Below are 57671 nucleotides of genomic sequence, written 5' to 3' on the forward strand. Positions count from 1 at the left end.
CCGATGCCGTCCATCAGTCGGCGACGGGGGCGCGACCGCGGCCCAGTCTGGCGCCTCGGCGTCGCGCGCCTGGATCAGCGCCGCGCGCAGGCCGGCGAGGCGGTCGGGGTCTCGCAGCGCTGGCAGGCCGGTGCGGCGGAGCAGCGCGCGCAGCGGCGGATTGCCTAGCGCGGTCCGGTAGAACTTTCCGAGATGGGGATCGCCGCCGCGATAGGCCTGCAATACGGGGTCGCAGACGTCGTAAAGCGACGGGCCGTCCTTTTTGGCGGTCAGCGACCGGCACACGGCCCCGGCGATCTCGTGAAGGCTCATGAATCCCTTTCTCAAGGAACCGGTTAACGCCGCAGCCCCGGCGGTGTTTCCCCCGGTTCTCCCCCAAACGCGCAAGCCTTTGGAAAGCTACATGAATCCGTACAAAATACAAATGTGATCGAGGTCACGTAACGGGATTTTAACGGCGTCAATGGCCTGTGCCGGGCGGCAGCATGCAGCAAATCGGGTTGCCCCGGCCTGCCGTCCGGGTTAAGGGAGTGTTTGTTGCGGCGCCGCAAATTGAGATCAATCAACGGCACACACAGCTCAACCCCATTAAACCTGACCGCTTCTGACGCGACTAACTGGCGCGATTTTGTTCGAGCGCCTTCGGGACAAGGATTGGGACTAGGAACGCTATGAACCTTAGGCAGCTTCAACTTTCCCGTCGCACCATCGCCGTCTGCGTGGCGGTGGCCGGCACGGTGTCGCTGGCGATCGGTGCCCATGCCGCGCTCAACAAGCGCACGCTCGATGTCGCAAAGGAACCCGCGGGGGCTGTCGCCGTCGGCAGCACCGGCAGCATTGCGGCCGGCGCCTCCCGTCTCGCACTGATCATCGGCAATGGCCATTACCCGGACGCCTCAGCGCCGCTGGCCCAGCCGATCAACGATGCCCGCACGCTGTCGTCAGCGCTGCGCCACGAGGGTTTTGACGTCGACGTGGTCGAGGATGCGACCAAGGACGACATGTTCCGCGCGGTCGAGCGCATGAAGGCCAAGATCCGCCCTGACACCGTCGTGATGCTGTTCTTCGGCGGCTACGGCGTGCAGGTCGGCCGGGAAAGCTACATGATCCCGGTCGATGCCACGATCTGGAAGGAAGCCGACGTCAAGCGCACCGGCGTCAGCGTCGAGTCCGTGCTCGATGCGATGAAGGAGCGCGGTGCCAAGGCCAAGCTCGTGGTGCTCGATGCGTCGCGTCGCAATCCCTATGAGCGCCGCTTCCGCGCCTTCTCGCACGGCCTCGCCCCGATCAGCCCGCCGGAGAACACCATCGTGCTGAGCTCGACGACGCCGGGCAAGGTCGCCGATGACTCCAAGGGCGCCAACAGCGTCCTGGTCTCGGAGCTGATCAACAATCTCAACGCCCAGGCCGGCGCAGAGACCGCCTTCAACAAGACCCGCGTCGCGATCTCGCGCGCGAGCGAAGGCGAGCAGGTGCCGAGCGTGTCGTCCTCGCTGCTGGAAGACATCAAGCTCGGCGGCTGAGGCCGAGCTCTTTCCGCGCGTCGTCCCTGCGAAAGCAGGGACCGATCACCACGGGGCGGCGTTGTTGAAGCGCGCTGTGGCCACAACTCTTCAAGACAATTCACATTGGTGGTTATGGGTCCCGGGTCGCGCTTCGCTTGCCCGGGACGACACCGTTTATCCGGTGCCCACTCACTTAGCGTCGGCGCTCGCCCCCACCGGGCGCACCGGATCGCCCTCGCGCAGCAGCGCGCCGGCGCGGGCGACGACGATGTCGCCCTCCTGGATGCCGTCGCGGATCTCGACCTGGCCGGCCGACATCAATCCCGTCTCCACCCGCCGCGTCTCGACGCGGCCGCCGCGCACCACCTGCACCACGGTGCCGGCGGTGGAATAGAGGATCGCGGTCAGCGGCACCGCGACGCCGCAGCTCTGCCCGGTCTTGATCTGCGCGCGGCCGGACGAATTCACCAGCAGCCGCTTGTTGCCGCCGATCCCGACGAACACCTGGCCGAGCTGGCTGTTCGGCTCGATGGTTGGCGCGATCAACCGCACCTTGCCGTCCATCTCGCCGGCACCGATGATCTTCAGCTTTGCGCTCTGTTCGGTCTTCAGCTTGGCGATGTCGCGGGTCGGCACCATGCCGACCAGGTCGTATTCGCTCTTGGCGATGATCGAGAACAGCGCGTCCTTGCCGGAGGCCGGCGCGCCGACGATCGCCGATGATGCCGAGATCGTGCCCGCCACCGGCGCCGTGAGGTTGATCGAGTTGGCGCCGTCAGTCAGCCGCGCCAGCACCTGGCCCGCGGTGACGGTGTCGCCGGGATCGGCCTTCACCTCCGCGACCTTCAAGCCGAACCGGTCGGGCCGCACCTGTTGCTCGTCGCGCGGCAGCACGATGCCCGAGACCTCGACGATATTGCCGAAGCAGTATTTCGAGGCCTTCAGCACCGTCACCGCCGCGCCCTTCGGCACGGCGTCGGCCTCGCCCGCGGCGGACGCGGGAGTGGCCGCGAGCACAAACAGCGCGGAGGCGGCCACGGCTAAAGCGCGGTGTCCGTAGGATGGGTAGAGCGAAGCGAAACCCATCAATCGCTGGAGCCGCAAACTCATCTGCAAACTATTCCCAAAATGAGGGCCTCCTCATTACCAGATGCGGCCTCGCCGAACCAGCCGGCTGCGCCGTCTCTGTCGCGCCGGCATCGCCTGCCAGCGCGAGCTTCGCCAGTTCTTCCGCGCGCCAGATGTGCCGCAGGATCTCCGGATTCACCCGCTCGGCATGGGTCACCGGCAGCATGTGGCCGGCGGCGGGCAGATGCCGCAGCTCGGCGCCATCAATGATCGCGGCGAGCTTGGCGACGATGCGCTGCGTCACATAGGGCGACAGCCGCCCGACATCAACAGCGTCGGCACCTTCAGCGCGGACGCGGCCGCCGCCACGCCGTGGAGATCGAGCGCGGCGTTGAAATCGTACGGCAGCTTGTCGGCCTGCTCGATCATCCGCAGCCGCCCGCTCGGCGAGAACTGCTCGCGCGGGCCGGAGCCGGCCCAGAACGCGGTGAACGCCTCCACCGCCTCCAGCGCCGCGCCGTCGAAAATATCCTGCGACACCACCCGCGCGATCCCTGCGAAGCGCTCGTACAGCCGCGCATCGGCGGGCGTGTCGCGCAGCAATGTCGGCAGCACCGGCTCGATCAATGTCAGGCTGCGAACGCGCGACGCATAGGCCGACGCGGTCGCCAGCCGAAACGCGATCGCTCCGCCATAGGAATGCCCGATCAGATGGATCGGTCCGGTGGCCTTGGCGAGCCAGGGCTCGAGCCGCGCGATCTCGCCATCCAGCGTCCGCGGCCAGTCGCGCCCGCAGGCGGCGACACCATAGCCGGAAATATCCGGCGCCATGAACCCGTCGCCGCCGAGCGCGGCCGCGAGTTTCGTCCATTGCCGACCCGACCCCAGCGAGCAGTGCAGCGCCACCACCGACGCCGCAGCCGGCGCCCCGTCGAATCCCGTCATCAGACCATCCTGCTTGTTCTTGTTGTCGCGCAGGCGCGCGTTCGCACGCGCCCGTCATGACGCGAGCGAGCAGGGGGATGGGTTATTCCTGGGAGGGGTGGACGTGGTCGGGATCGTGATTGCGGAGGCAACCAGATTCACTTGATGTTGATTTGTCGCGAGAATGCCGGCGCACTTTTCTCAGCTGCTTGATAATCGAATCAAGATCGGGACCGCATATTCGCTGTCGTCCCTGCGGAAGCAGGGACCCATAACCACGAATGACGATTGTGGTGCGATGCTCGGCCACAGCGTCGCGCCGTAACCTCGCCCTGTGGTTATGGTCCCGGGTCGCGCTACGCTTGCCCGGGACGACGTGGGGAGAGAGCGCGGGCTTACTTCGCCGCTCGCGCGCGGCAGTCCGTCAGCGCACGATGCGCTTGACGCGTCGTGTGGGCTTTGGCTTGGCGGCCGTCGGCGCTTCCATCTGCGCCGCGGCATCGGCATCGCGGGCTTCGCGGAGCGCGCGCAGGCGCTCCATGTTCTGGCGCACGGCGATTGCCTCGCGCTCGACATCGGCCATGGCGCGGGCACCCTCTTCGGCCGCAAGCCGCTGGCGTTCGGCGCGCGCGAGGCTGTCGGGGGTGGGAGCAGGCGGCGTTCGGGTGGCCATGGTCATCCTTGCTTCAAATACGCCAAGGCCCGCCCAACCTGTGCAGATCGAGCGGGCCTGGCAGTCACTCCAGTACATCCGTGGAATGACGCTGCGGCATGAGCTGAGCATCATCCGGAAAGCCTGAACCGGCTTTCCTTTGCGACCAACGCGAAGCGTCAGGTCGCAGAAGGATGCGGACTCAGGCCAGCTGAAGATTCTCGGCGCTGGTCTTGCCACGCATCTTGTCGGTCTTCAGCTCGAACGACACCTTCTGGCCTTCGGCGAGGCCCGACAGACCGGCGCGCTCGACGGCGCTGATGTGAACGAACACATCCTTGCTGCCGTCATCCGGCTGAATGAAACCAAAGCCCTTCTGGCCGTTGAACCACTTCACAGTACCTGTTGCCATATCTCTTCTCCAAAGCAGACATTTCGCGTGATGGACGCGTCACCAATTCAACTGGCGATGTCTTTGGAGGAAGGCCGATGGGACCATTCAACAAGGCGCAACGGCTAATCGAACAGTGGTAATATATACCCGTTTGGCGCGAAAACAAGCCGGGCGCGGGACCGGTTCCGTGACGCGCCTCACTCCGCCGCAGCTTCCGCTGATGGCTCGCCTTTCCAGCTGAGAATCTCCGCAGCCAGGATCGGGTGGTTGAAGCCCTTCACGACGAGGTCGTCGATGGCGCGGCCTTCGACGTAAGGCTCGACCATGCCGTAGACGCGGCGGCTGACCACGATCTGGTTGGGCTTGGCTTCGCCGCACAGGCGGGAGGCGAGGTTGGTGACGCTGCCGATCGCGGCATATTCCAGCCGCTGCTCGAAGCCGACCTGGCCGAGCGTCGCATAGCCGAGCGCAATGCCGATGCCGAAGCCGAGACTATGGCCGCGGTTGCGCCATTTCTCGGTCAGCGGGCCGACCGTGTCGCGCATCTCCACCGCCATTCGCACGGCGCGCGCGGTGTGGTCGGCGAGCTGGATCGGCGCGTTGAACAGGATCATCACGCCGTCGCCGGCATATTTGTCGAGCGTGCCTTCATACTTAAAGATCAGCTTTCCGAGCGCCGCGTGGTATTCGCGCAGCACGTTCATCGCCTCTTCCGGCTCGGTCGCCTCGGTGAAGGCCGTAAAGCCGCGCAGGTCGCAGAACACCACCGTCACCTCGCGGCGGTGGCTCTCGAGCAGGCCCTCGGGATTGTCGGACGAGGCGATCAGCTGCGCCACCTGCGGCGCCAGGAAACGCTCGAGCTTGCGGATGCGCTCGATCTCGCCGAGCTGGGTCTCGACCCGCGCCTCCAGCGACTTGTTCCAATCGGTGAGCTGCTCGGTCTGCTGCTTGAGCTTGTCGGCCTGCTCGCGCACGGTGGAATTGGCCTGTTCCAGCGCGTGGCTCTTCTGGTCGACCTCGGTGAACAACCGCGCATTGCGCATCGCCAGCACGGCCTGGTGCGCGAAGGTCTTCATCAGGCCGATCAAGCCCGCGGGGAAATCGCCGGCCGCCTTGCGCAGCACCACCAGCGAGCCGAGCACGCCCTGCTGGTCGACCAGCGGCACCACCAGCACCGAGTGGAAGCCGGCGCCGACCACGACATCGCGCAAGGGATGCTCGGGCTGGGACTCTTGTCCCAACGCGTTTTCTTCACGCGAACCGGTATCCACTTCGCTCGAAAACGCTCTGGTGGCGAGATCCGGGAACGCCAGCGGCTCGCCCTTGGCGGCGGCCTCGCCGAGCGGGCTGTTGTCAGCGTCGATCGCGCGATGGTGACCTTCGGCGTCGCCGTCGATGCCGATCGATTGCGTCAGGTTGAATGCACGCCGCGCGGCGTCATAGCCATAGATCAGCACGGCGTCGGCATGGGTGATCTCGAGCGCGCGGGCGGCGACCGTCGGCAGCACGGCGTTGAGGTCGAGCGAGGACGCCACCGCGCGGCCGACCTCCTCCAGCACCTTCAGCTCGTTGATCGACTGCGCAAGGTCGCGGGTGCGCTCCTTCACCTTGGCCTCGAGATCGGAGTAGGTCTCGGCAAGCTGTCCGGCCATGCTGTTGAATTGCCCGGCGAGCTCTTCCAGCTCGTCTGATGTCTTGACCTCGATGCGATGGCCGAAATCGCCGGCGCCGAGCCGCCGCGCGCCCGTGCGCAGCGCAGTGATCGGCACCAGCATGCGCCGCGCCAGGATGGTGCCGGCGATGATCGCGACCACGAGGCCGAGCGCGATCAGGAGCGCGATGCGCACCAGCTGGTCGCGGATCGGGGAGAGCGCCTGCGACGTCGGCTGCTCATAGAACACGTGCCAGCCGAGGTTCGGCGCCGATGTCGCTGTTGTCAGCACCGCGTTGCCGTCGACATCCTTGCCGGAGGTGATCGGCCTAGCGTTGTGCGAGAGCACCGCGGCGACCTGCGGCAGCGCGGCGAGATCCTTGCCGACCTCCGGCCCCTTCGACGAGCTCGCCAGCACGCGGCCCTTGGCGTCGACGACATAGGCATAGGCGGTGCGGCCGACCTGGGAATCGCCGAAATAATCGTTGAGGAAGCGCAGGTCGATCTCGGCCACGGTGACGCCGGCATTGAAGCCGGAATGCTGCTCGCCGATCGACATAAACGGCCGCTCGTCGCGGAAATACGCTGGCGCGTAAGCGGTGCCGCGCTCGACCGCCTCGGTGAAGCGGAGGTCGCGGGAGAGATCGGCGTTGGAGTTCACCGTGACGGTCTGGCGCGACAGCCGCAGCAGCTCGCGGCCCTGGCCGTTGATCAGCGTGAGCTGGTTTACTGCCGGCACCTGGCCGAGCAGCTGGGCATAGTCGGCGCGGCGCAGCTCGATCGTGTTGGAGGAGGCGCGGGTCACCCAGGAGATCTGGCGCTCGAGGTCGGAGAGCGACTGCTCGATGTGCTTGGCGGTGGCGTCCGCCTTCTCGCTCATCGCGTCGGTCAGCGTGCTCTTGATGCCGCGGTAGCTGATCCAGGTCTCGAGCGCGCCGTTGACCGCCAGCACGAACACGACGAGGCCGACCAGCGCGAGGACGTATTTGGCGAACAGGCCGCCGCGCAGGAACCAGTTCTTGCCCTTGTCCGTAGCCCCGTTCATCCAGCCTCGTCCGTCCCCTCCAATCCGTCGGGTGCGCCAATGTATCCCGCGCTGTTTAGCACGGATCGGCAGGGTGGGGCGGCCCCTCCAGCCGCATGGTTAGCCGTGTTGGCCTTCGATATTGGCGTGGGACATCCGGGAATATCAGCGATTGAACAGCTGCCGCAGCACGTCGTTCATCGCCGGGTTGTCGCGCTGCTCGGCAGTGTCGGCGGGCGGGGGGCTAGGCGGCGGCGCAGCGGCCTGCGGTGCGTCCGGGGTGGGCTGGGCGAGGCTGCGGCTCGGGCGGGAGGCGTTGCCTTGATTGAGGGTGGAGAGGCCCTGCTGCAGCAGGTTCCCGATGGTGTCGCCGAGTTGCCCGCCGAGCGGGTTGGTCTGGCCGGCGCCGCCGCCAGGTGGCTGACCGGTGCCGGGCTGTGTGCCGGTTCCACCGCCCTGCACGCCGTTGAGCAGGTTGGTGAGCCCGTTGAGGCCCTGGCTCAGCCCCTGGCCGTTCGCCCCGAACAGGCCCTTGCCCATCTCCTTCAGCTTGGCATAGGCGGCCTGGGGATTGTCGAGGATGCCCTGCATCTCCGGATAGATCCGCGGGCTGACCCAGGGCCCCTCGACCATCACGGGAATGCCGAGGCCGACCGGATTGCCGGTGCGGCCCTGGCCCTCGGTGGTCATCACCAGCTGCGGCTCGACGCGGAACCCGATCTGGCGGGTGTTGAGATCGATCGTGCCGACCCCGCTCATCTTCACCAGCGGACCGATCAGGTTGAGATCGGTGGTGACGGCCTGGCCCTTGTCGAGCTTGAACGAGGCCGAGAGCTGGCTGAGATCGGTCGACAGCGCCTCACCCTGCTGCCAGCCGGACAAGGTGCCGGTGGTGAGGTTGCGGATCATCTGCGCGACGTTGAGGCCGAGGATCTTGCCGTCCTGGAACACGACGAAGGTGGTGCCGCCGAGATTGCCGACGATGGCGCGCTCGCTATTGCCCTGCGAGGTCAGCGCGAGCTTCGCCTGCATCCTGCCGTCGAGCTTGTCGAACTCGGCGAGGCTGTTCAGCACCGGCAGCGCCCGCACGCCGGCAAGGTCGAGCCGCAACGCGTAGGTCGGTGTCGCGCTTCTCGCGTCGATGGTGACGTCGCCATTGGCGGTGCCCTCATAGGCGCCGAGATTGGTGAGCTTACCCTTCAGCACGCCGCTGTCGACCGACGCCTCGATCGCAGCCTGCGCGAAGCGGCCATCGCCGATCACGAGCTCCGCCGCCGAGATGCGCGCCTGCGCGTCGACATAGTTGAGCCCGGCAAGATCGATCGAGGCGTTGCTCCAGCTGTTGGTGCCCAGTGGCTGCGTGGTTCCGGACTGGTCCGGCGGCATCGCGATCGAGATGCGCTGGAAGTCGAGATCGAGCTTCACCAGCGGCTTGTTGCTGGCGAAATCCACCGAAGCCCAGCCGGTGAAGCCGCCGTCGCCGAGCGTGCCGGATACGCCGTTGAACATCACAACCGTGCCGTTCAACCGCGCTTCCGCATTGGCCTTGATCGTCGCCGGCAACAGGCCGGGCGCATCGATGGTGAATTCGGCCGGCACGTTCTGGCGCTCGAGCGGCGCCTGCGGCGCGGTCGCGCGGATCTCGAACTTCAGCGGCTTGTCGCCCGTGCGCGCGTCACCGGTGACGACGATCTTGCGGTCGTCGCCGATGGTCGCGTCCAGCTTCAGCGCCTCGACCCGGTTCTCGACCCGGTCGCGCACATTGGAGAACACGATGGTGCCGCCGGTGATGCCGACATGCCGGATCGTGATGCCGCCTTGATCGGACGTGGAGGACTTCGCCGGCGGATTGTGGTCGCGGGTGCGCTCGCGCTGCAACGGCAGATTGACCACCGGCTTCTCGATCACGAGGTCGGTGATGTCGGCCGGCCCGACCACAGGCTCGCCAGCGTCATCTCGGCTGCGACGCGGCTCGCTGCGAACCGGCTGCCGGCCTCGCGCTCCCGCGGGTCCTGCAACACGACGTCGCTGAGCGTCAGATTGACCGTCGGCCAGAGGCTAACCTTGGCGCCGCCATTGATGCTGAGCTTGAAGCCGGTCTCGCGCTCGACCCGCTCGGTAATGGCAGACGTCAGGAAGGAGGACGGGATCCCGACCGCGGCCACCAGGGCGACGATCACGATCACGGCAGCAATGGCGGCCCCGGCGAATTTCAGTGCTCTCATCTCGATATTCCAGGCCGGGCGGACAGGGTTCCACCGCGCAAAGGCACGGCCGGTCGCACGAGATTACCCCGCAAACGAGGCCTCGCTGCAATGACCGCAAAAATAATCCGTTACCAGCATGAACTTATGTGACCTCTCACACACTCTTATGAGGGTGATTTTTGCTAACCGGGCGTCAGGGGACCGCTCGGATGGATTTGGAAGGCAATACAATGAGCAAACAGGCCGAATTTGCGGTCATTCTGAAAATGAACCCGATGTTCGCCGATCTCGGTGCGGACGAGTTGCAGCGGCTTTCGGGCCTCTGCCACACCCAGCAGCTCGCCACCGGCGAGGTGCTGTTCCAGAAAGGCGATCCCGGCGACGCCCTGTTCGGGGTCCGCCGCGGCCAGATGCGCATCGAGACTGGGGCCTCCGACGGCAGCCGGCTCACACTGAACTTCATGGGATCCGGCGATCTGTTCGGCGAAGTCGCCGTCCTCGACGGCCAGGATCGCACCGCGGATGCGACCGCGGGCGAGCCCACCGAGTTGTTCGTCTTGCGGCGGGAGGATTTCCTCGGCTTCCTCGAGCGTGAGCCGAAGGTCGCGGTCAGGCTGATCGCATTGCTGTGCCAGCGCATCCGCTGGCAGAGCGAGCGGATGGAAGAATCCGTGCTGCAGCCATTGCCGGTCCGACTTGCACGCCGGCTCTGTGCGCTGGCCGAGGATTTCGGCTCCGAGGTGCACATCTCGCAGGAACAGCTCGGCATATTCGTCGGCGCCGCGCGCGAGAGCGTCAACCGGCAACTGCAGACCTGGCGCAAGGACGGCATCGTCGACCTGCAGCGCGGCCGGATCATGCTGCACAACATGACCAAGCTGACGGCGGTCGCGCGCAACGATTAGAGCGTTTTCGAGCGAAGTAGTCGCCGGCTCGCGTCAAGAAAACGCGTCGACCAAGAAATGATGGCATGCAACGCGCGCGCGAGGATTTGATCCTCTCGCGCGCGTCGCTTGCGAATGCTGACGCACTCCTGCCTAAAAGACGTGCTTGCATGACGAGGCCGGTATCGCTTTCATCGGCCCGCCGGTCCTTGGGGTGACACCCAGCTTTGCTGGCCTCACGCCATCCACCTGCAAACCCCTGCGGTCTCTTTCCCGTTGACCGCAGGGGTTTTGCGTTCCGGGTGTTGCGTTTTTTGGCGCAGCGAGATCGCCGAGCACATCTTCGTCCCTCAAACGCATCGACAAAGACACCTGCGGCGGAGTCCCTCATGACGCCGCGCTCTCTCCGGGCGCGGCAAATGCGCACCGTGCGGGAAGCATCAATTCAGGGATCGACGTGCTATAGACTGACCAAAAAGGGAGATTCGCCATGGATCAGCAGGGCGCGGGCGGCAAGCCACCGGTCAAGTCGCAGGAGGATCTCCGCGGCCATTTCGGGCAGGTGAGCCCGCTCGCCGAGAAGAAGGTCCTCCACCATCTCGACAAGTTCTGCCGCGACTTCATCGCGCTCTCGCCGTTCCTCATCATCGCCTCCAGCGACGGCAACGGTCATGCCGACGCCAGCCCGCGCGGCGACGCGCCCGGCTTCGTCTCGGTGATTGACGACAAGACGCTGCTGATCCCGGACCGGCGCGGCAACAACCGCGTCGATACGTTCGGCAATATCATCGCGTCGCCCGGGGTCGGGTTGATCTTCATGGTGCCGGGCATCAACGAGACCCTGCGCATCAACGGGCGGGCGGAGATTTCGCAGGAGCCGGATCTCTTGACCCCGCTGACGGTGCAGAACGTGACGCCGATCATCGGCCTCAAGGTGTATGTCGATGAAGTCTACTTCCATTGCGGCAAGGCGCTGATGCGCTCGAAGCTGTGGAGCCCCGCTGCGCAGGTCGAACGCAACAGCTTCCCGACGCTCGGCCGGATCATCGCCGAGCAGACCGCCGCCATCGACGTCGAGGTCGCCGAGAAGGCGATGGAAGAGGCCTATCGCACGAGGCTCTACTGACCCGACCGCTAGGGTGACGTGATTTGCCTCAGGAGCGCCGTATCGCCGAACTCGACGAGTTCGGCGATCTTGCCGTTCTCGATCCTAAAGAGGTCGACGACCTCCGTCGTGACGGTGATGTCCTTCGGAATGAAGCGGACCGTGATGGTCGAGTGCACGGCGACGCGGTCACCATCGATGAGGAAGCTCGTGACCTTGCGATCCACGAACTGGAACGCCGTGATGAAATCCGACAGCGCCTGCCGGACATTCGCGTGCCCTTCGACGGCGCCGGTCAGATGAAGAGCCTCTTTGTCACCGACCAGTTCGAAACTCGCGCCGGGGCCAAATGCTTTCATCAGCTCATCAATGTCGCCCTTGTTGCGCGCGGCATATGCCTCAGTGATCAAGCGATGGATTGCTTCGCGGTCTGTCATCGGGAGCCCTCCTCTCCGGTCTGAAAGACCGCTACTCTACCACACCGAGAGTGCAGCCGGCTCGCAACTTCTGGAATGCGGACCCTGATTTACTCCGCGGCGGGCGAGATCATGCTCGACGGGCCGCCCTGCCGCTTGGTCTCGTCGGGCTTCGGCTCGCTCGGGGTCAGCTCGTGGTCGGCATGCGAGACCACGAGCCGCTTGCCGAAGCGCCAGATCAGGCCGCCGATGTCGTCCATCACCATGAACATCGCCGGCACGAACACCAGCGACAGCACGGTCGAGAAGATCAGGCCGCCGATCACCGCGAGCGCCATCGGCGAGCGGAATTCGCCGCCGGCGCCGAACGCCAGCGCTGACGGCATCATGCCGGCGGCCATCGCGATCGTGGTCATCACGATCGGCCGGGCGCGCTTCATGCCGGCGTCGATCATGGCCTCTTCGCGCGCCTTGCCGTCGCGGATCGCCTCCACCGCGAACTCCACCAGCATGATGGCGTTCTTGGTGACGATGCCCATCAGCATCAGGATGCCGATCCACACCGGCGTGGTGAGCTGCTTGCCGGTCAGAAGCAGCGCGCCGATCGCGCCGCCGATCGAGAGCGGCAGCGAGAACAGGATGGTGATTGGCTGCAGGAAGGTGCCGAACAGCAGCACCAGCACGGCATAGACCATCATCAGGCCGGCGGTGATCGCGGTGGCGAAGCCGTCGGACAGCTCGGCGAGGCTCTCGGCGTCGCCCGACGGGCTGACCTTGACACCCTTCGGCAGGCTTTTCATGACCGGCAGGTCGTAGATCAGCTTGGTGGCATCGCCGAGTGCGGCATTGCCGACCAAGTCGGCAGCGACAGTCGCCTGCCGCTCGCGGTCGTAGCGGTTGATGCTGGTCGGGCCCTGGTCGAGCTGGATGTCGGCGACGACGGAGAGCGGCACGCCGCCGCGCTCGCCGCGCTGGCCGAGCGGCACGCGCAGCTGCTCCAGCATCTGCAAATCGCTGCGCGCATTGTCTTCGAGCTGGACGCGGATCGGCACCTGGCGGTCGCCGGCGTCGAACTTGGCGAGCGCCGGGCCGACGTCGCCGATGGTGGCGACGCGGATGGTCTGCGACAGGCTCTCGGTCGAGACGCCGAGCCGCGCCGCGAGCTCGGCGCGCGGTCGGATGCGCAGCTCGGGCCGGTCGAGCGCGGTCTCCGAGATCACATTGGCGATGATCGGGATCCGCTTCATCTGCGTCGCCAGCTCGCTGGCGACGTTGTTGACGATATTGCTGTCGGTGCCGGTGACGACCAGCGAGATGGCACGCAGGCCATTCTCGTCGAGGAACCAGAACCGGATGTCGGGAACGTTGTCGAGCTCCTTGCCGATCGACAGCTCCAGCTCGCGCTGGGTGATCCTGCGGTCGGCCTCGGCGTGTAGTTGATGATCAATGCGGCGCGCCGCACCTCCTGGATACCCGGCGGCACCCGGCCGCCGTCGACGAACACGCTACGCACCTCGGGCCGCTTGCGCAGCCGCGCCACGATCTCCTCGGTGACCTTCTCGGTGTAGGCAAGCTGCGAGCCGGGCGGCAGCTCCATCGCGAGCAACGAGCGCGCGGTGTCCTGCGCCGGCAGGAAGCCCTGCGGCAGCAACGTGATGCTCCAGATCGAAGCGGCGAACACCGCAAAGCCGAGCAGCACGGTGATGTAGTGGTGCTTCACCGACCAGGTGACGAGGCTGTGATAGGTGCGCAGGATGCGGCCGGGCGGCGGATCGTCGTGGTCGTGATGCTTGAGGAAGTAGGCCGCCAGCATCGGCGTCACGAAGCGCGCCGCGAGCAGCGAGAAGAACACCTGCACCGACACGGTGATACCGAACTGCTTGAAGAACTGCCCGGCGATCCCCGACATGAAGCTCGCGGGTGCAAAGATCGCGATGATGGTGAGCGAGATCGCGATCACCGCGAGGCCGATCTCGTCGGCGGCTTCGAGCGCGGCACGATACGGCGTCTTGCCCATCCGCATGTGGCGGACGATGTTCTCGATCTCGACGATGGCGTCGTCGACCAGGATGCCGGTCGACAGCGTGATGGCGAGGAATGAGACCAGGTTGAGCGAGAAACCGAGCAGGTCCATCGCCCAGAACGCCGGGAAAATCGACAGCGGCAGCGAGACCGCGGCGATGATGGTGGCGCGGATGTCGCGCAGGAACAGCAGCACGATGATGACGGCGAGGATCGCGCCCTCAAACAAGGTCGAGATCGCAGCTTCGTAATTGCCCTTGGTGAATTCGACCGAGGTGTCGATCAGCTTGAGGTCGACGTCGGGATAGGCCACCTTCAGCGCGTCGATCCGCTTCTGCACCGCGGCGGCGACCACGACGTCGCTGGCGCCCTTGGAGCGCTTGATGCCGAGCGCCACCACGGGCTCGCCATTGAAACGGGCGAAGGTGCGCCGGTCGGCGATGGTGTCGGTAACGGTGCCGAGATCGTCGAGCCGGATCTCGCCGCCGCCGAACAGCGGAATCATGGTGCCGGCGAGCTCGTTAAGGGTCTTGGCGCCGGCCAGCGTGCGGATCGCCTGGTCGTTCTTGCCGATCTCGGCACGGCCGCCGGCGACGTCGACATTGGTGCCGCGCAGGATCTGGCTGACATTGACCGCGGTGAGGCCCACGGCCTGCAATTTGTCGGGATCGAGCGAGACCAGGATCTCGCGCTCGACACCGCCGATGCGCTCGACCTGGGCGACGCCACGCACGCCCTGCAGCGCGCGCTTTACCACTCGTCGACAAAGTATGAGAGCTGCTCCGGCGTCTTGCCGGGCGAGATCGCCGCATAGGTAACGATCGGCAGGCCGATCACGTCGACGCGCTGGATCAGCGGCTCGGTGACGTTCTGCGGCAGGTTGGCGCGCACGCGGGTCACCGCGTCCTTGACGTCGTTGAGCGCGCGGTCGGTGTTGGTCTCCAGCGCGAACTGGATCGTGGTCACCGACAGGCCGTCGGTGATCGACGAGGAGATGTGGCGTACGCCCTCGACGCCGGAGACGCCGTCTTCGATCGTCTTGGTGACCTGCGACTCAAGTTCCGAGGGCGCGGCGCCGAACTGCGAGACCGCGACCGAGATCACCGGAATGTCGGCGCTCGGCAGCCGCGTCACCGCGAGCTTGGTGAAGGAGACCCACCCCAGCACCAGCAGGATGATCGAGAAGACGATCGAGGGAAGCGGGTTCCGGATCGACCATGCCGAGATGTTCAAAGCCATTAGCGTGCCCGAATTAGCGTGATCGCGTGCGATCGAGTTCGTCGGCGAACATGGTCTTGATCTGGTCGCCGTCATGCAGCGAGGTGCCAGCATCGGCCACGACGATTTCGCCGACGTCGAGGCCTTCAAGGATTTCAGTCGAGGTGTCCGAGGTCAGTCCGACGCGCACCCTGCGGGTCTCGACGGTGTTGCCCTTCACCACCTGCAGGGTCAGGCGGTCGATCGCGGTGCGCGGCACCGCGACGCCGCAGGAGCGCTTGGCATCGATATTGGCGCGCGCGAACATGCCGACCTTCAGCGTCGGATTGTTGTTGATGGTGATGCGGACGTGACCGAGCTGAGTGGCGCGGTCGATCTGCGGCGAGATCTGGCGGACCTTGCCGACGATGTCGGGCGCGTCGTCGCGGCTGATCCGCACATTGGCGCCGGGATTGAGCTTCAGGAGCTGGAAGCCCGGCACCTCGGCGTCGAGCTCGATCTCGTTGTTGACCGAGATCTTGAACATCGGCGGAGCCTGCGGCGATGCCGGCGCGCCGGGCGCGGTGCGCACCTCGGTGATGAGGCCGGCCGCCGGCGCCCGCAGCACGACCGGTTTGGCATTGCCTTGAGCCGCTTGTTGCGGCGGCGGGGTCAATCGCGCCAGTTCCTGGTTCTCGGTCACGGTGTCGCCCTCGCGGACCAGCACGTCGGTGACCTTGGAGCCGTCCTGGTCGACATTCACCTGCGCTTCGCGGCGCGGCACGATGAAGCCGGTGACGCGGACCATGTCGGAGAAGCAGGCATTGGTCGATTTCGTCACCACGACCAGCGCCTGGCCGGGCGTCTCTTTTTCCTCCGGATGGGAGCGGTGCTCGAACGCGTAATAGGCGACAGCCAGCGCGAGGAAAACCACCGTGCCGAGCGCAGGCTTGAGGTATTGGGAAAAATTCATCGCCTGATCAATCCAGAACTTGGCGCGTATCGACAGGGATTGTCTTGGGCGCTCGTCGAAGTCTCATCACGCTCGCCATCGTATTCCTTGAGCCTGCGGAAGGCCGGTGTCCATTGTTCCGGATCAAGCCCTGACGTCGTGTGAGGCGGGTCACCTGTGGGCTGCTCCGGGCTTCTGCCCTCAAGCAAATGCGCCCCGCCGGGGTGCGGGACGCATTGTAACCTCAAAAAGCGGCCACGCCACCGCCGATCGGCTCTGGATCACTTGAACCAGATCACTTGGGCCAGATCACTTGGACGCCGTGTCCTTGTTTTCGACGTTGACGACCTGGACGCGCCGGTTGACCTCCGCCATCGGGTGGCTCGGGTCCTTGAGCTTGCTCTTGCCATAGCCGACGGTGACCAGATCGGTGCCATTGATGCCGTATTTGTCGACCAGATAGCGCTTGATGGCGTCGGCGCGGCGCTCCGAGAGGCCCTGATTGTATTCCTCGCCGCCGGCGGCGTCGGTGTGGCCGGCGACCACGAAGGTCGAGCCCTTCAGGTCCTGGTTGGTCAGGGCGCGGCCGAGCGCCTGCACCGAGGGCAGCGACTTCGCGCTGATGTCGGCGGAGTTGTAGTCGAAGTTGATCTCGAGATCGATCTTCGGCTTGTCCTGGACGATGGTCGCGATTTCATCGCGTTCGGTCGAGGACAGCGAGCGGGTGGCGCGGCCGCGGACGCTCTGCATGAACTTGGCCTGGTCGGCGTTCAATCCCGGCGCGGAGGTCTGCGGGCCGACCGAGAGGCCGCGGGTCAGCGGCTTCTTCTCGGGCGTCAGCGCCTTGATGATCTGGTCTTCGGTGACATCGTCACCGGCGCGGGCGGCCGCCATGCCGAACGACAGCATGGCGCCGGCGGTCACGATTGAAAGGATCGCGGCCTTTGCCGACGGCTTGAACATTTCAGTCCCTCCTGCGCAGGCTGGCGCGGTTCCATGCAACGCTTCAGATCGATTGGCCGGCATTGCTGCCCGGCACGCACCCTCTGATTAGTCGCGTAATTTCATCAGCGGTTCGAGTCGCGGGCCGGCTGCGTTTGATTTGTCATTGCACGCCGTAGTCGGCGAATTCCTTGACGATGTTGGGGTCCATCGCCTTGGCGTTGGCGATGTCGAGATCGCCTTCCGCGACCGCGCCGTTGCGCTTCTTGGCAAGGCCGCGCCCGTACAGCGACGAGGTCAGCCGCGGGTTGATCTTCAGCGCGGCGTCGAAATCGGCGATGGCGTTCTTGTTCTGCCCGCCCTTCAGGTTCATCAGGCCGCGGCTGTCGAGCGCATCGACGAAGTTCGGACGCAGCCGCAGCGCCTCGTTGCAGTCCTTCAGGGCCGCCTGCAGGTCGCCCATCACGGTGCGGACCCAGCAGCGGTTGTTGTAGGCCTCGACGTCCTTCGGGTTCAGCCGCAGCGAATTGGTGAAGTCCTTCACCGCGAGGTCATAGGCACCCTTGCTGGCATAGACCTGGCCGCGGCGATACAGCGCAGCCGCATCGTCAGGGTTCTTGTCCAGTTTCTCGCTCAGGCTCTTGATTGTCGGATCGTCGGCGAGCACGGGCGAATTGCTCGGCGCCGGCGTGGGCTGGATCACCACCGGCGGCGGAGGTGCAGGCGGCGGCAGCGCAATCTCCGGCGCTTCGGCGCGGGCGGCGGAGCGTCGGTGCTGTCGCGACGGAGGGCTTCGGCGGGGCGGGCGGCGGCGTCGGTGCCGTTGCGGCTGGAGGCGCCGGTGCTGGTGTCGGCGTTGCCGCGGGCGGTGCCGGCGGGGGCGCGACCGGCGGTGCCGTCGCGACCTCGGTTGACGGCGATGCGCTCGGCGCTGGCGCGGCATTCGGCGATCCCGGCGTGCCGCTTTGAGGGGCTGCTCCGCCTGGAATGAACGAGAAATCTTCTGCCAGCGAGGACGAGATCCACGGCACCTGTTCCTGCCGCGAGGCACGGGTGACGCCGACGCGGGTGCGGTTCAGCGTTTCCTCCGCCATCAGGTCCGGGGTGCGGATCTCCTTCAGGAGTTCCCGCACGAACAGGCTGCGGTCGCTGCCATTGTCGGAGACGACCGACGACAGCGCGGCCGAATACATCACCAGCGTGCCGTTGGGGGCGATGACCGGGGCGAGCCCGGCCGAGAAGCTGCGGAAGCGGCGCTCAAACGGGTTGCGCCTGGAGGCGTCGATCAGGGCGATCTTCACCCCGGCGCCGCGGCTGTTGATCTCGCCGAGCACGGTCTCGAGGCTGAAGCCGTCGCGGCGGACGTCGGCCTCGGCCCAGATCTGGGCGTCGACCGGGATCATGTAGCTCTGCCGGTTGGACTGGATGCCGTAACCCGAGAAGAAGATCAGCGCGACCGAGCCCGGCTTGATCTTGCCATAGAGCCGGTCGAAGGCGCGGCGCATGCCGTCACCGGTCAGGTTCTCGCCGACCTCGACGGTGAAGCCGTCGCGTTTGAGTTCGTCGGCGACGTCACGGGCGTCGTTGACCGGCTCCTTCAGCGGCGCGTCGGCGTCGGGATATTTGGCGTTGCCGATGACCAGCGCGAAGCGGTCGCCGGCGGCGAAGGAAGGGAGAGGCGACGCGATTGAAAAAATCAGCGTGGCGAGCAAGGCAAGGCGGATTTTCATAATCGCGGCAAATCCAGATCGCGGCATTCCAATGAAATGGCGCCGCTTCCAGCCTGCGCCTCGGGAACCTTACTCTAGCGAATACCTATTATCAAACCACCGCCAAACCTCCGTCAACGGCTTGTAGCGCCGTCGTTTATCGCGATGACGATCATAAGGCCGCAGTGCAACAGCATGCGGTCATGGCGGCCATCGCCGTCCCGGCATGGTGCTGGTTCCGGCGAGCCGATAATGTGATTGCATTCACAGAGGCTGCGGCCGCCCTGTCATGCACTCGTCGTACCCCGCGCGGTTTGACCTTTGCGCGAGGCGATGGCTTTGTGTCCGGGACGGCAAGCCATTCAAAAAAGATCTGCAAACAAGACTGCAAACAAGAGCGAACCGATGGGAAACGCCTACGAGATCTACGCCCTGCGCTATGCGACGATGTCGCCGCGCACGCCTCACCTCAACTTCCTGGTCCCCGATCCGCACGACACCACGGCGCAGGATCTCGACTACTTCGTCTGGCTGATCCGCGGCCACGGCCGCGACATCCTGGTCGATACCGGCTTCAACGCCGAGGAAGCCAAGGCGCGGGCCCGCAAGCTGACGCTCAACCCGGTGGATGCGCTGGCCGGCTTCGGCGTCAGCGCCGACGCCATCCGTGACGTCATCGTCACCCATCTGCATTATGACCACGCCGGCAATCTGGATCGCTTCCCGAACGCCAAATTCCATCTGCAGGAACGCGAGATGAGCTACGCGACCGGCCGCTGCATGTGCAACGGCATGCTGCGCCATCCGTTCTCCATCGAACATGTCACGCAGATGGTCCGCCACGTCTATGGCGAGCGCGTCACCTTCCATTCCGGCGATGGCGAGATCGCGCCCGGCGTCACCGTGCATCGCGTCGGCGGCCATTCCGACGGCCTGCAGGTGGTGCGGGTCGAGACCGCGCGCGGTCCGGTGGTGTTGGCGTCGGACGCCGCGCACTACTATGCGAACCTGCACAAGAAGAGCCCGTTCCCGATCGTCTACAATGTCGGCGACATGGCGCAGGGCTGGGAGACTGTCGAGCGGCTCGCCGGTCATCCCGATCGCTTCATCCCCGGACACGATCCGATCGTCAGCGAGATCTATCCGCGCGCCAGCGACAAGGTCGATGCGTTCGCCCTGCATCTGGCGCCATCGCGATCGTTCGCGAAATAGCCTGGTCGCTCGGGCGGCGCATCTCCAACATTCAAGAAACGTCAAGAAGAAGCAGCGATATGACTGAATACAGGACTCTCGGGTTCATCGGCCTCGGCGTGATGGGTGAGCCGATTTGCCGCAACCTCGTCAAGAAGAGCGGCAAGCGCGTCGTAGTGTTCGACCTTGCGGCCGAACCGTTGCAACGGCTCCGCGCCGACGGCGCCGAGGTGGCTGAAACGGTCGCCGACGTCATCAAGCATAGCGACGTGCTGTTCCTCTGCCTGCCGAGCGCCAAGCATGTGCGCGCGGTGTTCGAGGGCGACGGCATTCTGAAGAATGTGCGGAGTGGCCAAATCGTGGTCGATCTCGGCACCTCCTCGGTGAGCCAGACCCGCGACTTTGCCGCGCAGCTCAAGGCCAAGGGGGCAGCCTGGGCCGATGCGCCGATTGCGCGCACGCGGCAGGCGGCGCAGGACGGCACGCTCAGCGTGATGGTCGGCGCGGTGCCCGCGCTCTACGCCGCGATCGAGCCCTTGATCCGCTGTTTCGCCACCGACGTCACCAATTGCGGCGATGTCGGCGCCGGGCAGGTGACAAAAATCCTCAACAACATGGTGCTGTTCGAGACCGTGAATGCGCTGGCTGAGGCGGTCGCGGTGGCCAAGCACAATGGCGTCGATCCGAAGCTCTTGCTCGAAACCTTGTCGAAGGGCTCGGCCGACAGCTTCGCGCTGCGCAACCACGGCATGAAAGCGATCGTGCCCGGCGTGTTTCCCGAGCGCGCCTTCTCGACCGAATATGCGCTGAAGGATCTGTCCTACGCGCTGGAGCTTGCCGCCGATGCCGGCATCACAATCCGCGGTGCCGAGCTGATCGGCGCGGTGCTGCAGGAGGCGATCGACAAGGGATCGAAGGATAATTACTTCCCCGTGATCGCGAAGCACATCGACAAGGCGTAGTCCTCTCCACCTTCATTCCGGGGCTCGCGCAGCGCACGCCCGGAATGACGTGAGATAGGGCGGGGCGCCAGTCAGCCACCAGCGTCGTCCTGGCGAAGGCCAGGACCCATAACCACAAATGTTCGTTGTTGGGCTTCGCTGCAACGACGAGTCCCGTTCACAACTCCGGCTGCGGAGTATGGGTCCTGGCTTTCGCCAGGACGACAGCGGAGACTGAGGCTTTAATACACGTCCTTCGCGTCGGCCTCTTCGCTGGTCTGCACCAGCTCGAGGCTGCTCTCGACCTTGCCGAGCAGGCGGCCGAGGTCGCGGCGCTCCTGCGCCGAGAGGCAGGACAGGATCTCCTGCTCCTTGCGCAACAGGCGCGGGATCAGCTCCTCGTACAGCGCCTGGCCCTTCCTGGTCAGCCGCAGGCGGAATTCGCGGCGGTCGTCGGCGTTCTCGACGCGCTCGACGATCTCGCGCTCCATCAGCGCCGACACCGCGCGGCTGATGGTGGACTTATGCGTGCGGGTGCAATGCGCGATGTATTGCGCGCTGCAGGGATCGCTGCGGAAGCCGAGCGTGGCGAGCACGCGCCACTCGGGAATGTCGAGGCCGTAGCGTGCCTGATACTCGCTCGACAGCGCCGAGGACACTTCGGCCGCCACCCGGTTGAGGCGGAACGGCATGAAATGAAACAGGTCGAGGCGCTTCTTCGCCGGCGCGGCATCGTCGCGCGCGTCCGCTTCCACGGCGCTGCGCGGCCGGGTTGGAGGCTGGCTTGCAGAGGTCCTGGCCAAAAATTCCTCCAATATGAGTTGACGGCGGGGCCGACTGGGAGTTTAAGATAGTTGCAAGTGAGACTAATTTAGCAAGGTCGCGGCCGGCTCGCAAGGTCTTGGTCGTAAACCAGTCACACAAGACGCAGCCAGAAGCCGGCAGCATCAGAGCGTTTTCGAGCGAAGTGGATACCGGTTCGCGTGAAGAAAACGCGTCAAAACAAGAAGCGAGAGCCCCGTTCCGATTAAATCGGAACGGACAAGGCTCAAGGGAACATCCAGGGTCACGCAAGTAGGGTCAAGAAATGGCATCAGCCAGTTCGGCACAGGCCAAAACCCAGTTCGGCTATCGTCGTCACCCCGACCAGGACCGGTCGGGTGCCAATGTGGCGGAGTATCCGGTCGTCGTGGTCGGCGCCGGGCCGGTCGGACTGTCGCTCGCGATCGATCTCGCGCAGCGCGGCCAGCGCGTGGTGCTGCTCGACGACGCCGACCGGATCGGCGAGGGTTCGCGCGCGATCTGCTTCTCGAAGCGCTCGCTGGAGTTCTGGGATCGGCTCGGCGTCGGCGACCGCATGGTCGAGAAGGGCGTGGTGTGGAGCGTCGGCAAGATTTTTCACGGCGCCTCGCAGCTCTATCAGTTCAATTTGCTTCCCGAAGAGGGCCACAAGCGGCCCGCCTTCATCAACCTGCAGCAGTTCTATGCCGAGGCCTACCTGGTCGACCGCGTCGAGCAACTGCCTGAGATCGATCTGCGCTGGCGCAACAAGGTGATCGCGCTGGAGAGCCGCAATGACGGCGTCGCGCTGACCATTGCAACGCCTGAAGGCTCCTACCAGGTGCATGCGTCGTTTGTCGTCGCCTGCGACGGCGCCCGTTCCTCGCTGCGGCAGATGGTCGGCGCCGAGTTCGCGGGCCAGGTGTTCGAGGACCAGTTCCTGATCGCCGACGTCAAGATGACGGCGGCATTCCCGACCGAGCGCTGGTTCTGGTTCGATCCGCCGTTCCATGCCGGGCGCTCGGCGCTGTTGCACAAGCAGCCGGACGACATCTGGCGCATCGACCTGCAGCTCAATCCGGATGCCGATCCCATCGCCGAGAAGCAGCCGGAGAATGTCCGGCCGCGAATCGAGCGCATGCTGGGGCATGACAAGTTCGAGTTCGAGTGGATCTCGCTGTACAAGTTCCAGTGCCGCCGGATGGCCAGGTTCGTCCACGGCCGGGTGATCTTCGCCGGCGATTCCGCCCATCAGGTGTCGCCGTTCGGCGCGCGCGGCGCCAATTCCGGGCTCGAGGACGCCGAGAATCTGGCGTGGAAGCTCGACCGCGTGCTGCGCCGGCTGTCGCCGGAAGGCCTGCTGGAGACGTATCACATCGAGCGCAGCGCGGCGGCGGACGAGAACATCCGCGAGTCCACGCGCTCGACCGACTTCATGGCGCCGGTGACGAAGCAGGAGGCGCGGCTGCGCCAGGCGGTGCTGTCGCTCGCCGAGGATACCGAGTTCGGCAAGCGCATGGTCAATGGCGGGCGGCTGTCGGTGCCGTCGGTCTACGACACGCCGCTGTCGAGCGGCGATCGCGACAATTGGCGCGGCGGCCCGCGGCCGGGCGCCTCGATGCCGGATGCACCGGTGACGGAGCAGGGCGGCGGTTCCAGCTATCTGACCGAGGTTTTCATCAAGCAGGGAACGCGCTTCACGCTGCTGGAGTTTGGCAACGGCAAGGGCTGCGACCTCCCCGAGGGCGTCGGCACCATCCGGGTCGGTGGCGATAACGGCCTGATCGACGCACAGGGTCTTGCCGGCAAGCGTTACGATGCGGAGCCCGGCACCGCCTATCTGCTGCGGCCGGATGGTTATGTCGCGGCGCGCTTTCGGAATGCAGCGCGGCCTGCGCTCGATGCGGCGCTGGCGCGCGCATCCGGCCTGAATTGAGGTGTAGCTGATGGCGCTGTCGACCAGTTCGAACTTCGCAAAGCCCGATGACGCCTTCCGCGCCATCGTTGAGGCGCATCGCGGCCTCACCGACGCGCAGAGCGCCGATCTCGATGCCGCGCTGGTTCTGGTGCTCGCCAACCATATCGGCGATCTCGACGTGCTGCGCGAGGCGATCGCACTGGCGAAGCGGCGGATGCCGGACGCGAGCCAGCAGCAGCAACAGCAACAACAATAGCACCGATCAAACGAACAGGATTGAACTGATGGCCAAAGGTTTCGCATCGACCACGGATCTCGGGGAGAAGAAGGTCACCTTCTCCGAGATCGGCACTGATCTCTATGCCTTTACCGCCGAGGGCGATCCCAACACCGCGGTGATCGTCGGGGACGATGGCTGCCTGGTGTTCGACGCGCAGGCAACGCCGGCGATGGCCAACAAGGTGATCGAGCGGGTCAAGACCGTCACCGACAAGCCGATCAAATATGTCGTGCTGTCGCATTATCACGCGGTGCGCGTGCTCGGCGCCTCGGCCTATCACGCGCAGGGCATCGTGGCCTCGCAGGAGACCTATCGCCTGATCCATGAGCGCGGCCAGCAGGACTGGGATTCCGAATACGGACGCTTCCCGCGCCTGTTTCAGGATGCGGCGAGCATTCCCGGCCTGACCTGGCCGACGCTGACCTTCGAGGGCGAGATGTCGATCTATCTCGGCAAGCGCGAGGTGCGGCTGATGCAGCTCGGCGCCGGCCATACCTCGGGCGACATCGTCGCCTGGGTGCCGGATGCGAGGTGATGTTCTCGGGTGATCTGATCGAATATCACTCGGCCTGCTATTGCGGCGACGCGCATCTGCGCGAATGGCCGATGACCTTGAACGAGATCCGCGCCTTCAATCCGAAGGCGATCGCGCCGGGCCGCGGCGATGCGCTGAAGGGCCTCGAGACCGGCCGCGATGCGATCGCGATGACCCGCGATTTCGTCACCACGCTCTATGGCGCCGCCGAATCGTCGGTCGCCAGGGGCCGCAGCCTGAAAGAATCGATGGCGGCGACGCGCGAGGTGATGGATCCGAAGTTCTCGAGCTTCGCGATCTACGAGCACTGCCTGCCGTTCAACGTTTCGCGTGCCTATGACGAGGCGTCAGGGATCGACGATCCCGTGATCTGGACCGACAAGCGCGACCAGGAAATGTGGGCCGCCCTGCAAGGAGGAGGATAGACATGAACATCAATACCTCGCCTGATCAGATCGTGCGCAGCTCGGGGCAAGTCACCCCGGGCTACATGTCCGGCTTCGGCAACAGTTTCGAGACCGAGGCACTGCCCGGCGCACTGCCGATGGGGCGCAACTCGCCGCAGCGCTGCGCCTACGGGCTCTACGCCGAGCAGCTCTCCGGCTCGCCGTTCACGGCGCCGCGCGGTACCAATGAGCGCTCCTGGCTGTATCGCATCCGTCCGTCGGTGCGGCACTCCGGCCGCTTCGCCAAGGCCGATGCCGGGTTGTGGCGCACCGCGCCATGCCACGAATACGACATGCCGATCGCGCAACTGCGCTGGGACCCCGCGCCGATCCCGAAGGAAGACATGACCTTCCTGCAGGGCGTGCAGACCATGACCACGGCGGGCGATGCGAACACCCAGGCCGGCATGGCGGCGCACGTCTATCTCATCACCAAATCGATGGTCGACCAGCATTTCTACAATGCCGACGGCGAGATGATGTTCGTGCTGCAGCAGGGCAACCTGCGCCTGGTCACCGAGTTCGGCCGCATCGATGCCGAGCCCGGCGAGATCGTGGTGATCCCGCGCGGCGTCAAGTTCCGCGTCGAGATTCCGAATGGACCTGCGCGCGGCTATCTCTGCGAAAACTACGGCGGCGCCTTCACGCTGCCGGAGCGCGGCCCGATCGGTGCTAACTGCCTGGCCAATTCGCGCGACTTCCTGACGCCGGTCGCCGCCTACGAGGACAAGGACACGCCGACCGAGCTCTTCGTGAAATGGGGCGGCTCGCTGTTCAAGACCACGCTGCCGCATTCGCCGATCGACGTGGTCGCCTGGCACGGCAATTACGCGCCCTATAAATACGATCTGCGTACCTTCTCGCCGGTCGGTGCGATCGCCTTCGATCATCCCGATCCGTCGATCTTCACGGTGCTGACCTCGCCGTCGGAGACCGCCGGCACCGCGAATATCGACTTCGTGATCTTCCCGGAGCGCTGGATGGTGGCCGACAACACCTTCCGCCCGCCGTGGTACCACATGAACATCATGTCGGAGTTCATGGGGCTGATCTACGGGGTCTACGACGCCAAGCCGCAGGGCTTCGTGCCCGGCGGCATCTCGCTGCACAACATGATGCTGCCGCACGGCCCCGACCGCGAAGCCTTCGAGCATGCCAGCAACGGTGAGCTCAAGCCGGTCAAGCTGATCGGCACGATGGCCTTCATGTTCGAGACCCGTTTCCCGCAGCGCGTGACCGAGCACGCGGCGAAGTCGTCGACGCTGCAGGATGATTACTCGGATTGCTGGAAGGGACTGGAGAAGAAGTTCGACCCGACCAAGCCGTAGCCCTTCATCCTCCCCTGGAGGGGGAGGGTCGACGCGAATGAAATGAGCGGCGGGGTGGGGTGACAGTCTCTCCCTTGAGGCGGTCCCCGAGTGGAGGGATCATCCCACCCCTCTCGCATTTCGCTTCGCTCCATGCGAGCCGACCCTCCCCCTCCAGGGGAGGGTGGCGAAAATGGCATCACCATTACTGCATTGAGAAAATCATGCCGCACCCCAACGACCCCAAGCTCCGCTCCTTCATCGACGTCGCCCCGACCTCCGACTTTCCGATCCAGAACCTGCCCTACGGCGTGTTCTCCGCGAATGGACTGGCGCCGCGCGTCGGTGTCGCGATCGGCGACTACGTGCTCGACCTCTGGGAGCTCGAGCAGGACTCGCGGCTCGATGTCGGGCCGCTCGGCGTGTTCTCGCAGCCGTCGCTCAACGCATTCATGGCGCTCGGGCCGAAAGTGTGGTCGGCGACGCGGGCGCGGATCAGCGAGCTGTTGCGCGCCGATCATCCGGAGCTGCGCGACAACAAGGAGTTGCGCGCGCGGGCGCTGGTGCCGATGGCCGACGTCAGGCTGCACATGCCGTTTGCGGTGTCCGGCTACACCGATTTCTATTCGTCGAAGGAGCACGCCACCAATGTCGGCGTCATGTTCCGCGGCAAGGACAATGCGCTGCAGCCGAACTGGCTGCACATGCCGATCGGCTACAACGGCCGCGCCTCGACGGTGGTGGTGTCGGGCACCAAGGTCAAACGGCCGCGCGGGCAATTGAAGCCGCCGACCGCCGAGGTGCCGAGCTTCGGCCCCTGCAAGCGGCTCGACTTCGAGCTGGAGATGGGGGTCGTCGTTGGGCAGAGATCGGCGATGGGCGAGATGCTGACCGAGAAGCAGGCCGAGGAGATGATCTTCGGCTTCGTCATCCTCAACGATTGGAGCGCACGCGACATCCAGCAATGGGAGTATGTGCCGCTCGGCCCGTTCCAGGCCAAGGCGTTCGCGACCTCGATCAGCCCGTGGGTGGTGACGCGCGAGGCGCTGGAGCCGTTCCGGATGCAGGGCCCGAAGCAAGAGCCGGAACCGCTGGCCTATCTGAAGCAGGCGAGGCCGAACAATTACGATCTCGCGCTCGACGTGAGCTTGCGTGCCGGTGCGATGAACGAGGCGAAGACCATCTGCAGCACCAGCTTCAAGTACATGTACTGGTCGTCGGTGCAGCAGCTCGTGCACCACGCCTCCAGCGGCTGCGCGATGAATGTCGGCGATCTGCTCGGCAGCGGCACGATCTCCGGCCCCGAGAAGCACCAGCGCGGCAGTCTCCTGGAGATCAGCTGGAACGGCACCGAGCCGGTCGAGCTTGCCGGCGGCGTCAAGCGTTCATTCCTCGAAGACGGCGATTCGCTTGTCATGCGCGGCTGGTGCCAGGGCGACGGCTACCGCGTCGGGTTCGGTGAAGTCGAGGGTACGATCGTCGCGGCGGAGTAGCTACGTCTCATTCCGGGGCGATGCGGAGCATCGAACCCGGAATCTCGAGATTCCGGGTCTGGTCGTTCGGACCATCCCGGAATGACGGGCTAACCGAATTACCGATCTTCCGGCCTGATATCCCGTAAGCGCGCGGTATGTGCCGCGCAGTCCTCGCGGCTGTATTTCAGGTGCACCCGCTTGTCCGACGGCGGCTGATTCACGGTGCAGACTCCCGCCCGCCACGGCTTGGCCGGGCGGATCGGACGTGGCGCAAAACCGCCGCCGCAGTTCGGGCAGACATTGCCGAGCTTGGTCTCGACGCAATCCGCACAGAACGTGCATTCATAGGAGCAGATCCGCGCGTCGAGCGCGCTCGGTGGCAGGTCCTTGTCGCAATATTCGCAGTTCGGTCGCAGCTGCAGCGCCATGGTCGTCTCTCTAACTGGATGCTGGCGGAATGATCGCAGGTCGTGCCACCGAAGCGAATGACGGAATTCCCTCGATTTGAGCCATCACGCCTGGAGAGATTTCAGCGGCAGCCTGGTGCTTTCCTTCAGGCGGTCGAGCACGATCGATGAGCGCACATGCGCCACGCTCTGGTGCGGCATCAGCACGTTGTTGACGATGTCGGACAGGCTCTTGAGGTCGCGCAGCATCACCTTGAGCACGTAGTCGGCGTCGCCGGTCAGCGCGTAGGCCTCCTGGATGTCGTCGACCCGGTTGACCAGCTCGCGAAACCGCTTGGCGTTGTCGGGCGAATGGGTCGCCAGCGTGATGTGGATGAAGGCGATCAGGCCGAAGCCGAGCGCCTCGCCGGCGAGGTCGGCGTGATAGCCCGCGATCACCTTCTCCTCCTCCAGCCGCATCCGCCGCCGCGAGCATTGCGAGGCCGATAGCCCGACGAGGTCGGCCAGCTGCTGGTTGGTCAGCCGGCCGTCATCCTGCAGGGCGGCGAGCATTTTGAGGTCGAAGGCGTCGACTTCCGGCATGCATAAAATGTCCATTCTGTGCACGAGTCATGCGTAATAATAGCGAAACGAGCCTCAATTTGCACGCACGTTGCGCAGCAGGTGACGGAAAATGATCTTGAGACAAATCAGGGAGTTACCGCTATGGGTCCGTTTCCGCACGATGCGCCGCCGGCCGAAATCAGCACCGACAATCCGATGGGCACCGACGGCTTCGAGTTCGTCGAATATGCCCACCCCAATCCGGCTGAGCTGCACGCTTTGTTCAAGCTGATGGGGTTTGTCGCGGTCGCCCGGCACCGGACCAAGGCGATCACGGTCTATCGCCAGGGCGACATCAATTATCTCGTCAACGAGCAGCCTGGCACCCACGGCTTCAACTTCGTCGCCGCGCACGGCCCGTGCGCGCCGTCGATGGCGTTCCGTGTGGTTGATGCCAAGCACGCTTATGAGCGCGCGATCGCGCTCGGCGCGGAGCCGGCGGATGTGTCGTCCGCCGCGAAGACGCTCGATGTGCCCGCGATCAAGGGCATCGGCGGCAGCCTGCTCTATTTCGTCGACCGCTACGGCGCCAAGGGCTCGGCCTATGATGCCGAGTTCGAGTGGTTGGGCGCCGCCAACCCGCGCCCGGCGGGCTCGGGCCTCTATTACATCGATCATCTCACCCACAACGTGCATCGCGGCCGCATGGATGTCTGGACTGGCTTCTACGAAAAACTGTTCAACTTCCGCCAGATCCGCTTCTTCGACATCGAGGGCCGCGCATCTGGCCTGTTCTCCCGCGCGCTGACCAGTCCGGACGGGAAGATCCGGATTCCGATCAACGAGGATGCCGGCGATTCCGGGCAGATCGAGGAATATCTCAACGTCTATCACGGCGAGGGCATCCAGCACATCGCCTGCGGCGCGCGCGATATCCACGCGACGGTCGAGAGGCTGCGCGCGGACGGCCTGCCGTTCATGCCGTCGCCGCCCGACACCTATTTCGAGCGGATCGATGCCCGCCTGCCGAAGCACGGTGAAGACGTTGCGCGGCTTCAGACGAATGGCATTCTGATCGACGGCGAGGGCGTTGTCGACGGCGGCCAGACCAAGGTGCTGCTGCAGATCTTCTCGGCGAACGCGATCGGCCCGATCTTCTTCGAATTCATCCAGCGCAAGGGCGACGACGGCTTCGGCGAAGGCAACTTCAAGGCGCTGTTCGAATCGATCGAGGAAGACCAGATCCGTCGCGGCGTGCTCAAGGTCGACCACGCCGCGTAAGCGTGTCGTAGAGCCAGGCCAGCGCAAAGCAAGGTGTCGTCCCTGCGAAAGCCGGGACCCATACCGCGGAATCTATCGAGTTTGCCGGGTGGCAGTCCCGCGGAATAATGGTGCGCTACACCGACGTTCCGGGGTTATGGGTCCCGGCTTTCGCCGGGACGACAGCGCGATCTATTTCGTCGCTTTCCACTCGGTCGTCACATCGCCAATGCTCGCCAATTCCGGCTCACGGATGGCGGACGGCGTGCGCGAGAAGCGCGGTGCAGGCGCGGGCTGGGTGACGCCGTGGCGTTCGACGAACACCTGGCGGGCCGCCATGTGCGGATGTTTGGGCGCTTCCTCCATGGTGAGGATCGGCGCGAAGCAGATGTCGGTGCCTTCCATGATCTTGCACCAGTCGGCGCGCGACTTGCTCTTGAACACCTTTTCCAGCTTCGCCTTCAGCGCCGGCCAGGCCTTGCGGTCCATCTGGGCGTCGAAGTCGGCGTCGGTCAGGTCGGCATGCTTGCGCAGCAGTGCGTAGAACTGCGGCTCGATCGAGCCGATCGAGATGAAGTTGCCGCAAGAGCATTCGTAGACGCCGTAGAAATGCGCGCCGCCGTCCAGGAAATTCTGGTCGCGGCCGCCGCTCCAGCGGCCCTGCGCGGCCATGTCGTAGAACATCGACATCAGCGAAGCCGCGCCGTCGCACATCGCGGTATCGACCACCTGGCCCTTGCCGGACTTCTGCGCTTCCAGCAGCGCCGCGAGCACGCCGACCACGAGGTAGAGCGCGCCGCCGCCGAAATCGCCGACCAGATTGAGTGGCGGCACCGGCTTCTCCTTGGTGCCGATCGCAGCGAGTGCGCCGGTGATCGAGATGTAGTTGATGTCGTGGCCGGCGGCGTTGGCCAGCGGGCCTTCCTGGCCCCAGCCGGTCATGCGGCCATAGACCAGCTTCGGATTGCGCGCGAGCACGACATCAGGGCCGAGGCCGAGGCGCTCCATCACGCCGGGACGAAAGCCTTCGATCAGTGCATCGGCATGGCTGAGCAGGTCGAGTACTTCGGCAATGGCCGCCTTGTTCTTGAGATCGAGCTCGATGACCTTGCGGCCGCGGGTTGCCACTGCCTTCAAATTCTTGCCCGCGCCGACCCGGTCCAGCGTGATGACCTCGGCGCCCATGTCGGCGAGCAGCATGCAGGCGAACGGACCGGGACCGATGCCGGCGAATTCGACGATGCGGAAGCCTGTGAGCGGGCCCGAGGTGCGAGCGGCGGTTTGGGAGGCGGGCTTGTCGAGCACGTGATGGTTCCGTTGTTGCTGTGAAGGGGTAGTCGAAGGGTCTTGTCCGCAGAGAGCCGGTGCGTCCGGCGTCAGGCGGGCGCGCTGCCGCCAAGGGCGCGGTCAGGCGATTGGGTGCCGTGGCGATTGGTGCTGCCGAACGTCATGAGTCCACTCCCCGCGACCGTCCGTCTGACGGTATTTTTAATTAGCTGATTAGCTAAATTCTCTCGCCTTATGGGGGATGTGGCAAGCCTTTTCGGCTGGAATGCCAGCAAAACGCGAACGGCGCGCATCGCTGCGCGCCGTCTGCATAGGTTCAGGAGGGATAGCGGCTAGCCGGCGGCGGTCACCGCCCGCTGTCCCATCACCTTCACGAGGTTGGCGCGGTAATCCGCCGAGCCGTGGATGTCGGCGAGCAGGCCGCTCGCCGGGATCGTGACGCTGTCGAGCGCCGACGCGGCCCAGTTCGCCTTGAGCGCCTGTTCGATCGGCGCCACCCGCATCACGCCGCTCTGCGAGGCGCCGGTGGCGGCGACGCGGACGTCGCCCGCCTTGGTCTTGGCGACGAACACGCCGGTCAGCGCGAAACGCGAGGCCGGGTGCCGCATCTTGGCATAGCCGGCCTTGGCGGGGACCGGGAACGACACGGCGGTGATCATCTCGCCATCCTCGAGTGCCGTCGTGAACAGGCCCTTGAAGAAGTCCTCCGCCGGGATCGACCGCTTGTTGGTCTTGACCACGGCGCCGAGCGCCAGCACCGCCGCCGGATAGTCCGCCGCCGGGTCGTTGTTGGCGAGCGAGCCGCCGATCGTGCCGCGATGACGCACGGCGGGATCGCCGATCATCGACGCCAGATGGGCGAGCGCCGGGATCGCCTTCTGCACGGCCTCGCTTTGCGCGACGTCGTAATGCGTCGTCGCGGCCTTGATGGTGACGGTGTCGCCGGACACGTCGATGCCGATCATGTCCTTGATCTTGGCGACGTCGATCACGTCGGATGGTGCAGCAAGCCGCTGCTTCATCACGGGGAGCAAGGTCTGTCCGCCGGACAGGAACTTGGAGTCCGTGCCCTTGGCGAACTGCGCCACGGCATCGTCGATCGAGGATGCGCGGTGATAAGTCGTCTCGTACATCGTATCCTCCCTCAACCGTGAATGGCGTGCCAGACGCGATCGGGCGTCGCCGGCATTTCCAGCTTGTTGTTGCCGATGGCGTCCGTGATCGCGTTGATCACGGCAGCAGAGGCGCCGATCGCGCCGGCTTCACCGCAGCCCTTGACGCCGAGCGGATTGCCCGGACACAGCGTCGTGGTGTGGGAGAGCTGGAACGACGGCAGGTCGTCGGCGCGCGGCATGGTGTAATCCATGAACGACGCGGTCACGAGCTGGCCGGTGTCGTCATAGACGGCACCTTCGAGCAGCGCCTGGCCGATGCCCTGGGCAAGGCCGCCATGGACCTGGCCTTCGACGATCATCGGGTTGATCAGCCGGCCGAAATCGTCCGCCGCCACGAAGTTGACGAAGGAAGTCTTGCCGGTGCCGGGATCGACCTCGAGCTCGCAGATATAGGCGCCGGCCGGGAAGGTGAAGTTGGTCGGGTCGTAGAACGCCGTCTCCTTCAGACCCGGCTCCATGCCGTCGGGCAGGTTGTGCGCGGTGTAGGCGGCGAGCGCGACCATCGGCAGCGCGATCGACTTATCGGTGCCGGTGACCTTGAACTCGCCATTCTCGATCACGATGTCGCTCTCGGATGCCTCGAGCGCATGTGCCGCGATCTTCTTGGCCTTGGCCTCGACCTTCTCCATCGCCTTCACGATCGCCGTACCGCCAACCGCAAGCGAGCGCGACCCGTAGGTGCCCATGCCGAACTGCACCTTGTCGGTATCGCCATGGACGATCGAGACCTGGCTGATCGGCACGCCGAGCCGTTCTGCGATGATCTGGCAGAACGTCGTCTCGTGGCCCTGGCCGTGGCTGTGCGAGCCGGTGAGCACCTCGATGGTACCGACCGGGTTGACGCGGATCTCAGCCGATTCCCACAGGCCGACGCCGGCGCCGAGGCTGCCGACCGCCTTCGACGGCGCGATGCCGCAGGCCTCGATGTAGCAGGAGACGCCGATGCCGCGCAGCTTGCCACTGGCTTTCGCCTTGGCCTTGCGCGCCGGGAAGCCGGCATAGTCGATCGCTTTCATCGCGGCGTCGATCGAGGCGTGGAAGTCGCCGATGTCATACGCCATGATGACCGGCGTCTGATACGGGAACGCGGTGATGAAGTTCTTCTTGCGCAGCTCGGCCGGATCGACCTTCAACTGCCGCGCCGCCGTCTCCATCATGCGCTCGATCAGATAGCTCGCCTCGGGACGGCCGGCGCCGCGATAGGCGTCGACCGGCGTCGTATTGGTGTAGACGCCGATCACCTCGCGTAGATCGCCGGGATCACGTACTGGCCCGACAGCAGCGTCGCGTAGAGATAGGTCGGCACCGCCGAGGAGAACAGCGACATATAGGCGCCGAAATTGGCGTGGGTCTTCACCCGCAAGCCAAGGATCTTGTTGTCCTTGTCGAACGCCATCTCCGCCTTCGAGACATGGTCGCGGCCATGCGCGTCGGTGAGGAAGGCCTCCGAACGGTCACCGGTCCACTTCACCGGACGACCCACCTTCTTGGAGGCCCACAGCGCCACCATCTCTTCCGGATAGATGTAGATCTTGGAGCCGAAGCCGCCGCCGACGTCGGGCGCGATCACGCGCAGCTTGTGCTCGGGCGCGATGTTGTAGAACGCCGACAGCACGAGGCGGGCGACGTGCGGATTCTGCGAGGTCGTGTAGAGCGTGTAGTGCTCTTCGGCCTGGTCGTAATGCGCGACCGCGGCGCGCGGCTCCATCGCATTCGGCACCAGGCGGTTGTTGGTGAGGTCCAGCGTCACCACATTGGCCGCCTTGCTGAACGCATCCTTGACCGCGGCTTCGTCGCCGAGATGCCAGTCATAGACGATGTTGCCGGGGGCCTCGGGGTGCAGCTGCGGCGCGCCGGGCTTGATCGCGGCCTTGATGTCGGCCGCCGCGGGAAGCTCCTCGTAGTCAATGACGACGGCTTCCGCCGCGTCCTTGGCCTGGTTCTTGGTCTCGGCGATCACCACCGCAACCGCCTGTCCGACGAAGCGCACGGTCTCCGGCGCCATCGCCGGCCACGCGCCCATCTTCATCGGCGAACCATCCTTCGAGGTGATTGCCCAGCCGCAGATCAGATTGCCGACCTTGTCGTCGACGATCTGTTGACCGGTCAGCACCGCGATCACGCCGGGCATCTTCATGGCCTCGGCCGAGTTGATGCCCTTGACCTTGGCATGGGCATGCGGGCTGCGGATGAAGTGAGCGTAACTCATGCCGACCATTTTGACGTCGTCGACGTAACGTCCTTGTCCGGTGATGAACCGGCGATCTTCCTTGCGCACGACGCGTGCGCCAATTCCTTCAACACCCATGGTCTAGTCCTCCCGACCGGAGATTCGATTTGCCGCCGTTTCCATCGAGACCGGCGGTGATGAGCTTGATCGCGTGCGGAGCGGGGCGCGCTATTCGGCGGCCTGCGCCACCTTCATGCGGCCGGCAGCGTCGAGCACCGCCTTGACGATGTTGTGGTAGCCGGTGCAGCGGCAGATGTTGCCTTCGAGCTCGTGACGAACCGTTTCCTCGTCGAGCTTGCCGCCATGGCGATGCACGATATCGACCGCGGACATGATCATGCCGGGGGTGCAATAGCCGCACTGCAGGCCATGATTGTCGCGGAACGCCGCCTGCATCGGGTGCAGCTCGTCGCCCTTGGCGAGGCCTTCGATGGTGGTGACGTTGGAGCCCGCCGCCTGGCCGGCCAGCATGGTGCAGGATTTGACCGCCCGTCCATCGACATGGACGACGCAGGCGCCGCACTGGCTGGTATCGCAGCCGACATGGGTGCCGGTGAGGTTCAGGTTTTCGCGCAACAGGTGCACGAGGAGGGTTCGGTCCTCGACGTCGACCGAGACCGCCTTGCCGTTTACCGTCAGTTTGACTGTAGACACGCGTTTCTCCCAATAGCTTCGTTATGGGCCCAGTAGACCACGCTTCTTATGGGTCGTAACCGCGATCAAAGTCGTAGTTACGGCCCTGTCATGAAGGCTCCGGGCTGTGCCTGTGATCCTAGCAGGCGGCCGTTCAATGGGCAATTTGCAAGCGGCCGGCGGCGCCCTCCGGCGTGACGAAAATGCGCTGCGGCGCAAGCGATTTTCGGCAGATGGATGCTGCTTGCGGCACGTCAAAATCGCGGCCGCGATTGCTACTACCTTCCGCCTATAACGACGCGGAGGCGTTGCTGGCATTTTCATCGTCGATGTAGCGACACAAGATCGCTGATCCATGCATTTGGGTAGAGAGACGCGCGCGCGATGCATCCATCGCGGCAACGAAACCATATTGGAGGAAGCCAATGAAGCTGAGGAGCGGGATTTTCTTTGCCGGCGTGTCGCTGGTCGCCATGGTGATGGCGGGTATTACTGCGTCGAAAGCGAATGACTCCGTCACAAAGGCGGCATCTGATCCGAACGGATGGGCGATCGCCGGCCACGACTACGGCAACACGCGCTTCAGCCCGCTGAAGCAGATCAATTCAGAGAACGCCGGCAAGCTGCAGCTCGTCTACTCGATGTCGCTGGCTTCGCTGCGCTCCAACGAGGCTTCGCCGGTCGTGATCGGCAAGAACCTCTATGTGTCGACCTCGTGGGGGCCGAAATACGTCTATGCGATCGACGCCGCGACCGGCGCGCGCAAATGGACCTGGCAGCCCGACATTCCGGATGACGTGCTTCAATACGCCTGCTGCGACGTCAACAGCCGCGGCGTGTCCTATGCCGACGGCAAGATCTTCGTCGGCCGGCTCGACGGCAAGCTCACCGCGCTCGATGCCGAGACCGGCAAGGAGCTCTGGACCTCGACCGTCGTCGACTACAAGCAGGGCTCGGTCATCACCTCGCCGCCGCTCGTCGTCCGCGACAAGGTCATCACCGGCTTCGGCGGCGGCGAATACGGCGTCCGCGGCTCGCTGCAGGCGTTCTCGCTCAAGGACGGCAAGCTGCTCTGGCAGACCTTCACGGTGCCGGCGCCGGGCGAGCCCGGCAGCGACACCTGGAAGGGCGATACCGGGCTGCATGGCGGCGGCGCCGCCTGGCTGGTCGGCTCCTATGACGCCAAGTCCGACACCGTCTACTGGGGCACCAGCAATCCGGGACCGTGGAATACCGCGGTGCGCTCCACCGGCGACGGCAATTTCGGCAAGCTGACCAACCTCTACACCGCCTCGACGCTGGCGATCGATCCCAACACCGGCAAGATCAAGTGGCACATCCAGGGCACGCCGGCCGACGCCTGGGATTATGACGGCGTCAACGAGCTGCTGCTCGCCGACCTGAAGATCAAGGGCGCCGAGACGCCGGTCCTGATGAAGGCGGACCGCAACGGCTTCTTCTTCGTGGCCAACCGCGAGACCGGCAAGGTGATCTCGGCCGAGAAATACGTGTTCGCCAACTGGGCCAAGAAGTGGGACATCAACACGATGCGGGCGGAAGAGGATCCGGACAAACGTCCCGGCCCGGGCCATCCCGCCAAGGATATCTGCCCGAACCTGATCGGCGGCAAGAACTGGCAGCCGATGTCGTTCAACCCTGGGACCGGCCTCGTCTACATCCCGAGCAACAATGTCTGCATGGACTGGTCGGTCTCCGACGTGAACTACAAGCGCGGCGTGTTCTATCTCGGCGCCGAATTCCCGACCAAGCCCGGCCCCGGCGGCTTCCTCGGCGAACTCGTGGCCTGGGATCCCGTGGCCAACAAGAAGGTGTGGAGCATCAAGGAAGACCTGCCCTTCAACGGCGGCACGCTGACGACCGGCGGCAACCTGGTGTTCTCAGGCAATCTGCACGGTGACTTCCGCGCCATCGATGCCAAGAACGGCAAGGTGCTGTGGAGCAAGAACCTCGGCAGCGGCATCGGTGCCGGTCCGGTGACCTATTCGGTCGACGGCAAGCAGTATGTCGCGATCGTGGTCGGACGTACCGCGGCGCTGCCGGCCTTCCTCGGTGACATCGGCAAGAAGATGGTCGCCGCGGCGCCGGAAGGCGGCTCGCTGTTCGTGTTCGCCCTGCAGTAACCGTCGCGTCATGGAGGCAGCATTGTCCGTGTCCATCAAGTGCAATGAAGTACCCAACCCGGCGCGCAGCGTGCAGTTGGGTAAGGCGATCCGGACCGTGCTGCTGTCCGCCACACTGCTCGCGCCGGCCTTCGCGGCCGGCGCGGACGAAGCAAAACCGCCGCTGCGGCTCTGCGCCGATCCGACCAACCTGCCGTTCTCGAGCGATGAGCCGGGCAAGCCCGGTCTCTATCTCGAGATCGGCCAGGCAGTCGCGCAAAAGCTCGGCCGCACGGTGAGCTATAATTGGTACAAGTCCTATTTCGGCAAGCGCACCGTGCGGGAGACGCTGCTCAGCAAGCAGTGCGACGCCATGGTCGGGCTGCCCTTGATCGACGATTTCATGGGCCCGGCGGTGATCTTCTCGAAGCCGATCGCCCATGAAGGCTACGCGCTGGTCGGCGCCAGGGATCGCAAGCTTGGCGGCATCGATGACCTCAGGGGATTGCGGGTTGCGGTGCAGTATCAGTCGACGCCGCAGAACGTGCTGGCGCTGCGCGACGATATCCAGAAGATGACCGTGCTCAGCCCCGAGGAGGGCATGACAGCTCTCGATCAGGGCAAGGTCGATGTCGCCTTCATCTGGGCGCCGGTGGCCGGTTGGCTCAACAAGACCAGCTACGGTGACAAGTACCAGATCGTCTCGACCGAGGGCGACGGCCTGCTCTGGGCGACTGCGATCGGTTTCGCCAAGACGTCGGGCGCCTTGCGCAATGAAGTCGACGGCGTCCTGCCCTCGCTGCAGGGGGATATTTCCGCGCTGTTCGCCAAATATGGCGTGCCGAACGGCGCCGCGGTGAAGTTCGGCCGGGCAGACCAGGCAACCACGTCGTCCGTCGGCGCGACCGAGCCGGTCACGGTCGGGCAGACGGCCGCAGCCGACAAGCCGGTTCAGACCGCCGCGACTTCAGGGGACGCAAAAGGGGACGCCACAGCAGATGCCAAAGCGGGGCGGGAGGTGTTCAATGGTACCTGCGCCCATTGCCACGGTCCGGACGCGGTGCAGGCCGAACGAAAGATCGACCTCAGGCTGCTCAAGAAGCGCTATGCTGACGACATGGAATCGACATTCTGGAAGACGGTCCACGACGGGCGGCCAGCCAAGGGCATGCCGGCCTGGAAGGACGTCTTCAGCGACGACGAGCTCAGAAACGTATATGCCTATCTGCAGAGCGTGCAGGATACCGGCGGGTCGAACTAGACGAACAGCAGTGCGAGGGTCCTCATGATGGGGTTCCTGATCATCGACGATCACCCCCTGTTCGGGGAGGCGCTTGGCAATGCCATCCGCATCTCGCATCCCGATGCCCGAATCTATGAGGCGACCTCGATCAAGGGGGCGCTCGGCATCCTCGCGAGCGAGCCGAACATCGATCTGGCGCTGCTCGATCTGTTGCTGCCCGACGTCGTGGGCTTCTCCGGCTTCCAGAAGCTCAGGGATCGCTATCCGCGGCTGCCGATCGCCATCGTCTCCAGTGAAGAAGACAAGCACACCATCCGCGAGGCGCTGGAAATGGGCGCGGTCGGCTATCTGCCGAAATCGACCTCGCTCGGCGAACTCTCGCAGGCGATCGCGCGCGTGCTGAGCGGATCGGTCTCGGCGCCGCGCGATTTCGTCGCGGTCGGCGCGCTGGACCAGTCCGAGACGGCGCGAACGCTGCGCGAGCGCATCCAGAAGCTGACGCCGCAGCAGATCCGCGTGCTGCACTTGATCATCCGTGGCCTGCAGAACCGCGAGATCGCCTCCGAACTCAAGCTAGCGGAATCCACTGTCAAGGCGCATGTCACCGAGATCCTGCGCAAGCTGAAGCTGTTCAGCCGCAACAAGGCGATCATCGAACTCGGCAAGATTCCGCTTCCGGTGCTTGAAACCAGCTCGGGTACGAAAGCAGAGAAGGCGCCCTAGACTTGCTGCACTGCGAGGCGGCCGCATTGGATATCCTGCCTATAGGCTGCCGGTCAGCTTTGAGATAACGTCGCGCGCATATGGTTGTCATCAGCGACCCGAGGGAGGACGGCGCAGCATTGACCACGACCGCGCCTCTGGCGGACGAGCCGCCGCTCGATAGCGCGGGTGCGCCTCGACTGCTGATCGTCGAGGATCACCCGCTGTTCCGCGCCGCCTTGATCGGCGTGATCGGGGCCGAGTTTCCCGATGCCGAGGTATTGCAGGCAACTTCTATCGATGGCGCGCTTGATGTGATCGCCGCCCGCGACGGTCTCGACTTGATCCTGCTCGATCTGTCGATGCCCGGAACGACGGGCCTGCTCGGCGCCTACCGGGTGCGGGCCGCGTCGCCGCGCAGCGCGCTGGCGATCGTATCCGCGCATGACGATTCCCGGATCATCGGCGGCGCGATCTCGCTCGGCATTTCCGGGTTCATTCCGAAGTCGACGCCGAAGGTCGAGCTGGCGCGCCTGTTGCGCGGCATTCTCGAAGGCGAGGTGTGCCTGCCGACGCGCTTCCGCGATGCCGCCGCTGCGCGCAAGGCGCAGGCCGAAACCAGGGAGCTGGTGCAGCAGCTCGGCCAGTTCACCGCCCAGCAGCTTCGCGTGCTCGACATGATCTGCCGCGGATTGCAGAACAAGCACATCGCCTATGAGCTCGATATCTCGGTCACCACCGTGAAGGTGCATGTCTCGGAAATCCTGCGCAAGCTCGGCGTGCGCAGCCGGACCGAGGCCATCATCGCGCTGTCGAAACTGGATTTCGGCAAGCACGACCATGCCCGGTGAGGGCCGCGCCGTCGTCGCGCCTCGTCAGAGCCGCGCGCCCGACTGCTCCGCCGCCAGCAGGAACGACAGCAGCGAGCGCATCTCGGCGGGCTTGATCGGCTTCTTCAGGAGTTCGTGGCCGAAGGCCGAGACGTCGGAGGCAGCCTTGGCCGAGTAGTCGGCGGTGACGATGATCGCCGGGACCTTGGCGTTGATCTCGCCGCGGATCACGTCGACCGCCTGGATTCCGGTCTCGCCATTGTCGAGATGCAGGTCGGCGATGATGGCGTCGGGAACGCCGTCGAGCGCGTGGATGCGCTCGAGCGCCTCGGCCTTCGAGATCGTCACCGCGACGTCGCAACCCCATTTTTCCAGCAGATGGGCGAGGCCCTCGGCGCTGGAGAGGTCGTTCTCGATCAGCAGGATTTTCGCGCCTTCCATGCCGCCATAGCGATAGTCGACGCTGGCCTGCTCGCGCACCGGGATCGCAACCGGATCGAGGGTGCGAGGCACCGTGACCGAGAACACCGAGCCCTTGCCGGCGCGCGAGCTCAGCCTGATGTTGTGGCCGAGCAGGTCGGCGAACCGGCGCACGATCGAAAGGCCGAGCCCGATGCCCGCCTTGTCGGCGGCGCCGGCGTCACCGCGCTGAAACTCGACGAAGATCGCCTCGCGCTGGGCCTCCGGGATGCCCGGCCCGGTGTCGTGCACCTCGATGCAGATATCGTCGCCCCTGGCGCGGCATCCCATCAGCACGGTCCCGCGCTGGGTGTAGCGCAGCGCGTTGGCCAAAAGGTTCTGCAGGATCCGGCGCAGCATCAGCGGGTCGGACCGGACCACCGCCGACGACGGCATGATGCGGAAGTCGAGATTGCGCTTGGCGGCGGTCGCCACGAATTCCTGCTGCAGCGGCTCGAACAGCGAGGCGATCGCGACCGGACCGAACTCGGGCCTGAGCACGCCGGCATCGAGCTTCGAGATGTCGAGCAGCGTCCGCAGCATGTCCTCGAGCGTCGCGAGCGAACGGTCGATCTGGTCGGTCAGCGCGACACTCTTGGGCTCGGTCGCCGTTTCGGTCAGCGCGGACAGCGTCAGCCGCGCCGCATTCAGCGGCTGCAACAGATCGTGCGTCACCGAAACCAGCACCGACGACTTCAGCGAGCTTGCCGCCTCGGCCTGCTGCTTGGCCTGCAGCAGGCGTCCATTGGTCTTCTCCAGCGATTGCAGGGCCTGCTTGAGCTGCTGGGTGCGGTCACGCACCTGCTGATCGAGCGCAATGGCGGTCTCGAATAGCGAAAAGGCGTTGAGCTGCTGGTCGGTCGAACGTTCGACGCGCGACATCAGCGCTGCGTTGATCTTGCGCAGCTTCTCGGCTTCGCGTTCGAGGGCCGAAATGCGCGTGGTCTTCGTATCAGTCATTGCGGCGCGTTGGTCCGCTTGCCGATGGCGACGCCGGTCAGCGTTTGGTTGACATGCATGGAGCGATACTGCTCGCCATAGGTCTGAAAGCCAATCACTTTGTTGCGGCGATAGAGCTCCGACATCTCGCGCGACTGCTGGCGCTGCTCGACGTCGAGCCGGCGCAGCACGCATTCGAAGCCGATGAACATCGAGACCTCGCCGAGATCCTCGGTCAGCTCCTCGAGCAGGCGGCTCGTCACGTCGATCGGGTCGCGCTCGCGCGCCACCGTCAGCACCATGCCCTCGTCGATGGCGCAGAAGAATTGCAGCGACCCGTCGGGATTGGTGCGCTGGATCGATCGCGCGTAATAGGCACCGCCGACGCGGACCAGCACCGGATGCGCCGCGAACGAGAACAGCTCGAGCTTGTTGTCGCTGAGGCCGACGGCGCGGGAATATTCCAGCGCGGCGGGCTCGGCGTTCAGCTCCTTGACGATGCGGTGCTCGATGTCGGCCTCGGTCACCACCATCTTGGTCGAGGTCGGCTCGAAATGGTCGCACTTGAACAGGCGGAACGGCAGCCGGGTCCGGATCAGGATCAGGACGGCGGCGTCGGTATGGGCCGCGCCGCCGTGGAAGACCCAGGACTTCTCGAAGCGCAGGCCATCGCCGGCTGAGCCGCCGACCACCGGGATGTCGCCGAGCGATGCGTAGATCGCCGACATGATGGTTTCCTCACGCTGGCACATGCCGTCGATGAACAGCAGCCCGAAGGAATCGTCGGTGTGATCGCAATGCTCGGTGCGCTGCGCGAACTCGCTCTGCAATTCGGTGCAGATCGAGCGGCCGTGGTCGACCCGAAACGTCGAGAGGTCGAACAGCGGCCGGGCCGCGATGACGAAATCGGCCGCGTCGAAGCCCATCGCGACCACGCTGTCCTCCTCCCAGCCGCCGGGCGATAGTTCGCCCGCCGTGGTGCAACCGAAGATCGGAACGTCGGGCATCCGGCCGGACAGTTCGGCAATGAATTGCTGCGGGTCATAGAACGGCGACACGAACACCACGAGCATGGCGAGATCAACCGCCGCCAGTTGGCGCGCGATCTCGTCGGCGGCCTCCCGCGGCCCGTTGGTCTTTGCCTGCACCACGACAATGCTGTCGGTGGCGCTGCCGTTCTGCTTCGCCAAGGGCGTTCTCCCTAACCAGAATTTCTTGTTTTTCTTGGCGCGGCCGGTGGTCCCCGCGCGGGGTCTCGAGGGCATCCGGGCCATGCCGCGATGGTTCGCGATCCGGCCAGCCTTTATATCCTAGGTCGTGAGGGGGAATGTCATTGGCCGGGCCAATTCGCCGGCAGCTGCGCTCGCCGCAAGCGCCAACGGCGCCGCTCGACGCGATGACATGGGACACCTCCCGATGTGTTCTCCTGGCCCGGGCAGGGACAGGTTTGATCGGTTCTAACGTATCGGGCCGGACCCGCGCGTCAATCACCTTGCCCGCACCCCCGGGCCGACCAAGGTAGTACCGGTCCCGGACGGGCGGCGGCTGCTCATTTACCGGGCCTTATTGATTCTGCCTTAGTTTTGCCCTCCGGGGACTGGGGCGGGTTGCCGCCGGACCCCGCGTGGTTTTCAGAATGAAGACGGGGGTTGGAATGCCGGGACTGAAGCGATCGTCATCGATCAGGCTCCCAACCCTCAGATTCCGCGCCAAGATCATGCTCGGCTTTGCCGTCACCCTGGCGCTTTCGGCAGCCACCATGGGCTTCGCCTATATGGCTTCGAGCGGGTCTCCGCCGGCGTCGGCTCCTATCGCCAGAGCGTCGCGGAAGCCGATCTCGCCCGCAACATCGATCGCGAACTGATCTCCTATCGTTCGCTGGCGCGCTACTACGTCGCGACCGGCAAGGAGGACGACGCCAAGGCCGCGCTCGCCGCCGAGGCCAGCCTGAAGGACGCCATCGTGGCGTCGATGAAGGGCACCACCAATCCGGCCCGGCTCGAGCAGGTCGCCAAGCTGGAACGCGAATTCCGCGCCTTCACCAAGATCTTTGCCGAGATCGTCCGCATCAAGGACGACAGCGCGCAGGTCGCGCAGAACAAGCTGACACGCAGCGCGACCTCGATGCGCTACAAGCTCGACGATCTGCCGAGCAATGCCGATGATTCCGAGCTGCAATCGATTCAGTTCGGCGCCAAGAAGGTCGCCGACCAGCTGCAGTCGATCACCGGCGCCGTCAACACCTTCGTCGTCAATGGCGACAAGACCGTCGCCTCCAGCGCGCTCGCCCGGCTGAAATTCGCCGACAATCTGGTGAAGGGCATCACCTCGAAGGACGAGCGGATCACCCAGAGCGTGAAGGACATCACCGCGCTGCTCGAGGAATACCGCGAGGCGCTCGCCAAGCTGATCGCGAATGCCAAGTCGATCGACGAGCTGACCGTCGAGATGACGGAATCGGCGGCTGCCATCAGCCAGGGCGCGGCGGCGATGAAGTCCGATCTGCTCGCCGACCAGAAGCGGCTCGAGACCGAATCGCACTCCATGATCGGCGAGACCGAACAGCTGATCCTGATGCTCGCGGCCGGCAGCTTTGTGCTCGGGCTGGTTTGGGCATTCCTGCTCGGCAAGGGCATTTCGCGTCCGATCGCGGCGATGTGTGCGGCGATGCGCGAGCTCGCGGCGGGCAATTTCGACGTCGTGCTGCCGGGCCTCGGCCGTCGCGACGAGCTCGGCGAGATGGCCGGTGCCGTGGAAGAGTTCAAGGTCCAGGCGGTCGCCAAGGCCGAGCGCGACGCCGCGACGCAGGAAGCGCAGAACAAGGCGAGCGCGACCGCGCGACGCGCGGAGCTCATCCGCTTCGCCGACGAATTCGAATCCGCCGTCGGCTCGATCGTCTCCAATGTGTCGGCTTCCGCCGTGCAGCTCGAATCCGCAGCCGGGACACTGACCCGGACCGCAGAGACCACGCAGAACCTGTCGAGCCAGGTCGCCGGCGCCTCCGAGGAGGCCTCCAGCAACATGCAGTCGGTTGCGTCTGCGACCGAGGAATTGTCGGCGTCGGTCGACGAGATCGGCCGCCGCGCCAAGGAATCCAGCCAGATCGCCGATTCCGCCGTGCGCCAGGCCGAGCAGACTGATGCGCGGATCGGCAAGCTCTCGCGCGCCGCGCAGGAGATCGGCGACGTCGTCAAGCTGATCACGGCGATCGCCGAGCAGACCAATCTGCTGGCGTTGAACGCCACCATCGAGGCCGCGCGCGCCGGTGATGCGGGCCGCGGCTTTGCGGTGGTTGCCTCCGAAGTGAAGTCGCTCGCAAGCCAGACCGCCAGGGCGACCGACGAGATCTCCACGCACATCACCGGCATGCAGGCCGCGACGCAGGAATCGGTTGCCGCGATCAAGGAGATCGGCGGCACGATCGGGCAGATCTCGGGGATCGCGACCAATATCGCAAGCTCGGTCGAGCAGCAGAGCGCGGCAACGCAGGAGATCGCGCGCAGTGTGCAGAACGTCGCGCAGGGCACCCAGGAAACCGCATCCAGCGTCACCCAGGTCAACCGCGGCGCGACCGAGACGGGTGCTGCCTCCGAGGAAGTGCTGAACTCGGCGCGTTCGTTGTCGGTCGAGAGCTCGCGGCTGCGCGAGGAGCTCGATCGCTTCATGGCGAACATCCGCGCGGCGTAGATTGGTTTGCCGTAACTGACAACCACGGTCGTCCTGGCGAAAGCCAGGACCCATACGCCGTGGCCCTCGAAAGGGGCAAGCGGCGAGTTGTCCTTCACCAATAGACAGTGGTGGTAATGGGTCCTGGCTTTCGCCAGGACGACGGCAGATGAGACGGCGCGACTAATCCCGCCCGAACTGGTGCTTCAACTCGACCTTGGCGCGTTCCAGTCGTGACCGCTCGGTCTTCGGCAGCGTCTTGCCGGCACGATTGATATAGAAGGTCAGCATCGAGAGCGCGGAGCGGTAGGCGCCGCTCTTGCGGCGCGTGCTGTGCTCGGCGGATTGTTTCAGCGATGATGCGATCTTCTTCGCGCTGGTCTGCTTGAACACGCCGTGCTTGAGGTCGAGCGCGTCGCTCTCCTTGGTCACACGTTGCGACCAGCGCTTCGAGGGCGTCTTTGCGCCGCGCTTGTGACGCGTTGTGCTTGCCGATCGTGCCGTTGATCTTGGCGGCGGCTTTCTTGCTGTCTTGCGCGCGGCCTTCTTGCGTGCGGCCATCGATGCCTCCGTGACTTTTGAGCCGAGAACAGCGCGCAGCGGCGGCGGTTCCTATGCCGCATTGCGGGAACTCTTGCCGGCCTGCGGCGTTAACGTCGCGTGGCGGGCACTCCGTTTGCCGCAATCCTGGGAAAAAGAACCTTGGAACGCATCGTTCCGGGGATTTTCTCATTGGTCCAATCTGATGAATTTGCAGCGGACACAATTGAGTTCTGCGACAGCGACTGACCGAACGGTGTCGCCGGATGCACAGGGCGACGGGCGCATCATCGAGACCTCGATTCCGCTTCGGCTCGACCATCTCAGCTGGAGCGGCTTCCACACCCGCGTGGTGCTGGCGCTTGGCATCACCTGGATTCTCGACGGGCTCGAGGTGACGTTGGCCGGCGCGCTGTCGGGCGCGCTGAAGAACAGCCCGACCATGAGCTTCTCCAACGCCGATGTCGGCCTTGCCAGCAGCGCCTATCTTGCCGGTGCCGTGCTCGGCGCGCTCGGCTTCGGCTGGCTCACCGACCGGATCGGCCGCAAGAAGTTGTTCTTCATCACGCTCGCGCTCTATCTGTCCGCGACAGCCGCGACCGCGCTGTCGTGGAATGTCGCAAGCTACGCGCTGTTTCGCTTTCTCACCGGCGCCGGTATCGGCGGCGAATACACCGCGATCAATTCGACCATCCAGGAGCTGGTGCCGGCGCGCTATCGCGGCTGGACCGATCTCGTCATCAACGGCAGCTTCTGGATCGGGGCTGCGATCGGCGCGGTGAGCGCGATCGTCCTGCTCGATCCCGCGTGGCTTGCGCCCGATCATGGCTGGCGGATCGCCTATTTCACCGGCGCGGCGCTCGGCCTCGTGGTGCTGTTGATGCGGATGTGGATCCCGGAAAGCCCGCGCTGGCTGATGATCCATGGGCGCCCCGATGAGGCTCACAAGATCGTCGCCGGCATCGAGACCTCCGTGCTCGGCCATGAACAGCCGAGTGAAGGCTTCGAGAAGATCAAGCTCAAGATGCGCGATCACACGCCGCTGCGCGAGGTCGCGGTGACGCTGTTCTCGACCTACCGGCAGCGTTCGCTGGTCGGGCTGACGCTGATGGCCGCGCAGGCCTTCTTCTACAATGCGATCTTCTTCACCTTCGCGCTGATCCTGACCGATTTCTTCGGCATCGCCGCCAGCAATGTCGGCTGGTACATCCTTCCCTTTGCCGCCGGCAACTTCCTCGGGCCGCTGCTGCTCGGCCGCCTGTTCGACACGCTCGGCCGCCGCACCATGATCGTGCTGACCTATGCCACCTCGGGCGTGCTGCTTGCGCTGTCCGGCTATCTGTTCTCGATCGGCGTGCTCAGTGCGCAGACCCAGACCATCGCCTGGATGGTGATCTTCTTCTTCGCCTCGCCGGCGGCGAGCGCCGCCTATCTCACCGTCAGCGAGACGTTTCCGCTGGAGGTCCGTGCGCTTGCGATCGCCGTCTTCTATGCCGTCGGCACCGGCATCGGCGGCGTGATCGGGCCGGCGCTGTTCGGCGTGCTGATCGACACCGGATCGCGCAACAGCGTCTTCGCCGGCTACCTCCTGGGGTCGGTACTCATGTTGGTCGCCGCAGCCGTCGCATGGCGCTATGCCGTCGCGGCCGAGCGAAAATCGCTCGAATCGGTCGCGCGACCATTGGCATTTGTGGAGTAGACTATGACGAAGCATGATGTGGCCGAAATGCCCCCGGATGATGACATCGCCCCTGACGCCAGGATTGGCAGCGTGCCGACGCCGGCATCGTTGATTCCGGCGCTGGATCGCACCGCGGTGCTGCTCGACATCGACGGCACGCTGCTCGATTTCGCGCCGACGCCGCGCGAGGTCTGGGTGCCCCCGAAGCTCGCGACCACGCTGAAGCAATTGCATGAGCGAACCGGCGGCGCGCTGGCGTTGGTCAGCGGCCGCTCGCTCAACGACATCGACCTGATCTTCGCCCCGGAGGTGTTTCCCGCGATCGGCGGCCATGGCGCCGAGATGCGGCTGCAGCCGGACAGCGAGGCGGTTGCCGCGCACGCGCCGCCGCTCGACAAGGAATTGAAGCGGCGTCTCGCCGCGATCGCAAAGCTCAGCCCCGGCATTCTGCTCGAGGACAAGGGTTACTCGCTGGCGCTGCACTATCGGCTGGCGCCGGCGGCGGAGAAGGCGATCTATGAAGCGGTGTCGCTGATCCGCGCCGAATTGCCGAATGCGCCGATCGAGGTGCTGCCGGGCAAGAGCGTCTGCGAGATCAAGCATTCCGGCTTCACCAAGGCGACCGGCGTGCTCGAGCTGATGACGCATGAGCCATTCAAGGGACGCCGCCCGTTCTTCATCGGCGACGACGTCACCGACGAGACCGTATTCGCGATCATGCCTGAATATGACGGTCTGGCATTTTCCGTCGGGCGTCGCGCGGCCGGTATCGCTGGACATTTCGATGGGCCGGGCGATGTGCGGGCGTTTCTCGCTCGGCTGCTCGACGACGATAGGGACGTGAATCTGTCCTAACCAAATCAACCGCATCGTGGGTTCGAATCGAATGCGGTGCTTTTGCGTCGTGTGAGCGACCTCGCGCGCAATTTTCTTTTCGCGAGTTCCCGCGAGTTCCTTAAGCGTGCGCCAGAATTTGGTTTCAATTGGGAGAAATGTTGATCCGGAACCATCTTGATGAATGGTTGTTAATACGCGAGTTGACCAACAGGAGGGGACCTGGTGAACCTCGTCGTCGTATCGAACCGCGTCTCGCGCGGAAAACCTAATGAACCCATGACGGGGGGGCTTGCAGCGGCCTTGTTGCCGGTGGTGGAAAAGACAGGGGCAATATGGGTTGGTTCCAGCGGACGGGTCCGCGACGGGAACCACAAGGAACCTTTCGCAGAAGTCGAAGCTCTCGGCGCAGGCGCGCTGGCGATGCTCGATCTGCCGGCCGCGCACTACGGCGGCTACTATGAAGCTTTGCCAATTCGGCGTTGTGGCCCGCGATGCATTCGCGCGCCGATCTGATTCGTGCTCGCACGAGGACTACACCAGCTATCGCGAAGTGAACGCGTTCATGGCGCGCGCGCTGCTGCGCTTCCGCAAGCCGGACTCCGTGTTCTGGATCCAGGACTATCACTTCCTCGCGCTCGGCGCCGAGCTGCGCGATCTCGGCGTGGCGCAGCGATCGGCTTCTTCCTGCATACGCCGTGGCCGGCACGCGCGGTGATCGCGGGCGTGCCCAATCATCGCGAGCTGATCGAGGCGATGCTGTCCTATGATCTGATCGGCTTCCAGACCGACGAGGACTGCGAGAACTTCCTGAGCTATGTGCAGAACGATCTCGAATTCGAGGTGCGGGACGGCGTGATCAACTCGTCGTTCGGCCGCACCCGCGCCGCGGTGTTTCCGATCGGCATCGATCCCGGCAAGTTCGCCCAGCAGGCCACCAAGGCGATGACGCATCCCGACGTGACGCGGCTGCGGCGCAGCCTCAACGGCGAGAGGCTCGCGATCGGTGTCGACCGGCTCGACTATTCCAAGGGTCTCGTCAACCGCATCAAGGCGTTCGACAAGATGTGGACGCTGCATCCGGCACTGAAGCGTTCGGTGTCGCTGCTGCAGATCGCGACGCCCTCGCGCGGCGCGATCGAGGCCTATGGCAATCTCGCCAGCGAGGTGGCGAAGCTCGTCACCGATGTCAACGGTGTGCATGGCGAGGTGGACTGGACGCCGATCCGCTATCTCAACAAGGGCTTTGGCCAGGGCGTGCTCGCGGGGCTCTACCGCACCGCGCAGGTCGGCGTGGTGACGCCGCTGCAGGACGGCATGAACCTCGTTGCCAAGGAGTATGTCGCAGCTCAAAACCCGGCCGATCCCGGCGTGCTGGTGCTGTCGAAATTCGCCGGCGCGGCGAACGAGCTCGACGCCGCGCTGCTGGTCAATCCGCACGACATCGATGGCATGGCACGCGCCCTGGCAATGGCGCTCGCGATGCCGCTGACCGAGCGGCGGATGCGCTGGGAAGCAATGATGGAGAAGCTCAACGGCGGCACCATCCAGCAATGGTTCGCCGATTTCATCGAGGCGCTGCAGGATACGCACACTACGGCAAACGCGGCGCTGCCGGAGCCGCCATCCCTGTGGCCGCGCCGCACGGCGGATTTTGCCGCGCGATATCACTGAGGAGCACTGAACGTGGAGGATGGGCAGGGGTGCATGACCCCGTGCCCACCTCGGTGCGGCGTGAGCTCAAGGGCGGTAACGCCGGCAGTCTCGGACGGCATCGAAAGTAGCCGGCCGCCGCGCGATGGCTTACGGCCTAAGCACTGCGCCACAATGCGCAGTTGCGCACCGAGGAGTGGCGGGATCGCCAAATCGGCGTCATCGGCTGATTTGCGCCAGGCAGCGACCTGCAACCGGCAAAAATCCCCTGCGGTGGCCAGTAAGACGGCGAGGTGTGGCCGTAGTCAGCGCCAATTTACCCAATATTTTCAATCAATTGGGGAAATTTTGCGCTTCGACCCTGCGCTCCCTTGCAAAATCCGCCTCAGCCCTTCAAGAGAGGCCTCCCGGAGAGATGGCCGAGTGGCTTAAGGCGCACGCTTGGAAAGCGTGTGTGCGGGAAACCGTACCGTGGGTTCGAATCCCACTCTCTCCGCCACTTTGTCCCAAAATGTCGTACCGCGGAACGGAGACATGCCCGAAAACTCGGCCGTTTTCGTGTATTTTCTCGCTCTGGAGAAGCTCGGCCGTACTAAAAATGGCCCGTGAATGGGCCTGGAGAACGCGTTTTTCTCCGAATCCTAGAACGCCGGATATCGGTACGGTACGGCAATTTCGCGGAAAACAAAGCCCTCATAGGGGGCCGGTTTCGAATCTCTCTCGCTCACCAAAGGCGTTTTCAAACACGATCGGTTAAGCTGAGAGTTCTGTTGAAGCGATTTAGCAGGCCAAACGCAAACTAAGTAACCGTTCGATCCTGGAAGCGTGTGGTCGATGAGGAAGCTGGCTGACTCCGGAAATTCCGAGCTCGTGGCGTCTCACCGTTCGCCAGGTGGTCGAATTACCGACAGTTGACGAGGTTATGTCTCGGGCGCCCTATTGCGAACAGGCCCCTTTGAGCGCGTCCCATTCCTCAAGGTGGGTCCCTTTTCGATACCTTTTAGCGCGAGCCGCGTTTTTGCTTCTCTGGCCTCCCTGAGCGACGCGACTGATTGAGGCGATCCGCCTGGGTGGAAAGAGTATCGCTCGTCGCTGACTTTTGTTGGTTGTTCTCGATGCATTTCCTACGACGAAAGTTTCGCGGCTCTGCCGCAATACGCCAAAAGTTTAAGCTGTTCGTCTACGTGCGATTTCTAATTGTGCTACCCTCGGTCGAAAACAGTCGGTAAAACCGGTATAAACGGTTGGGGGTATGGCCTGTATGAAGAATAAGTCGTCCGTTGTTGCTGCGTTCACGCCTGAGGCCGTCCTAAAACGTAAAGTCCGTGCTCATCTCCGAAAACTTGGATTCGACAAGTCCAGCGATGGATCATTGTGCCCACCTTCATCATCGAAGGAAACTGTTCGCTCGCTGCACTCTGATCAACGCAAGACGGGATTGAAGGCACACCGCGCATTCATTTCAAACACTTTTCCTAGGTTGAAGAAATACCTTGCGGAAGGGAATGACATCGACCCCGCAAAACTCTTGCCTGAGCTAGAGCTCATCGAAGCCGAGACGTGGCAATCGGAGTTGTTCCGCCTGGCTAGCCTGTCCTGGTCTGTCCCGGTGTCCAACGGATTCGGCCGTCGCCTACGCTACCTCGTCTGGGACAGGGGCAATGACAAACTCATGGGCATCATCGCGATCGGAGACCCCGTTTTCAATCTCAAAGCCCGGGATGACCTGTTTGCATGGACGGTAAAGGATCGCGGAAAACGCCTCGTCAATATCCTCGATGCCTACGTTCTGGGAGCCGTGCCTCCGTACAACATGTTACTGGGCGGCAAGCTTGTTTCTTGCCTCGTCCGTTCACGTGAAGTGCGCGACGATTTCAAGGAGCGATATGGAGATACGCGCGGCATCATTTCACGCAAGAAAAAGAAAGCCCAATTGGTCGTTGTCACTACGAGCTCTTCACTGGGCCGTTCGTCGGTTTACAATCGGCTTAAGCTTGGCAAGCAAGAATACTTCCGCTCTATCGGTTTCACTCAAGGTTGGGGACATTTCCACGTGCCCGACGCGCTTTTTACAGAGCTCCGGGATTACCTTCGCAAACGTAAGCACAAGTATGTTGATGGCCACGGATTTGGCGAGGGCCCGAATTGGCGCTTACGCACGATCCGCGCGGCTTTTGATGCGCTCGGCTTTAAAGCAGATTTGCTGAAGCACGGTATTGGCCGCGAAATATTTGTCTGCGAGCTTGCACACAACGCGGGCCGCATCCTACGCGGTGAAGCTGTTCGAGCGAATTATCAGGGCCTGCAATCCGTTGCAGAAATTGGCTTACTCGCTCGCGACCGCTGGATCATCCCGCGGGCGTTGCGCCGGCCAGAGTTTCGCGATTGGACGCATGACCATTTCAAGGCCCTGCTGGCGGCGAAGCAGAGGTTAGAGCAGGCCGCGGAAAATACCGTGGCGTTCCAGCCCAACAAGCGGACGACAGGCTAATGTACTGGGCGGCCGAGCGCAGGGGCGGGAAGCGCGTTCACGCTGAAAGCGCGACGAAGGGGCGCGCTTATCGGTGCCCCAATCCACGCTGCAATGCAGAGGTCTTCCTGCGCTCTGGCCGCTGGCGTGCCGATCACTTCGCGCACATGCCAGGACAAGGAAAACCCGAGTGCGAAGACTTTCACTATACAGATGACCTCGCGCGCGCGGTATCGATGCTGCCCACGCCGCGAGAAATCGTACACATCGATCCGCTGCATCTCAGTATTGAACTTGAACCGCTACCTCACAAAGGTATGCCAGCCAAGTGGCGGCTCCGCCTGACAGTTCCAAAATCACCGGACGTGCATGGGCAGATATCAATTGACCTGAGCGATCGTGATTCCCGCAGGATCAATTTGAGTAAGCTCGCTCTCGGCCCAGAGACGTATACGGTCGCGTTAGACACTCTCGAGTTCGGAGCGAACTGGGTCAGCCACGATGTCCTTCCAGAATACCGGGAGGTGGTCCGGAACCGCATAGCCGGGCTCGACCCCGGGATGGGCAATGCCTTCGAGGCATGCCGCTCGAAACTGAAGCCCCGGACCTATTCCCTCTTTTGGGGAGAAAGCTACTACCTCAGTTGGAAAGCTGACCGCGCGATGAGTTTGCCGGGCTCCCTTGCTGCGAAGCCCCTTGCGCAAATGGATGGCTGGAATTGTGCGCTCGTCGCCCTACCGCACGACTCCGACGCCGAGATTGAAGCTTGGCTTGACGAACATTGCGGCCTGACGGTTGCGCGGCCCACGCGCGATTGGGCGATCCTTCATCCTGCGCCCTACGCCTTGGGGGAAGATGGCGATCTCTATATTCCGCCAAATGATTGCGTCATCCTAGCCTTGAAATCCAGCGGTGTCGGACCCGCGGGAGCTCTGACCTGCTCGGTCGGACGTTCATCCATTGTAACCGAACTTGATGATGCGGAACGGCAGCACCTCATTGCGGTTGAAGATATCAGCAAAGCTGGAGCGCAGAACATCTATCTCAGTTGGGACGGCTCTTACGTCGCAACGCTCGCAACGAAGGCCTATCCGCTTGATGTTCCAGACCACGCCGTACTTGTCACGTGCGAAGGCCAGAACGGGAGGGTTCAAGCAGGCCTTCACGCGGCGGCCGCTCAAGCGCTGCTTGCCGATGTACGGCAAGGTCGTCTCTCACTGATTGACGTATCCGGGCACCCGTTGCTTCGAGGGACCTTCCGCTATCGCCAGGCAAATGCGATGGACTGGGACGAACTTCCTTTGAATTTCCTGAGCCCTTCGGCAGATATGCGACGGGGGTTGCTCGGCGAGGGCCTGATCGGCCAAATCAACGCAGCCTTTGGAGATACGTGCCTCGATATCGAACTAACTTTCGGGCCGTTCGGTGGCTTCCAATGCGCTGGCAATCTTAAACCAGCCGCGCAATCACAACAGGCCATACTCTCTGTGCCACGCGCACTCCGCGCTCGGATAGAGTGGCTTTCCCGAGCCTGCCGCTCGTACTCTGATCGTCACCACCGGCCGATCGGAACCCTAGATGCCCCTTCCTTGCTCGAACATTTTGCGCAGCTTCGAGTGCCCACGAATCTGCTTTCGCATCAGCGTTCCATCGGCAAGGAATTAAGAATGAACCAACTCCGAGGCGGCCATGAGTGATCGCCTTACGCCGGGGCCAGATGCCAAGACGCGCATCCAAGCGCATAGCGAAGCTGACTTTCAGTCATTCTTCGACGAGCTCCCGGTGCCCGCAATGCAGCGGGTGGCACGCCACCTACCGAGAATCGACGGTTTCCGTCCTACGAGTAGCCTGGGCATTGCAAGGCAGAAGACTGCGTTAGCCCGCAAGCTCAGCAAGCCAAATGCCACCGATCGCGATTACCATGGGCTTTACCTCATCTGGCGGGAGTGGATCTACGTTTCGTTCAAGAATGCCGCCTCGATCCAAGAGCTTATCGATCAAGTCGAAGAAGCGGCCGATACCACGCAAGATGAAGAGACACGCCGCCTTGCCGTCGATAGCAAGATCGACGCATTATTCGCCAAATTGAACGAGGACTCGCGGCAGAATCTCTGCACCCGTGAGCAGATTGAACGGTTCTTGGCTTTTAGTCCGTTGCCTGACACGAAGACAGCGCAGAGTATGGTCTCTGCATCCAAGGCCGCATCCGATGTCGAGCACGACACGAAGTTCAATGAGCTACCCGAGCGCATTCAGCGCACAGAAGACCAAGTCAGGGACGCGGCCGCACAAGTTAGGTCGCTCTCCGAGCGAATCGACCAAAACGTGCAGTCGGTTACTCAAGCCCAGTCGGACATTCGCGCTCTCCGCGTCGCGACCGAGCAGTTCAAGCAAGATCATGACCTGCTACGAGCAGACGGGCAAAAGTACGCCGCCGAGCAAGGCCGCCTGAAGGACGCCGTCGCTGCAAACAATAAGACGAGCGACACGCGCTTCAGGGCATTCTCTGACCAATTCAGCGAGTTGCAGTCGGCCATAGATCTGCTCCGAGCCCAGTCTCCCGACATTGTCCGAATTGACGATGCGTTGGCAAAACTCTCGGTATCGGCCAACGACGCTTTAGACCGAGATCGCGCCTCGGATGCCGCTTTGGCGCGGTTGCAAGCGGACCTTGATCTGTTGACGCGGGACCTCATCACTCTCAGCGATGATCGCACGGTTAACGATAAGCTGGCTTCGTTGATGGCGCGTATCGGCGATCTAGAGTCGAAAGCGGCGCGCGGACCGCTTCAGGTGGGTGCCGCCCCTGTTGGACTGCAAGAGTTCAAGGCGGGGTTACAGTGGGAGGCAATCTCGTTCACCACAGCTGCGCCACCGGTGGCCGTCGAAACGATTGGCCAAATCGTTTCCGCATTTTCTACCACGCTCCAATCGATTGGCCTCCGCAAGCAGGCAGCAGAAGTGTTCGGAGAAGAGTGCACCGCGGCCGTGGTCTCACGGCAGGCAATCTTTCTAAAGGGAGCGTTCGCAGGCCACGTTGCCCGTGCGCTTTCTGCGTCCCTGGCCAGTTCTTCCTCCATCCGTCTGTCGATACCCGTGGGCTTGGAGAGCGACGCGAAGGTCCGCGCAGTTATTGCCGATGCGTTCAGCGATGAACGGCCCGAGCTTCGCGGCCTTGTAATCGACGCCGTCGATATGGTTCCTGCCCAGATGCTTCGCGATCTTATCGTCGACTGCGTAACAGCCCAACGCGGCATGGTGTCCCGAACTCGATTTGCAGTCTTTGGAACGCTCATTGATAGCGTTGCATCGATCCCCATCGAGAAGGGGCTGTTTGAGATGGGTCCCGTCTTCGATTTAGACGTACTCGACTGGCGGATGAGCTATGCGGGTGACACGGCGGTCGCAGCTCACACCCTCGCGAAAACCAAGGATCAGGGTTTTTGGGACATGCTCGCCAAGGAGACGGCGGATACGGACGAGGCGAGCCGGCTGGGACGGCTCTTTTCTACGCGGCGCGACCCTGCCGTTGAGCAAGCCATTTTGCGAGCTTATAAGGCTCTGGTCCTCGTTCGGAAGCGCGCCAGCAATATCACGCCACTTCAATCGCTGTTCTATGGTTGGCTTCTTCCCTATTGGCGAACGCGCTCAGTCCACCGCGCACAGGTTGACGACGAATTGGACGGCGGGAAAGTTAATGGCTCTGAAGTCGACCCCCGCCTAGCAGCCCTTTTGGCTAACTTCCCCCAAGAGGCGTCGCGATGAGCACCATCGCACGGGAGCCACTCCAAGCTATCCAAGCCAAGCTGGCTGTTGCGCTCCGTTCGGCTAGCGACACATCCTCCGTGGCAAGCGCGCTCGTAGCGGACCACATCCGAGCCTCCCTTTATGGTGTTTTCACTTCTCGCGGCGCGCAGGCGGTTCCTACCACACGCCTCCTGTCCAACGCGCGCCGAGCCTTGAACTTGATGTGGCCTGACATTTCTAGGGCCAGCGAAGCTGCCCCAGGTTCCAAGGAGTTTTGCTCCGACATCCTCGATCGCATTGCAGCGTTAGGAGATGCATGGCAGGCGGGGAAAGGCCAATGGTTAACAACGCCGATGCGCGTTGTAATTCCTGAGGCATCCGACCGGTGCTTGATTGTCGGATCATCTCCCCTAGCGTTGGCTCAGCGCCGCCTTGGCGCGACGATATCCTGCGGCGGCCCGGCTCGCTTTGCTGATATCAAGCATATCGGCGATCTATCCATGGGGCAGGCAGTTGATACTTGGCTCGGAACGGCACCGCCTCTCACTACTTGGACGGCGCACACCATCGATGCAGCGAACTCGCGCATGCAGGACGTGGGTGGCCTTGCGGCAGACCAACTCGAGATTTACGGCCCTGATATTCTCCGCAACCTGCGCCGTCCACATCGCTGGATCCCGGCCCGGGAGATTGCCGTCGCAGTTTCGGGAACACGGCTTTGCCGCCCGACACTCCAGTATGCTGCCCATTATGATCGGCCATACTATCTGGCGCAGTTTGGATTCAGTGAAGGTTCGTTGACGCTCCAGTGTCAGGCACCAATAAAATACGATATCAGCCTCCGCCTACGGTTCGGGCTCGACATCATCCTCGAAACTCCGCGCAAGCTCGTCATGGCGCAGGGCCAAGGCTTCTTCACGATTGATAAGCCGTTGCGGCTTCCTGAGCCAGAAGCTCGTGCATTTGCCTTGGGCTGGCCTGAGCTAGGAAGCCCAACCGAGCGGCTAGCCTTTCATAACGATGCACTCCCCATCGTAATGCACGCTTTGAAGCGCCTATCCATAAATCCTGACTTTGTCCGGAGGACCGTTATATGACGGACGCGACAATCCCCGACCATGGCGTGCACGCCACTTCGCATCGGCTCACCGAGAGTCTTCGTTCGTATATCGAGGCGCAATATCACATTCGCGACGAGAGTCTGATCCGCGAGCGAAGGCGTTTGTTAGAAGAGCATGGGGCCGTTAGTCAGGTCCCATTCGTGGAATCGACCCCCGTCTATGAACTCGGCGACACCTATGATGATCTTAAAATTCCGCCAGCCGCCAAGATACTCCTCAATCAACTGGCCGGCCTCAATGTGGGCCTCTATCCAAACCCTTACGTTCACCAAGCCACCGCTCTCGAAGCCTTTTTCGATCGCAATGCTGACCTGATCGTTGCCACCGGCACGGGCTCGGGCAAGACGGAAAGCTTTTTGATGCCAATACTTGGGCAGTTGGCCGTCGAGGCGGCGGGTCGCTCTCAATCAGCAGCCCTGCCCGGCATGCGGGCACTTTTGCTCTATCCGATGAACGCCCTTGTCAATGACCAGCTATCTCGAATCCGGCGCCTTTTTGGCAGCGTGCAAGCGGCCGGAGCGATTAAAATGGGTCGCTCGCTGCCAGTGCGCTTTGCAAGCTACACCGGCCGCACGGCTTATCCAGGGCCTCGCGACTCTAAGCGCG

The 57671-nt window shown here is 64.0% G+C and carries 41 protein-coding genes, 1 tRNA gene and 7 pseudogenes (1 of these 49 running past the window's edge); 25 read left to right on the forward strand and 24 right to left on the reverse strand.

Annotated elements, in window-relative coordinates; all coding sequences use genetic code 11:
* Positions 1–312 (reverse strand): annotated as a pseudogene (locus tag ALC15_RS34150) (hypothetical protein); the annotation flags it as partial.
* A 359-nt stretch (positions 313–671) separates the two neighbouring features.
* Between ALC15_RS34150 and ALC15_RS34155 the strand changes: the two are divergent.
* Complete coding sequence (locus tag ALC15_RS34155) at positions 672–1523, forward strand: caspase family protein (RefSeq protein WP_050631093.1); 852 nt, start codon at positions 672–674, stop codon at positions 1521–1523.
* 171 nt (positions 1524–1694) lie between these two features.
* Here the strand turns inward: ALC15_RS34155 and ALC15_RS34160 are convergent, their stop codons facing one another.
* From ALC15_RS34160 to ALC15_RS48015, 8 genes are all read right to left on the reverse strand, one after another.
* Positions 1695–2615: an efflux RND transporter periplasmic adaptor subunit gene (locus tag ALC15_RS34160; RefSeq protein WP_244486376.1), complete on the reverse strand. Its 921-nt coding sequence runs from the start codon at positions 2613–2615 to the stop codon at positions 1695–1697.
* A gap of 7 nt (positions 2616–2622) precedes the next feature.
* Positions 2623–2877: an alpha/beta fold hydrolase gene (locus tag ALC15_RS34165; RefSeq protein WP_050631095.1), complete on the reverse strand. Its 255-nt coding sequence runs from the start codon at positions 2875–2877 to the stop codon at positions 2623–2625.
* Positions 2874–3518 carry an alpha/beta fold hydrolase gene (locus ALC15_RS34170; RefSeq protein WP_050631096.1) on the reverse strand — a complete coding sequence of 215 codons (645 nt, stop codon included), beginning with the start codon at positions 3516–3518 and terminating at the stop codon, positions 2874–2876. Before ALC15_RS34170 ends, ALC15_RS34165 begins: the two co-directional genes overlap by 4 nt.
* Before the next feature lie 403 nt (positions 3519–3921).
* Entirely contained in the window at positions 3922–4176 is a 255-nt protein-coding gene (locus ALC15_RS34175) for a hypothetical protein (RefSeq protein WP_430649217.1), read from the reverse strand.
* 175 nt (positions 4177–4351) lie between these two features.
* A complete protein-coding gene (locus ALC15_RS34180) occupies positions 4352–4561 on the reverse strand; it encodes a cold-shock protein (protein ID WP_021078030.1) in 210 nt (69 codons plus the stop codon).
* A 179-nt stretch (positions 4562–4740) separates the two neighbouring features.
* Positions 4741–7239: an adenylate/guanylate cyclase domain-containing protein gene (locus ALC15_RS34185; protein ID WP_050631097.1), complete on the reverse strand. Its 2499-nt coding sequence runs from the start codon at positions 7237–7239 to the stop codon at positions 4741–4743.
* A gap of 144 nt (positions 7240–7383) precedes the next feature.
* A complete protein-coding gene (locus ALC15_RS34190) occupies positions 7384–9156 on the reverse strand; it encodes an AsmA family protein (protein WP_430649218.1) in 1773 nt (590 codons plus the stop codon).
* The gene (locus ALC15_RS48015; RefSeq protein WP_430649219.1) at positions 9123–9443 is read right to left on the reverse strand and encodes an AsmA family protein; all 321 of its coding nucleotides are present in this window, start codon (positions 9441–9443) and stop codon (positions 9123–9125) included. The genes ALC15_RS34190 and ALC15_RS48015 overlap by 34 nt, the downstream gene beginning before the upstream one ends.
* Before the next feature lie 212 nt (positions 9444–9655).
* Between ALC15_RS48015 and ALC15_RS34195 the strand changes: the two genes are divergently transcribed.
* Both ALC15_RS34195 and ALC15_RS34200 read left to right on the forward strand, forming a co-directional pair.
* Positions 9656–10330, forward strand: a complete 675-nt coding sequence (locus ALC15_RS34195) for a Crp/Fnr family transcriptional regulator (protein ID WP_050631133.1) — start codon at positions 9656–9658, stop codon at positions 10328–10330.
* Between the two features lie 469 nt (positions 10331–10799).
* Positions 10800–11435 (forward strand): pyridoxamine 5'-phosphate oxidase family protein, encoded by a 636-nt coding sequence (locus tag ALC15_RS34200; RefSeq protein ID WP_050631098.1) that lies wholly within the window; start codon positions 10800–10802, stop codon positions 11433–11435.
* A gap of 8 nt (positions 11436–11443) precedes the next feature.
* Here the strand turns inward: ALC15_RS34200 and ALC15_RS34205 are convergent, their stop codons facing one another.
* The 5 genes and pseudogenes from ALC15_RS34205 to ALC15_RS34225 form a co-directional block, all read right to left on the reverse strand.
* Positions 11444–11851 carry a nuclear transport factor 2 family protein gene (locus tag ALC15_RS34205; protein WP_050631099.1) on the reverse strand — a complete coding sequence of 136 codons (408 nt, stop codon included), beginning with the start codon at positions 11849–11851 and terminating at the stop codon, positions 11444–11446.
* Between the two features lie 89 nt (positions 11852–11940).
* Positions 11941–15091: pseudogene (locus ALC15_RS34210) on the reverse strand (efflux RND transporter permease subunit).
* Positions 15092–15104: 13 nt separating this feature from the next.
* Positions 15105–16022, reverse strand: a complete 918-nt coding sequence (locus ALC15_RS34215; protein ID WP_050631100.1) for an efflux RND transporter periplasmic adaptor subunit — start codon at positions 16020–16022, stop codon at positions 15105–15107.
* A gap of 288 nt (positions 16023–16310) precedes the next feature.
* Complete coding sequence (locus ALC15_RS34220; protein ID WP_050631101.1) at positions 16311–16964, reverse strand: OmpA family protein; 654 nt, start codon at positions 16962–16964, stop codon at positions 16311–16313.
* A gap of 142 nt (positions 16965–17106) precedes the next feature.
* Positions 17107–18673 (reverse strand): annotated as a pseudogene (locus ALC15_RS34225) (caspase family protein).
* A gap of 384 nt (positions 18674–19057) precedes the next feature.
* Here ALC15_RS34225 and ALC15_RS34230 point away from each other — a divergent pair.
* Together ALC15_RS34230 and ALC15_RS34235 are read left to right on the forward strand one after the other, a co-directional pair.
* The gene (locus tag ALC15_RS34230; protein WP_050631102.1) at positions 19058–19864 is read left to right on the forward strand and encodes an N-acyl homoserine lactonase family protein; all 807 of its coding nucleotides are present in this window, start codon (positions 19058–19060) and stop codon (positions 19862–19864) included.
* 29 nt (positions 19865–19893) lie between these two features.
* Positions 19894–20805 carry an NAD(P)-dependent oxidoreductase gene (locus ALC15_RS34235; protein WP_283806329.1) on the forward strand — a complete coding sequence of 304 codons (912 nt, stop codon included), beginning with the start codon at positions 19894–19896 and terminating at the stop codon, positions 20803–20805.
* Positions 20806–21026: 221 nt separating this feature from the next.
* On the opposite strand, the gene ALC15_RS34240 is transcribed toward ALC15_RS34235, so the two are convergent.
* Positions 21027–21587 (reverse strand): MarR family winged helix-turn-helix transcriptional regulator, encoded by a 561-nt coding sequence (locus tag ALC15_RS34240; protein WP_430649220.1) that lies wholly within the window; start codon positions 21585–21587, stop codon positions 21027–21029.
* Positions 21588–21871: 284 nt separating this feature from the next.
* Here ALC15_RS34240 and ALC15_RS34245 point away from each other — a divergent pair, with 284 nt between their 5' ends.
* From ALC15_RS34245 to fahA, 5 genes and pseudogenes are all read left to right on the forward strand, one after another.
* Positions 21872–23500 (forward strand): FAD-dependent oxidoreductase, encoded by a 1629-nt coding sequence (locus ALC15_RS34245; protein ID WP_050631104.1) that lies wholly within the window; start codon positions 21872–21874, stop codon positions 23498–23500.
* A gap of 10 nt (positions 23501–23510) precedes the next feature.
* Positions 23511–23738 (forward strand): DUF2783 domain-containing protein, encoded by a 228-nt coding sequence (locus ALC15_RS34250; RefSeq protein ID WP_050631105.1) that lies wholly within the window; start codon positions 23511–23513, stop codon positions 23736–23738.
* A gap of 28 nt (positions 23739–23766) precedes the next feature.
* Positions 23767–24722: pseudogene (locus ALC15_RS34255) on the forward strand (MBL fold metallo-hydrolase).
* A gap of 2 nt (positions 24723–24724) precedes the next feature.
* Positions 24725–26071 carry a homogentisate 1,2-dioxygenase gene (hmgA, locus tag ALC15_RS34260; protein ID WP_050631106.1) on the forward strand — a complete coding sequence of 449 codons (1347 nt, stop codon included), beginning with the start codon at positions 24725–24727 and terminating at the stop codon, positions 26069–26071.
* 203 nt (positions 26072–26274) lie between these two features.
* On the forward strand, positions 26275–27543 hold the full coding sequence (gene fahA / locus ALC15_RS34265; RefSeq protein ID WP_050631107.1) for a fumarylacetoacetase: 1269 nt from the start codon (positions 26275–26277) through the stop codon (positions 27541–27543).
* 98 nt (positions 27544–27641) lie between these two features.
* On the opposite strand, the gene ALC15_RS34270 is transcribed toward fahA, so the two are convergent.
* A complete protein-coding gene (locus ALC15_RS34270) occupies positions 27642–27953 on the reverse strand; it encodes a DUF1272 domain-containing protein (RefSeq protein WP_050631108.1) in 312 nt (103 codons plus the stop codon).
* Between the two features lie 84 nt (positions 27954–28037).
* Entirely contained in the window at positions 28038–28514 is a 477-nt protein-coding gene (locus ALC15_RS34275; protein ID WP_050384067.1) for an Lrp/AsnC family transcriptional regulator, read from the reverse strand.
* A 123-nt stretch (positions 28515–28637) separates the two neighbouring features.
* On the opposite strand from ALC15_RS34275, the gene hppD reads away from it, so the two are divergent.
* Positions 28638–29756, forward strand: a complete 1119-nt coding sequence (gene hppD / locus ALC15_RS34280) for a 4-hydroxyphenylpyruvate dioxygenase (protein WP_050631109.1) — start codon at positions 28638–28640, stop codon at positions 29754–29756.
* Between the two features lie 171 nt (positions 29757–29927).
* Here hppD and ALC15_RS34285 read toward each other — a convergent pair whose 3' ends face one another.
* From ALC15_RS34285 to ALC15_RS34300, 4 genes and pseudogenes are all read right to left on the reverse strand, one after another.
* The gene (locus tag ALC15_RS34285; RefSeq protein WP_050631110.1) at positions 29928–31040 is read right to left on the reverse strand and encodes a CaiB/BaiF CoA transferase family protein; all 1113 of its coding nucleotides are present in this window, start codon (positions 31038–31040) and stop codon (positions 29928–29930) included.
* Positions 31041–31354: 314 nt separating this feature from the next.
* The gene (locus ALC15_RS34290; RefSeq protein WP_050631111.1) at positions 31355–32155 is read right to left on the reverse strand and encodes an FAD binding domain-containing protein; all 801 of its coding nucleotides are present in this window, start codon (positions 32153–32155) and stop codon (positions 31355–31357) included.
* Between the two features lie 11 nt (positions 32156–32166).
* Positions 32167–34505: pseudogene (locus tag ALC15_RS34295) on the reverse strand (xanthine dehydrogenase family protein molybdopterin-binding subunit).
* Between the two features lie 90 nt (positions 34506–34595).
* Positions 34596–35081: a (2Fe-2S)-binding protein gene (locus ALC15_RS34300; protein WP_024583646.1), complete on the reverse strand. Its 486-nt coding sequence runs from the start codon at positions 35079–35081 to the stop codon at positions 34596–34598.
* A 404-nt stretch (positions 35082–35485) separates the two neighbouring features.
* Here ALC15_RS34300 and ALC15_RS34305 point away from each other — a divergent pair, with 404 nt between their 5' ends.
* The 4 genes from ALC15_RS34305 (at position 35486) to ALC15_RS34320 (ending at position 39976) form a co-directional block, all read left to right on the forward strand.
* Positions 35486–37201 carry a PQQ-dependent dehydrogenase, methanol/ethanol family gene (locus tag ALC15_RS34305; RefSeq protein WP_050631112.1) on the forward strand — a complete coding sequence of 572 codons (1716 nt, stop codon included), beginning with the start codon at positions 35486–35488 and terminating at the stop codon, positions 37199–37201.
* 28 nt (positions 37202–37229) lie between these two features.
* Entirely contained in the window at positions 37230–38441 is a 1212-nt protein-coding gene (locus ALC15_RS34310; RefSeq protein WP_094194304.1) for a c-type cytochrome, read from the forward strand.
* Between the two features lie 24 nt (positions 38442–38465).
* Positions 38466–39146, forward strand: coding sequence for a response regulator (locus ALC15_RS34315; RefSeq protein WP_050631114.1), 681 nt, complete (start codon positions 38466–38468; stop codon positions 39144–39146).
* 80 nt (positions 39147–39226) lie between these two features.
* Positions 39227–39976 (forward strand): LuxR C-terminal-related transcriptional regulator, encoded by a 750-nt coding sequence (locus tag ALC15_RS34320; protein WP_244486377.1) that lies wholly within the window; start codon positions 39227–39229, stop codon positions 39974–39976.
* A 24-nt stretch (positions 39977–40000) separates the two neighbouring features.
* Here the strand turns inward: ALC15_RS34320 and ALC15_RS34325 are convergent, their stop codons facing one another.
* Both ALC15_RS34325 and ALC15_RS34330 read right to left on the reverse strand, forming a co-directional pair.
* Complete coding sequence (locus ALC15_RS34325) at positions 40001–41374, reverse strand: ATP-binding response regulator (protein ID WP_050631115.1); 1374 nt, start codon at positions 41372–41374, stop codon at positions 40001–40003.
* The gene (locus tag ALC15_RS34330) at positions 41371–42543 is read right to left on the reverse strand and encodes an FIST N-terminal domain-containing protein (RefSeq protein ID WP_094194296.1); all 1173 of its coding nucleotides are present in this window, start codon (positions 42541–42543) and stop codon (positions 41371–41373) included. The genes ALC15_RS34325 and ALC15_RS34330 overlap by 4 nt, the downstream gene beginning before the upstream one ends.
* A gap of 464 nt (positions 42544–43007) precedes the next feature.
* Between ALC15_RS34330 and ALC15_RS34335 the strand changes: the two are divergent.
* Positions 43008–45040: pseudogene (locus ALC15_RS34335) on the forward strand (methyl-accepting chemotaxis protein).
* A 162-nt stretch (positions 45041–45202) separates the two neighbouring features.
* Here ALC15_RS34335 and ALC15_RS34340 read toward each other — a convergent pair.
* On the reverse strand, positions 45203–45580 hold the full coding sequence (locus ALC15_RS34340) for a DUF3175 domain-containing protein (protein ID WP_094194297.1): 378 nt from the start codon (positions 45578–45580) through the stop codon (positions 45203–45205).
* 184 nt (positions 45581–45764) lie between these two features.
* On the opposite strand from ALC15_RS34340, the gene ALC15_RS34345 reads away from it, so the two are divergent.
* The 9 genes and pseudogenes from ALC15_RS34345 to ALC15_RS45210 all read left to right on the forward strand — a co-directional run.
* On the forward strand, positions 45765–47258 hold the full coding sequence (locus ALC15_RS34345) for an MFS transporter (protein ID WP_050631116.1): 1494 nt from the start codon (positions 45765–45767) through the stop codon (positions 47256–47258).
* A gap of 3 nt (positions 47259–47261) precedes the next feature.
* Complete coding sequence (gene otsB, locus ALC15_RS34350) at positions 47262–48095, forward strand: trehalose-phosphatase (protein WP_050631117.1); 834 nt, start codon at positions 47262–47264, stop codon at positions 48093–48095.
* Positions 48096–48299: 204 nt separating this feature from the next.
* A pseudogene (locus tag ALC15_RS34355) lies at positions 48300–49748 on the forward strand (trehalose-6-phosphate synthase).
* 388 nt (positions 49749–50136) lie between these two features.
* Positions 50137–50226 (forward strand) — tRNA-Ser (locus ALC15_RS34360).
* Positions 50227–50988: 762 nt separating this feature from the next.
* Complete coding sequence (locus ALC15_RS34365; RefSeq protein ID WP_094194298.1) at positions 50989–52218, forward strand: Druantia anti-phage system protein DruA; 1230 nt, start codon at positions 50989–50991, stop codon at positions 52216–52218.
* Positions 52218–53894, forward strand: a complete 1677-nt coding sequence (locus tag ALC15_RS34370) for a competence protein CoiA family protein (RefSeq protein ID WP_128089660.1) — start codon at positions 52218–52220, stop codon at positions 53892–53894. Before ALC15_RS34365 ends, ALC15_RS34370 begins: the two co-directional genes overlap by 1 nt.
* Positions 53887–55962 carry a coiled-coil domain-containing protein gene (locus ALC15_RS34375; RefSeq protein WP_050631120.1) on the forward strand — a complete coding sequence of 692 codons (2076 nt, stop codon included), beginning with the start codon at positions 53887–53889 and terminating at the stop codon, positions 55960–55962. Before ALC15_RS34370 ends, ALC15_RS34375 begins: the two co-directional genes overlap by 8 nt.
* On the forward strand, positions 55959–57041 hold the full coding sequence (locus ALC15_RS34380; protein ID WP_050631121.1) for a hypothetical protein: 1083 nt from the start codon (positions 55959–55961) through the stop codon (positions 57039–57041). Before ALC15_RS34375 ends, ALC15_RS34380 begins: the two co-directional genes overlap by 4 nt.
* On the forward strand, positions 57038–57671 hold the start of the coding sequence (locus ALC15_RS45210; protein WP_244486378.1) for a DEAD/DEAH box helicase. Its footprint extends 2948 nt past the window's final position; 634 of the gene's 3582 nt are visible here — the first part of the coding sequence; the start codon lies at positions 57038–57040; its stop codon lies beyond the right edge, outside the window. Before ALC15_RS34380 ends, ALC15_RS45210 begins: the two co-directional genes overlap by 4 nt.

This window comes from Bradyrhizobium viridifuturi (assembly GCF_001238275.1).
GTDB lineage: Bacteria > Pseudomonadota > Alphaproteobacteria > Rhizobiales > Xanthobacteraceae > Bradyrhizobium > Bradyrhizobium viridifuturi.

Coding starts and splice junctions, on each gene's coding strand:
- ALC15_RS34155 (WP_050631093.1), top strand. CDS start 672: ATGAACCTTAGGCAGCTTCAACTTTCCCGTCGCACCATCGCCGTCTGC.
- ALC15_RS34370 (WP_128089660.1), top strand. CDS start 52,218: ATGTACTGGGCGGCCGAGCGCAGGGGCGGGAAGCGCGTTCACGCTGAA.
- otsB (WP_050631117.1), top strand. CDS start 47,262: ATGACGAAGCATGATGTGGCCGAAATGCCCCCGGATGATGACATCGCC.
- hppD (WP_050631109.1), top strand. CDS start 28,638: ATGGGTCCGTTTCCGCACGATGCGCCGCCGGCCGAAATCAGCACCGAC.
- ALC15_RS34380 (WP_050631121.1), top strand. CDS start 55,959: ATGAGCACCATCGCACGGGAGCCACTCCAAGCTATCCAAGCCAAGCTG.
- ALC15_RS34220 (WP_050631101.1), bottom strand. CDS start 16,964: ATGTTCAAGCCGTCGGCAAAGGCCGCGATCCTTTCAATCGTGACCGCC.
- ALC15_RS34340 (WP_094194297.1), bottom strand. CDS start 45,580: ATGGCCGCACGCAAGAAGGCCGCGCGCAAGACAGCAAGAAAGCCGCCG.
- fahA (WP_050631107.1), top strand. CDS start 26,275: ATGCCGCACCCCAACGACCCCAAGCTCCGCTCCTTCATCGACGTCGCC.
- ALC15_RS34275 (WP_050384067.1), bottom strand. CDS start 28,514: ATGCCGGAAGTCGACGCCTTCGACCTCAAAATGCTCGCCGCCCTGCAG.
- ALC15_RS34375 (WP_050631120.1), top strand. CDS start 53,887: ATGAGTGATCGCCTTACGCCGGGGCCAGATGCCAAGACGCGCATCCAA.
- ALC15_RS34185 (WP_050631097.1), bottom strand. CDS start 7,239: ATGAACGGGGCTACGGACAAGGGCAAGAACTGGTTCCTGCGCGGCGGC.
- ALC15_RS34205 (WP_050631099.1), bottom strand. CDS start 11,851: ATGACAGACCGCGAAGCAATCCATCGCTTGATCACTGAGGCATATGCC.
- ALC15_RS34290 (WP_050631111.1), bottom strand. CDS start 32,155: ATGTACGAGACGACTTATCACCGCGCATCCTCGATCGACGATGCCGTG.
- ALC15_RS34315 (WP_050631114.1), top strand. CDS start 38,466: ATGATGGGGTTCCTGATCATCGACGATCACCCCCTGTTCGGGGAGGCG.
- ALC15_RS34195 (WP_050631133.1), top strand. CDS start 9,656: ATGAGCAAACAGGCCGAATTTGCGGTCATTCTGAAAATGAACCCGATG.
- ALC15_RS34170 (WP_050631096.1), bottom strand. CDS start 3,518: ATGACGGGATTCGACGGGGCGCCGGCTGCGGCGTCGGTGGTGGCGCTG.
- ALC15_RS34180 (WP_021078030.1), bottom strand. CDS start 4,561: ATGGCAACAGGTACTGTGAAGTGGTTCAACGGCCAGAAGGGCTTTGGT.
- ALC15_RS34270 (WP_050631108.1), bottom strand. CDS start 27,953: ATGGCGCTGCAGCTGCGACCGAACTGCGAATATTGCGACAAGGACCTG.
- ALC15_RS34320 (WP_244486377.1), top strand. CDS start 39,227: ATGGTTGTCATCAGCGACCCGAGGGAGGACGGCGCAGCATTGACCACG.
- ALC15_RS34305 (WP_050631112.1), top strand. CDS start 35,486: ATGAAGCTGAGGAGCGGGATTTTCTTTGCCGGCGTGTCGCTGGTCGCC.
- ALC15_RS34175 (WP_430649217.1), bottom strand. CDS start 4,176: ATGACCATGGCCACCCGAACGCCGCCTGCTCCCACCCCCGACAGCCTC.
- ALC15_RS34345 (WP_050631116.1), top strand. CDS start 45,765: ATGAATTTGCAGCGGACACAATTGAGTTCTGCGACAGCGACTGACCGA.
- ALC15_RS34215 (WP_050631100.1), bottom strand. CDS start 16,022: ATGAATTTTTCCCAATACCTCAAGCCTGCGCTCGGCACGGTGGTTTTC.
- ALC15_RS34245 (WP_050631104.1), top strand. CDS start 21,872: ATGGCATCAGCCAGTTCGGCACAGGCCAAAACCCAGTTCGGCTATCGT.
- ALC15_RS34325 (WP_050631115.1), bottom strand. CDS start 41,374: ATGACTGATACGAAGACCACGCGCATTTCGGCCCTCGAACGCGAAGCC.
- ALC15_RS48015 (WP_430649219.1), bottom strand. CDS start 9,443: ATGAGAGCACTGAAATTCGCCGGGGCCGCCATTGCTGCCGTGATCGTG.
- ALC15_RS34230 (WP_050631102.1), top strand. CDS start 19,058: ATGGGAAACGCCTACGAGATCTACGCCCTGCGCTATGCGACGATGTCG.
- ALC15_RS34200 (WP_050631098.1), top strand. CDS start 10,800: ATGGATCAGCAGGGCGCGGGCGGCAAGCCACCGGTCAAGTCGCAGGAG.
- ALC15_RS34365 (WP_094194298.1), top strand. CDS start 50,989: ATGAAGAATAAGTCGTCCGTTGTTGCTGCGTTCACGCCTGAGGCCGTC.
- hmgA (WP_050631106.1), top strand. CDS start 24,725: ATGAACATCAATACCTCGCCTGATCAGATCGTGCGCAGCTCGGGGCAA.
- ALC15_RS34160 (WP_244486376.1), bottom strand. CDS start 2,615: ATGAGTTTGCGGCTCCAGCGATTGATGGGTTTCGCTTCGCTCTACCCA.
- ALC15_RS34250 (WP_050631105.1), top strand. CDS start 23,511: ATGGCGCTGTCGACCAGTTCGAACTTCGCAAAGCCCGATGACGCCTTC.